Source organism: Paraburkholderia caffeinitolerans, assembly GCF_902859945.1.
Lineage (GTDB): Bacteria > Pseudomonadota > Gammaproteobacteria > Burkholderiales > Burkholderiaceae > Paraburkholderia > Paraburkholderia caffeinitolerans.
Genome location: NZ_CADIKL010000002.1, coordinates 1 through 57,209, shown reverse-complemented (window position 1 = coordinate 57,209; position 57,209 = coordinate 1). Strand labels below are relative to the sequence as shown.

The 57,209-nt window shown below is 62.3% G+C and carries 50 protein-coding genes and 3 pseudogenes (1 of these 53 running past the window's edge); 24 read left to right on the top strand and 29 right to left on the bottom strand.

What is annotated here, in order from left to right; translation table 11 throughout:
* Positions 1 to 558: the 5' portion of an NAD(P)H-dependent flavin oxidoreductase gene (locus tag HV773_RS01890; protein WP_129564311.1), read on the bottom strand. Its footprint begins 432 nt before the window's first position; 558 of the gene's 990 nt are visible here — the first part of the coding sequence; it begins with the start codon at positions 556 to 558; the stop codon falls past the left edge of the window.
* Between the two features lie 48 nt (positions 559 to 606).
* Positions 607 to 1,485, bottom strand: a complete 879-nt coding sequence (locus HV773_RS01885) for a crotonase/enoyl-CoA hydratase family protein (RefSeq protein ID WP_129564310.1) — start codon at positions 1,483 to 1,485, stop codon at positions 607 to 609.
* A gap of 619 nt (positions 1,486 to 2,104) precedes the next feature.
* On the opposite strand from HV773_RS01885, the gene HV773_RS01880 reads away from it, so the two are divergent.
* Genes HV773_RS01880 through HV773_RS01870 form a run of 3 tightly spaced genes read left to right on the top strand, consistent with a single transcriptional unit; the run spans position 2,105 to position 5,022 of the window.
* Positions 2,105 to 3,262 (top strand): CaiB/BaiF CoA transferase family protein, encoded by a 1,158-nt coding sequence (locus HV773_RS01880; protein ID WP_129564309.1) that lies wholly within the window; start codon positions 2,105 to 2,107, stop codon positions 3,260 to 3,262.
* A gap of 55 nt (positions 3,263 to 3,317) precedes the next feature.
* The gene (locus tag HV773_RS01875; RefSeq protein ID WP_129564308.1) at positions 3,318 to 4,067 is read left to right on the top strand and encodes an electron transfer flavoprotein subunit beta/FixA family protein; all 750 of its coding nucleotides are present in this window, start codon (positions 3,318 to 3,320) and stop codon (positions 4,065 to 4,067) included.
* 10 nt (positions 4,068 to 4,077) lie between these two features.
* Complete coding sequence (locus HV773_RS01870; RefSeq protein WP_129564307.1) at positions 4,078 to 5,022, top strand: electron transfer flavoprotein subunit alpha/FixB family protein; 945 nt, start codon at positions 4,078 to 4,080, stop codon at positions 5,020 to 5,022.
* Between the two features lie 71 nt (positions 5,023 to 5,093).
* Here the strand turns inward: HV773_RS01870 and HV773_RS01865 are convergent, their stop codons facing one another.
* The 7 genes from HV773_RS01865 to HV773_RS01835 all read right to left on the bottom strand — a co-directional run bounded on the left by HV773_RS01865 (position 5,094) and on the right by HV773_RS01835 (position 10,842).
* Positions 5,094 to 5,258, bottom strand: a complete 165-nt coding sequence (locus HV773_RS01865; protein WP_160113512.1) for a hypothetical protein — start codon at positions 5,256 to 5,258, stop codon at positions 5,094 to 5,096.
* Between the two features lie 196 nt (positions 5,259 to 5,454).
* The gene (locus HV773_RS01860; RefSeq protein WP_129564306.1) at positions 5,455 to 6,546 is read right to left on the bottom strand and encodes an MBL fold metallo-hydrolase; all 1,092 of its coding nucleotides are present in this window, start codon (positions 6,544 to 6,546) and stop codon (positions 5,455 to 5,457) included.
* A 175-nt stretch (positions 6,547 to 6,721) separates the two neighbouring features.
* Positions 6,722 to 7,546: an SDR family NAD(P)-dependent oxidoreductase gene (locus HV773_RS01855; RefSeq protein WP_129564305.1), complete on the bottom strand. Its 825-nt coding sequence runs from the start codon at positions 7,544 to 7,546 to the stop codon at positions 6,722 to 6,724.
* A gap of 35 nt (positions 7,547 to 7,581) precedes the next feature.
* Positions 7,582 to 7,998: a MaoC family dehydratase gene (locus tag HV773_RS01850; RefSeq protein WP_129564304.1), complete on the bottom strand. Its 417-nt coding sequence runs from the start codon at positions 7,996 to 7,998 to the stop codon at positions 7,582 to 7,584.
* A gap of 13 nt (positions 7,999 to 8,011) precedes the next feature.
* Positions 8,012 to 8,452: a MaoC family dehydratase N-terminal domain-containing protein gene (locus HV773_RS01845; protein WP_129564303.1), complete on the bottom strand. Its 441-nt coding sequence runs from the start codon at positions 8,450 to 8,452 to the stop codon at positions 8,012 to 8,014.
* A gap of 25 nt (positions 8,453 to 8,477) precedes the next feature.
* Positions 8,478 to 9,665, bottom strand: a complete 1,188-nt coding sequence (locus HV773_RS01840) for a lipid-transfer protein (RefSeq protein WP_129564302.1) — start codon at positions 9,663 to 9,665, stop codon at positions 8,478 to 8,480.
* 37 nt (positions 9,666 to 9,702) lie between these two features.
* The gene (locus HV773_RS01835; RefSeq protein WP_129564301.1) at positions 9,703 to 10,842 is read right to left on the bottom strand and encodes an acyl-CoA dehydrogenase family protein; all 1,140 of its coding nucleotides are present in this window, start codon (positions 10,840 to 10,842) and stop codon (positions 9,703 to 9,705) included.
* A gap of 373 nt (positions 10,843 to 11,215) precedes the next feature.
* On the opposite strand from HV773_RS01835, the gene HV773_RS01830 reads away from it, so the two are divergent.
* Positions 11,216 to 12,442: a porin gene (locus tag HV773_RS01830; RefSeq protein ID WP_129564300.1), complete on the top strand. Its 1,227-nt coding sequence runs from the start codon at positions 11,216 to 11,218 to the stop codon at positions 12,440 to 12,442.
* Positions 12,443 to 12,539: 97 nt separating this feature from the next.
* Complete coding sequence (locus HV773_RS01825; protein ID WP_129564299.1) at positions 12,540 to 12,905, top strand: BON domain-containing protein; 366 nt, start codon at positions 12,540 to 12,542, stop codon at positions 12,903 to 12,905.
* Positions 12,906 to 12,967: 62 nt separating this feature from the next.
* Here the strand turns inward: HV773_RS01825 and HV773_RS01820 are convergent, their stop codons facing one another.
* A complete protein-coding gene (locus HV773_RS01820; RefSeq protein ID WP_227875475.1) occupies positions 12,968 to 13,948 on the bottom strand; it encodes a LysR family transcriptional regulator in 981 nt (326 codons plus the stop codon).
* Between the two features lie 29 nt (positions 13,949 to 13,977).
* Between HV773_RS01820 and HV773_RS01815 the strand changes: the two genes are divergently transcribed.
* Positions 13,978 to 15,195: an MFS transporter gene (locus HV773_RS01815; RefSeq protein WP_129564298.1), complete on the top strand. Its 1,218-nt coding sequence runs from the start codon at positions 13,978 to 13,980 to the stop codon at positions 15,193 to 15,195.
* Between the two features lie 31 nt (positions 15,196 to 15,226).
* Entirely contained in the window at positions 15,227 to 16,111 is an 885-nt protein-coding gene (locus HV773_RS01810) for an alpha/beta fold hydrolase (protein ID WP_129564297.1), read from the top strand.
* Between the two features lies 1 nt (position 16,112).
* Here the strand turns inward: HV773_RS01810 and HV773_RS01805 are convergent, their stop codons facing one another.
* The 3 genes from HV773_RS01805 to HV773_RS01795 form a co-directional block, all read right to left on the bottom strand.
* Entirely contained in the window at positions 16,113 to 17,432 is a 1,320-nt protein-coding gene (locus HV773_RS01805; RefSeq protein WP_129564296.1) for an MFS transporter, read from the bottom strand.
* A gap of 408 nt (positions 17,433 to 17,840) precedes the next feature.
* Complete coding sequence (locus HV773_RS01800) at positions 17,841 to 19,181, bottom strand: type II toxin-antitoxin system HipA family toxin (RefSeq protein WP_129564295.1); 1,341 nt, start codon at positions 19,179 to 19,181, stop codon at positions 17,841 to 17,843.
* 2 nt (positions 19,182 to 19,183) lie between these two features.
* Complete coding sequence (locus HV773_RS01795) at positions 19,184 to 19,444, bottom strand: helix-turn-helix domain-containing protein (protein WP_129564294.1); 261 nt, start codon at positions 19,442 to 19,444, stop codon at positions 19,184 to 19,186.
* 601 nt (positions 19,445 to 20,045) lie between these two features.
* Here HV773_RS01795 and HV773_RS01790 point away from each other — a divergent pair.
* Complete coding sequence (locus HV773_RS01790) at positions 20,046 to 21,749, top strand: AAA family ATPase (RefSeq protein WP_227875474.1); 1,704 nt, start codon at positions 20,046 to 20,048, stop codon at positions 21,747 to 21,749.
* A 137-nt stretch (positions 21,750 to 21,886) separates the two neighbouring features.
* Here HV773_RS01790 and HV773_RS01785 read toward each other — a convergent pair whose 3' ends face one another.
* The 4 genes and pseudogenes from HV773_RS01785 to HV773_RS01770 form a co-directional block, all read right to left on the bottom strand.
* A complete protein-coding gene (locus HV773_RS01785; protein ID WP_129564293.1) occupies positions 21,887 to 24,640 on the bottom strand; it encodes a UPF0182 family membrane protein in 2,754 nt (917 codons plus the stop codon).
* Positions 24,641 to 25,000: 360 nt separating this feature from the next.
* Complete coding sequence (locus HV773_RS36750) at positions 25,001 to 25,243, bottom strand: LuxR C-terminal-related transcriptional regulator (RefSeq protein WP_227875473.1); 243 nt, start codon at positions 25,241 to 25,243, stop codon at positions 25,001 to 25,003.
* 492 nt (positions 25,244 to 25,735) lie between these two features.
* Positions 25,736 to 25,942, bottom strand: a pseudogene (locus tag HV773_RS01775) (hypothetical protein); the annotation flags it as partial.
* Between the two features lie 174 nt (positions 25,943 to 26,116).
* Positions 26,117 to 26,272, bottom strand: a complete 156-nt coding sequence (locus HV773_RS01770; RefSeq protein ID WP_174220102.1) for a hypothetical protein — start codon at positions 26,270 to 26,272, stop codon at positions 26,117 to 26,119.
* 334 nt (positions 26,273 to 26,606) lie between these two features.
* Here HV773_RS01770 and HV773_RS01765 point away from each other — a divergent pair, with 334 nt between their 5' ends.
* The 4 genes from HV773_RS01765 (at position 26,607) to HV773_RS01750 (ending at position 29,033) form a co-directional block, all read left to right on the top strand.
* Positions 26,607 to 26,933 (top strand): hypothetical protein, encoded by a 327-nt coding sequence (locus HV773_RS01765; protein ID WP_129564292.1) that lies wholly within the window; start codon positions 26,607 to 26,609, stop codon positions 26,931 to 26,933.
* Between the two features lie 161 nt (positions 26,934 to 27,094).
* Positions 27,095 to 27,673, top strand: a complete 579-nt coding sequence (locus HV773_RS01760; RefSeq protein WP_129564291.1) for an elongation factor P — start codon at positions 27,095 to 27,097, stop codon at positions 27,671 to 27,673.
* Positions 27,674 to 27,737: 64 nt separating this feature from the next.
* On the top strand, positions 27,738 to 28,184 hold the full coding sequence (locus tag HV773_RS01755; RefSeq protein WP_129564290.1) for a universal stress protein: 447 nt from the start codon (positions 27,738 to 27,740) through the stop codon (positions 28,182 to 28,184).
* A gap of 111 nt (positions 28,185 to 28,295) precedes the next feature.
* Positions 28,296 to 29,033, top strand: a complete 738-nt coding sequence (locus tag HV773_RS01750; RefSeq protein ID WP_129564289.1) for a BON domain-containing protein — start codon at positions 28,296 to 28,298, stop codon at positions 29,031 to 29,033.
* A 149-nt stretch (positions 29,034 to 29,182) separates the two neighbouring features.
* Here HV773_RS01750 and HV773_RS01745 read toward each other — a convergent pair.
* The 3 genes and pseudogenes from HV773_RS01745 to HV773_RS01735 form a co-directional block, all read right to left on the bottom strand.
* Positions 29,183 to 30,151: pseudogene (locus HV773_RS01745) on the bottom strand (LysR family transcriptional regulator); the annotation flags it as partial.
* A gap of 94 nt (positions 30,152 to 30,245) precedes the next feature.
* On the bottom strand, positions 30,246 to 30,974 hold the full coding sequence (locus HV773_RS01740) for an aspartate/glutamate racemase family protein (RefSeq protein WP_129564288.1): 729 nt from the start codon (positions 30,972 to 30,974) through the stop codon (positions 30,246 to 30,248).
* A 21-nt stretch (positions 30,975 to 30,995) separates the two neighbouring features.
* Positions 30,996 to 32,546, bottom strand: coding sequence for an NCS1 family nucleobase:cation symporter-1 (locus HV773_RS01735; RefSeq protein ID WP_129564287.1), 1,551 nt, complete (start codon positions 32,544 to 32,546; stop codon positions 30,996 to 30,998).
* A gap of 1,148 nt (positions 32,547 to 33,694) precedes the next feature.
* Between HV773_RS01735 and HV773_RS01730 the strand changes: the two genes are divergently transcribed.
* On the top strand, positions 33,695 to 35,116 hold the full coding sequence (locus HV773_RS01730; protein ID WP_129564503.1) for an NCS1 family nucleobase:cation symporter-1: 1,422 nt from the start codon (positions 33,695 to 33,697) through the stop codon (positions 35,114 to 35,116).
* A gap of 328 nt (positions 35,117 to 35,444) precedes the next feature.
* Here HV773_RS01730 and HV773_RS01725 read toward each other — a convergent pair whose 3' ends face one another.
* A complete protein-coding gene (locus tag HV773_RS01725) occupies positions 35,445 to 36,416 on the bottom strand; it encodes a LysR family transcriptional regulator (RefSeq protein WP_129564286.1) in 972 nt (323 codons plus the stop codon).
* A gap of 164 nt (positions 36,417 to 36,580) precedes the next feature.
* On the opposite strand from HV773_RS01725, the gene HV773_RS01720 reads away from it, so the two are divergent.
* The 4 genes from HV773_RS01720 (at position 36,581) to HV773_RS01705 (ending at position 41,506) form a co-directional block, all read left to right on the top strand.
* Positions 36,581 to 37,417, top strand: a complete 837-nt coding sequence (locus tag HV773_RS01720; protein ID WP_129564285.1) for an MFS transporter — start codon at positions 36,581 to 36,583, stop codon at positions 37,415 to 37,417.
* A gap of 49 nt (positions 37,418 to 37,466) precedes the next feature.
* A complete protein-coding gene (locus tag HV773_RS01715) occupies positions 37,467 to 37,997 on the top strand; it encodes a hypothetical protein (protein WP_129564284.1) in 531 nt (176 codons plus the stop codon).
* Between the two features lie 249 nt (positions 37,998 to 38,246).
* Positions 38,247 to 39,713, top strand: a complete 1,467-nt coding sequence (locus HV773_RS01710; RefSeq protein WP_129564283.1) for a UvrD-helicase domain-containing protein — start codon at positions 38,247 to 38,249, stop codon at positions 39,711 to 39,713.
* 593 nt (positions 39,714 to 40,306) lie between these two features.
* The gene (locus tag HV773_RS01705; protein WP_174220100.1) at positions 40,307 to 41,506 is read left to right on the top strand and encodes a tyrosine-type recombinase/integrase; all 1,200 of its coding nucleotides are present in this window, start codon (positions 40,307 to 40,309) and stop codon (positions 41,504 to 41,506) included.
* 97 nt (positions 41,507 to 41,603) lie between these two features.
* Here HV773_RS01705 and HV773_RS37220 read toward each other — a convergent pair whose 3' ends face one another.
* Entirely contained in the window at positions 41,604 to 41,738 is a 135-nt protein-coding gene (locus HV773_RS37220; protein ID WP_257791198.1) for a hypothetical protein, read from the bottom strand.
* A 239-nt stretch (positions 41,739 to 41,977) separates the two neighbouring features.
* Here HV773_RS37220 and HV773_RS01700 point away from each other — a divergent pair.
* A pseudogene (locus tag HV773_RS01700) lies at positions 41,978 to 43,051 on the top strand (collagen-like triple helix repeat-containing protein); the annotation flags it as partial.
* A 420-nt stretch (positions 43,052 to 43,471) separates the two neighbouring features.
* The gene (locus HV773_RS01695) at positions 43,472 to 45,187 is read left to right on the top strand and encodes a ShlB/FhaC/HecB family hemolysin secretion/activation protein (protein WP_129564281.1); all 1,716 of its coding nucleotides are present in this window, start codon (positions 43,472 to 43,474) and stop codon (positions 45,185 to 45,187) included.
* Positions 45,188 to 45,200: 13 nt separating this feature from the next.
* On the opposite strand, the gene HV773_RS01690 is transcribed toward HV773_RS01695, so the two are convergent.
* The 6 genes from HV773_RS01690 to pdxR all read right to left on the bottom strand — a co-directional run bounded on the left by HV773_RS01690 (position 45,201) and on the right by pdxR (position 50,198).
* A complete protein-coding gene (locus HV773_RS01690) occupies positions 45,201 to 45,341 on the bottom strand; it encodes a hypothetical protein (RefSeq protein WP_175194172.1) in 141 nt (46 codons plus the stop codon).
* Positions 45,342 to 45,444: 103 nt separating this feature from the next.
* Positions 45,445 to 46,227, bottom strand: coding sequence for an amino acid ABC transporter permease (locus HV773_RS01685; RefSeq protein ID WP_129564280.1), 783 nt, complete (start codon positions 46,225 to 46,227; stop codon positions 45,445 to 45,447).
* 83 nt (positions 46,228 to 46,310) lie between these two features.
* The gene (locus tag HV773_RS01680; RefSeq protein ID WP_129564279.1) at positions 46,311 to 47,072 is read right to left on the bottom strand and encodes a basic amino acid ABC transporter substrate-binding protein; all 762 of its coding nucleotides are present in this window, start codon (positions 47,070 to 47,072) and stop codon (positions 46,311 to 46,313) included.
* 60 nt (positions 47,073 to 47,132) lie between these two features.
* The gene (locus tag HV773_RS01675; protein WP_129564278.1) at positions 47,133 to 47,414 is read right to left on the bottom strand and encodes a hypothetical protein; all 282 of its coding nucleotides are present in this window, start codon (positions 47,412 to 47,414) and stop codon (positions 47,133 to 47,135) included.
* A 212-nt stretch (positions 47,415 to 47,626) separates the two neighbouring features.
* Positions 47,627 to 48,607, bottom strand: a complete 981-nt coding sequence (locus HV773_RS01670; RefSeq protein WP_129564277.1) for a hypothetical protein — start codon at positions 48,605 to 48,607, stop codon at positions 47,627 to 47,629.
* A 184-nt stretch (positions 48,608 to 48,791) separates the two neighbouring features.
* Positions 48,792 to 50,198, bottom strand: a complete 1,407-nt coding sequence (pdxR, locus tag HV773_RS01665) for a MocR-like pyridoxine biosynthesis transcription factor PdxR (RefSeq protein WP_129564276.1) — start codon at positions 50,196 to 50,198, stop codon at positions 48,792 to 48,794.
* A gap of 94 nt (positions 50,199 to 50,292) precedes the next feature.
* Here pdxR and HV773_RS01660 point away from each other — a divergent pair, with 94 nt between their 5' ends.
* From HV773_RS01660 to HV773_RS01650, 3 genes are all read left to right on the top strand, one after another.
* Positions 50,293 to 50,727, top strand: coding sequence for a cupin domain-containing protein (locus tag HV773_RS01660; RefSeq protein ID WP_129564275.1), 435 nt, complete (start codon positions 50,293 to 50,295; stop codon positions 50,725 to 50,727).
* Positions 50,728 to 50,745: 18 nt separating this feature from the next.
* Positions 50,746 to 51,201, top strand: coding sequence for a carboxymuconolactone decarboxylase family protein (locus tag HV773_RS01655; RefSeq protein ID WP_129564274.1), 456 nt, complete (start codon positions 50,746 to 50,748; stop codon positions 51,199 to 51,201).
* Between the two features lie 508 nt (positions 51,202 to 51,709).
* Positions 51,710 to 51,847, top strand: coding sequence for a hypothetical protein (locus HV773_RS01650; RefSeq protein ID WP_160113510.1), 138 nt, complete (start codon positions 51,710 to 51,712; stop codon positions 51,845 to 51,847).
* A gap of 158 nt (positions 51,848 to 52,005) precedes the next feature.
* Here the strand turns inward: HV773_RS01650 and HV773_RS01645 are convergent, their stop codons facing one another.
* Positions 52,006 to 54,351, bottom strand: coding sequence for a DUF3141 domain-containing protein (locus HV773_RS01645; RefSeq protein WP_129564273.1), 2,346 nt, complete (start codon positions 54,349 to 54,351; stop codon positions 52,006 to 52,008).
* A gap of 431 nt (positions 54,352 to 54,782) precedes the next feature.
* Between HV773_RS01645 and HV773_RS01640 the strand changes: the two genes are divergently transcribed.
* Both HV773_RS01640 and HV773_RS01635 read left to right on the top strand, forming a co-directional pair.
* The gene (locus HV773_RS01640) at positions 54,783 to 56,102 is read left to right on the top strand and encodes a DUF3300 domain-containing protein (RefSeq protein ID WP_129564272.1); all 1,320 of its coding nucleotides are present in this window, start codon (positions 54,783 to 54,785) and stop codon (positions 56,100 to 56,102) included.
* Between the two features lie 107 nt (positions 56,103 to 56,209).
* Positions 56,210 to 57,064: a DUF2950 domain-containing protein gene (locus HV773_RS01635; protein WP_227875471.1), complete on the top strand. Its 855-nt coding sequence runs from the start codon at positions 56,210 to 56,212 to the stop codon at positions 57,062 to 57,064.
* Positions 57,065 to 57,209 lie beyond the last annotated feature (145 nt).

Genomic DNA, 57,209 nt, shown 5'->3' with positions numbered 1-57,209 from the left:
CGCAATCGCGCCGGACAGCAGCAGCGGGCCGTCGAACCATTCGCGGATTTCCTGGAGCAGCGCGAACGGCGAATGCGTGCCGGCGTGTCCGCCCGCGCCCGCCGCCACGGCGATCAGGCCATCGGCGCCTTTTTGCACTGCCTTCTTCGCGTAGACGTTGTTGATCACGTCGTGCAATACGATGCCGCCCCAGCCGTGCACGGCGGCATTGACGTCCTCGCGCGCGCCAAGCGAGGTGATCACGATAGGCACCCGGTACTTCGCGAGCACCGCGAGATCGGCTTCGAGCCGCAGGTTGGACTTATGCACGATCTGGTTCACCGCGAAGGGCGCCGACGGGCGCTCGGGATGGCGCGCGTCGTATTCGGCGAGCTCCCGGGTGATGCGCTCGAGCCAGCTATCGAGGATCTCGGTCGAGCGTGCGTTGAGCGCAGGAAACGAGCCGACGATGCCCGCCTTGCACTGCGCGATGACGAGATCGGGATTCGAAATGATGAACATCGGCGAACCGACCACGGGAACGGTCAGGCGGTTTTGCAGCAGCGCCGGAAGAGCCATGTGAACTCCAGGGGGTGAGGTAGCGGAGGGGTGTCTTGTGCGCGCGCCTTATTCGAAAGCAGGCTCGCCTTGCCAGTCGAAGAATGCGGGCATTTGCTGCGATACCGAGTCTGGGAAACGGGCCGGGCGCTTTTCGAGGAACGCGGCAATGCCTTCCTTCGCGTCCGCCGACTGTCCGCGCGACTGGATCGCGCGGCTGTCCATCTGGTGCGCCTCCATCGGATGCGCAGCGCCGGCCATGCGCCAGATCATCTGGCGCGCGACCGCCACAGAGACCGGCGCGGAGTTGTCCGCGATCTCGCGTGCTAGTGCTCGGGCGGCGGGCAGCAGCTCATCGGGGGCGTGCAGCGAGCGCACGAGCCCGCGTTCGAGCGCCTCCTGCGCGCCGAACACGCGGCCCGAATAGCACCATTCGAGCGCGGTCGAAATGCCGACTACGCGCGGCAGGAACCACGACGATGCCGCCTCCGGCGTGATACCGCGACGCGAGAACACGAGGCCGAATTTGGCGTCGGTAGAGGCGAGGCGGATATCCATGGGCAACTGCATCGTCACGCCGACGCCCACCGCAGGGCCGTTCACCGCCGCGATGACGGGCTTGAGGCTGCGGAAGATGCGCACGGTCAGGCGCCCGCCGTTGTCGCGCTTGATGGCGTCTTTCGCGGTGCCGTAGCGCTTCTCGTAGTCGAACGTGGCGCCGCCTGTCGAGAGATCGGCGCCCGCGCAGAAGGCGCGTCCGCTGCCGGTGACGATCACCGCGCGCACGTTGTCGTCAGCGTCGGTGGCGTCGAACGCCGCGATCAGTTCGTCGGCCATCGGGGGATTGAAGGCGTTCAGTTTCTCAGGCCGATTGAGCGTGATGGTAGCGACGCCGTCTTCCACGGCGTACTGAATCGTTTCGAAATTGAGTGGAGTCTGGAGCGTCATGGACGATCACCTCGATTGAAAGGGGGGCTGAAAGTTACGGGCAGCTTAGCAAGTGAAATCGCGCGTTTGGACCGCTGTTTCTTTATCTTGAACGCACAACCGCCCCCCATTCGCAGGGGGTTGGATGCGCCCACGCGATCGCTATGCTCAAGTCCTGGCAGGTGTGCATCGGCGCGATTCGCCGCATGCCGCCTCATGAACGGAGCAGGGCGGGAGACAGCGATGATGGGTCACGAAAAAGCGCACAAAAAGGCGCACGGAAGGTCGTTGCGTGCGGTAATCGAAAAGTGGCTGACGCCGGAACCCGCAGCTCAGGTCGTGCTGACCCGCGTGCAGCTATGTCGTTCGACCCCGTGGCGTTGCGTGCGCGTCGAGACGGCGAGGCCGTCCGGCGGCTACGCCATCGTGTTTTTCAGGCATCGCGATGGTTCCTGGTGCGTATTTCCTCCGTCATTCACACGCCCGGCAATGGGCGGCAGCCACCCGCAGCCCACCCTTTGTGCCACCCAATGAGGGTGGTCACGCGCATACCTCCATCTGGCTTACTTGAGTGGGTGTAGCGGTTACTCATGACGGCGGTATTCGCCGGACAAAGTCCAATCAAAACGGAGACAAAGAAATGGGTGTGTTAAGCGGAATTCGCGTCCTCGAATTCGAGGCGATCGGCCCCGCCCCATTCGCAGTGATGATGCTGGCCGACATGGGCGCGGACGTCATGCGCATCGACCGGCCGGTCGAGCCGGACGACCTCGGTCCGAAACGCGAGGGCAAGATGGCCAATGTGGTGAGCCGCGGCCGGCGTTCCGTGACGCTCGATCTCAAGGACCCGCAGGCCTGCGAAGCCGCGCTCGACCTGATGTCGCGCGCAGACGTGGTGATCGAAGGCTTCCGGCCCGGCACGATGGAGCGTCTCGGCCTCGGGCCGGATCAGGCGCTCGCGCGCAATCCGCGGCTCGTCTACGGCCGCATGACAGGCTGGGGGCAGACAGGGCCGCTCGCCGCGCGCGCGGGTCACGATCTGAACTACATCGCGCTCTCGGGCGTGCTCTCGGGCATCGGGCGCGGCGCGGACAGCGCACCCGTGCCGCCGCTGAATCTGGTGGGCGACTACGGCGGCGGCGGCATGCTGCTGGCGCTCGGCGTAGTGGCCGCATTGCTGAACGTGCAGCGCGGCGGCGAAGGCCAGGTCGTGGACGCCGCAATGATCGAAGGCGCGGCGCAACTGGGTTCCGTGGTCTGGGGCCTGCTCAGCTCGGGGCACTGGCGCGAAGAGCGCTCCAGCAATCTGCTCGACGGCGGGACGCCCTGGTACGACAGCTATCGCACGGCCGACGGCGGCTATATGTCGGTTGGCGCCGTGGAGGCGCGCTTTTACGCGCAGTTGCTCGACAAGCTCGGGCTCGCCGGCGAAGGCCTGCCGAAGCAGCATGACCGCAGCGGCTGGCCGATCCTGCGCGCGCGCTTCGAAGCGGTGTTCCTGACCCGCACACGCGACGAATGGTGTGCCATTTTCGAAGGCAGCGATGCATGCGTCGCGCCGGTCCTTAGCTTCTCGGAAGCGCCGCATCATCCGCAGCACCGTGCGCGCGGAAGCTTCGTGGAGTCGGCCGGCGTGGTCCAGCCCGCACCCGCGCCACGCTTTTCCGCCACGCCGTCGAAGCTTTCCGCGCCCGCGCCAGCACGCGGCGAAGGCGGCCGCGACGCGCTGCGCGCCTGGGGTTTCGACGAAGCCGCAGTGGAGGAGCTGTGCGAGAAAGGCCTTGGCTGCAACGCTTGAGCGCCGTCGCTTCGATCAATATTCAGGACTGAGAAATTAATTTCTGGAGACAAACATGAAGGTGTTGGTAGCGGTCAAGCGTGTCGTCGATTTCAACGTCAAGGTCCGGGTCAAATCGGACGGCTCGGGCGTCGATATCTCCAACGTCAAGATGAGCATCAATCCGTTTGACGAGATCGCCGTTGAAGAAGCCGTGCGCCTGAAAGAGAAGGGCGCGGCAAACGAGGTGGTGGCCGTATCGTGCGGCGTGAGCGCTTGCCAGGAAGTGCTGAGAACCGCCATGGCGATCGGCGCCGACCGCGGCGTGCTGGTCGAAACGGATGCCGAGTTGCAGCCGCTCGCCGTGGCCAAGCTGCTCAAGGCGCTGATCGACAAAGAGCAGCCGCAGCTCGTGATTCTCGGCAAGCAGGCAATCGATGACGACTGCAACCAGACGGGCCAGATGCTCGCCGCGCTGATGGGCGCGGGCCAGGCCGCGTTCGCCAGCAAGGTCGAGCTCGCCGATGGGCACGCGGTGGTCACGCGGGAAATCGACGGCGGTCTCGAAACCGTCAAGCTCGCGCTGCCGGCCATCGTCACGACCGATTTGCGCCTGAACGAACCGCGCTACGCCACGCTCCCGAACATCATGAAGGCCAAGAAAAAGCCGCTGGATACGGTGACGCCGGAGCAACTGGGTGTGGACGTCGCGCCGCGCCTGAAGACGCTCAAGAGCGCGGAGCCCGCTGGGCGCAGCGCGGGCGTGAAGGTGCCCGACGTGGCCGCGCTGGTCGCGAAACTGAAGAACGAAGCCAAGGTAATTTGAGGGAGCTGCAATGACTGCGCAAGGCAAAGTGCTGGTCGTGGCCGAACACGATCACGTTTCAATCAAGAACGCAACGCTCAACGCCGTGACCGCCGCGTTGCAATGCGGCGCTGAAGTTCACCTGCTGGTTGCCGGCCACAATGCGGGTGGCGCGGCGCAAGCCGCTGCGGGCATCGCGGGCGTCGCGCGCGTGCTGCACGCGGATGCGCCGCAACTGGCCGAGGCGCTCGCCGAGAATCTCGCGGCGCAAGTGGTGGCGCTCGCGCCGGCTTACGGCCACATCCTGTTTGCTTCGACGAGCACGGGCAAGAACGTCGCGCCGCGCGTGGCCGCGCTGCTCGACGTCGCACAAGTTTCGGACATCACGCGTGTCGTGAGCGACGATACCTTCGAGCGGCCGATCTATGCAGGCAACGTGATCGTCACAGTGCAAAGCAGCGATGCCGTGAAGGTCGTGACGGTGCGTGCGACCGCATTCGAAGGCGCGGCCTCGCAAGGCGGTGCGGCAGCGGTGGAGCAGGTGGCCGCCGTGGCGGATACGGGCCTTTCGAGTTTTGTCGAGCGCGTGGTGGCGAAGAGCGACCGTCCTGAGCTTGCCGATGCGCGCATCATCGTGAGCGGTGGCCGCGCCATGGGCAGCAGCGAGCGCTTCAACGAAGTCCTCACTCCGCTCGCCGACAAGCTGGGTGCCGCGCTGGGCGCTTCGCGCGCGGCCGTGGATGCGGGCTTTGCGCCTAACGACTGGCAGGTCGGGCAGACCGGCAAGATCGTGGCGCCCGAGCTTTATGTGGCGTGCGGCATTTCGGGGGCGATTCAACACCTTGCGGGGATGAAGGATTCCAAGGTGATCGTCGCTATCAATAAAGATGCGGAAGCGCCAATCTTTAGCGTTGCTGATTATGGGCTTGAGGCCGATCTTTTCTCGGCAGTGCCCGAGTTGATTGCCGCGATCTAGCGAACGAAAGGAACTTCCCCGTCACGAGGCCGCGGCGAAAGCCGCGAGCCGGCGCGCGAAAGCGTTGACGTTCAGTGACGTGATGGGCGCTCACCAAAGCGCGGCACATCTGATTTCGGCTCGGGCTCCGGCGGATCAGACTGGCGCTGCGCGGTAGCCACCCGATCGAGGCGCCGGCTATCCATCGTCGTTCGCCGTTCCTTGGTCAGTGCTCGGCGTAGCTTGGACTTGAACATGGAGTTTCTCCTTGTGACTAATCTGGACGGTCTCAAGGTACAGCAGGAGCGCACCGGCGCGCAATACCCTTGGCGCATGCGACGCGCCATGCAGGGCAAGAATCTGGCTGCGCAAATGGACGTTGCCCGAGAAGAGACGTTTGGACCGCTCGCGCCTTTCGGCGGCGTGAAGCGGTCGGGTCCGGGCCGCGTAGGCTCAGGGATCCATCTCCGGCCCAAGTTGACAATGCCTCACATACCACATCGCACCATCGTCGCGCAGTTCCCTCGTCACCTCGCCGCGATGCATCAGGTAGTTCAGGCAAGCGAGACTCTCACCCGTCGCCAGCCCCATCTCGCTGATCTGCGCTTCGCCGATTGGCCGCGCGAACAGCGTGGAAAAGACATCCACGGCCCGTTTAGGTACCGTCAAGCTGCGCCGCAACCGCTCGAGACTGCGTTGCTGCCCGCTCGCCAACCGGTCGAGCCGCGCGTGCAGGCCGCGAAAGCAGTCGTTGTGCGCCGGCAGCACCAGCACATCGTCAGGCACTTGTGCCTTGAACTTTTCGATCGACGCAAGCCAGTCGGCCATCGGGTCGGCGTCCGGCTCGATGGGATACACCGAAACGTTCGATGAAATGCGCGGCAACACCTGGTCGCCCGAAATCAGGAGCTTGAGTTCGGGGCAATAAAAGCACGCATGCTCAGGCGAATGCCCCGAGCCCGTGATCACGCGCCAGATGTGCGTGCCGATCCTGATTTCTTCGCCGTCGCGCAGCCGCCGAAAACTCGCCGGCAACGCGTGAACATGCTGGCCGAAGCGGCCAAAGCGCGCCCGATAGAGATCGATCGCGTTATTGCTCCATCCTGCCTGCCGATAAAAGCGGATCGCGTCGTCGGGCGCTTCGAGGCCCGTATCGGCCATCGTCACCCTACAGTTGAAGTACTCGCCGCGCGTCATCCACAAGCGGCAGTCGTTCGTACGCGTGAGCCAGCCGGCCATGCCTGCGTGGTCGGGATGCATGTGCGTGACGAACACACGCGTCACGCGGCTTCGCTCGCCGCCGCGCTGAAGCCACTCGTTCCAGATCGCAGCAGCGGGGTCGGTGCGCAAGCCGGTGTCGATCACGGCCCACCCGTCTTCCTCCGCGATCGCCCAGACGTTGATGTGATCGAGCGCGTAAGGCATCGGCATGCGGATCCAGTGCACGCCGGGCGCGACTTCGAGTGTGCCGCCCGGTGCGGGCGGCGCTTCGAACGGATAGACGAGGGCGCCAGGCGCCGCGGGCGAAGCGGTATCGTCGTTCATCGCATGGGATCCTGATGATTGTGCGTGCATCGATTGCGGGAAAGCCCCGCAACGAGCAGGCAAAACACGAAAACGGCCCGTGCAAGGACGCTGGAGCATCCTTGCACGGGCCTGTTGACCACGCTCCGGGCCGCGAACCGCGTCGCGCCAGAAAGCGTAGAAGCATGCCTAAACTTTACTGCACGTTGCCTGCCACGGCAATCGTCTGGCCGGTGATGTAGTTCGACTCGGGCGTGCAGAACAGATACACGCCGCCCGCGGCTTCCTCAGTCGTGCCACCGCGACCGAGCGGATTGCGTTGCGCGTGCGTCTTCAGCATTTCGGGGTTCAGGCCCACGCGAATTTCACGCCCGTCGATAGTGACGGTCGCGCCAGCCTTCGCGTCGGCGGACGTCATACGCGTGAGAATCAGACCGAATGCCACCGCGTTGACGTTCACGTTGAAGCGGCCCCATTCGCGAGCCAGTGCGCGCGTCATGCCGATCAGGCCGGCCTTCGCGCCCGAGTAGTTGAGCTGGCCCGCGTTGCCGTTCAGCGCGGAAACGGACGAGATGTTGACGATCTTGCGGTAGACGCTGCGGCCCGCTTCCGTGTCCGCGGCATGGAGCGCCTTGATATGCGGATAGGCCGCGCGCAGGATGCGGAACGGCGCGGTCATATGGCAATCCATGATGGCGTACCACTGCTCGTCGCTCATCTTCTGGACCACGTCGTCCCACGTGTAGCCCGCGTTGTTGACGATGATGTCGATGCCCTTGAAGTTGCTCATCGCGGTGCCAATGAAGCGATCGGCGAAGTCGGGCGCGGTGACGTTGCCCACGCAGGCCACGGCTTCGGCCCCCATCTTCTTGAGTGCTTCCACGGTCTCGTGCGCGGGATCGGCGTCGAGATCGTTCACGACGATGCGCGCGCCTTCGCTCGCGAGCTTTTCCACGATTGCGCGGCCGATGCCACGGCCCGAACCGGTAACGAGCGCCACCTTGCCGTCGAGTTTGCCCATTTCACTGCCTCCTGCTGATGTTCGATGTGGGGTGTTCAGAGAGCGACTACCGCGTCGCCAACGACGCGCGGTTCGCCATACTGGTTAGCGGTCTGGATTTCGAGGCGCACGCGTTTCTCGCCATCGGCTTCGAACTTCTCGACCACGCGCCCGGTGCACGTGATCTGGTGGCCGAGATGCGTGATGCCGACAAAGCGCACGCCGAACTGGCGCAACTGGCGCTGATCGACCCACTGCGTGAGCAGGCGGCCGAGCCAGGCCATCGAGAGCATGCCGTGCGCGAACACGTCGGGCATGCGGGCCTTGCGTGCGTAGTCGATGTCGATGTGGACGGCGTTGTGGTCGCCCGAAGCGCCCGCGAAGAGTGCGAGCATCTTGCGGTCGACCGGCGGCAGTTCGAGCGGCGGCAGCGTATCGCCTACCTGGATTGCGTCGTAGTTGAGGTTGCTCATGCGTTTGCTTCCTTTAACCGTTACGCTGCACGATCACGCTGTGCAGATCCGCCACGTGTTCGCCGCGCACGTTCGTCACGCGCGTCTCGCGCACCACGAACTCGAGCGCGCCGCCTTTCTTGTCGTAGATGTCCGCGATGCGCGACTCGAACAGCAGCACCTCGCCCGCGTACGCGAGCCGGTGGTACGTGAACGACTGCTCGCCGTGCAGGATGCGCGAGACGTCGATGCCCACCTCGTCGCGCCACGACGAATCTGGCTGCTCGAATTCGAGCGAGAACAGGAACGTGGGCGGCAGCGGCAGGCCGGGGTGGCCGGCGTCGCGCGCGGCGGATTCGTCGAAGTAAACCGGGTTCGTCTCGCCGATGGCCTTCGCGAAGAAGCGCAGACGGCCCGGCTCGGCCACCGCGCGGAACGCGGGCAGTTTGCGTCCGATATGTTGTTTGTCGATCATGTCGATGGCTCCCTGCGGTACGCCGTCAAACCGACTTGTAGACCGTCACGACGCACGCGCCGCCAAGGCCCACGTTGTGCGCGAGCGCGACGCGGGCGCCTTCGACCTGGCGCTCGTCGGCATTGCCGCGCAACTGCTGCGTGAGCTCGTAGCACTGTGCGAGGCCCGTTGCGCCAAGCGGATGGCCCTTCGAAAGCAAACCGCCCGAGGGGTTCACGACCCATTCGCCGCCGTAGGTGTTGTCGCCGTCGTTGACGAGCTTTTCGGCTTCGCCTTCGGGGCACAGGCCAAGCGCTTCATAGGTGAGCAGTTCGTTCTGCGCGAAACAGTCGTGCAGTTCGATGACGTCGATGTCCTTTGGACCGATGCCGGCTTGTTCATACGCGATCTTCGCGGCGGCCTGGGCCATGTCGAAGCCCACTACGCGGATCATGTCCTTCGCGTCGTAGGTGCTCGGCTGGTCCGTGGTGAGCGCCTGGCCGGCGATCAGAACGTCGGTGCGCAGGCCTTTGCGCTTTGCGAAGGACTCCGACACGACGATGGCCGCGGCGCCGCCGCAGGTCGGGGGGCACGCCATCAGGCGCGTGAGCACGCCGTCCCAGAGCATGGGCGCGGCCATCACGTCCTCGGTCGTGACGACATTGCGGAACACGGCGAGCGGATTGCGCGCCGCGTGGCGGCTCGCTTTCGCGCGGATGGCAGCGAAGGTTTCGAGTTTGGTGCCGTACTTCTTCATGTGCGCCATACCCGCTCCCGCGAACTGGCGGATCGCGTTGCTGAGTCCCTCTTGCTTGCCGACCAGTTCGTCGACCACGACGTTTGCCCGTTCGAGCGCGCTGGCGCGGTCGGTCCAGACCGACTTCAGCGCGCCAGGCCCCATGTACTCGAAGCCCACGGCGAGGGCGCACTCCACCGCGCCGCTCGCGACGGCCTGGCGTGCGAGAAACAGCGCCGACGAACCGGTCGCGCAGTTGTTGTTCACGTTGATGACAGGGATGCCGGTCATGCCGACTTGATAGAGCGCCTTCTGGCCGCTGGTCGAATCGCCGTAGACGTAGCCCGCGTAGGCCTGCTGAACGTCGTCGTAGTTCAGGCCAGCGTCGGCCAACGCCTGGCGAATTGCCGTGGCGCCCATCGCGTCATAGGTTTCGCTGGTGCCCGGCTTCTTGAACGGAATCATGCCGACACCGGCAACGAATACATTACGGCTCATGTGTTGTCTCCTTGTTTAGAGGTACTGGAATTTTGGATCAGAGCTTGCGCGAGATGAGGTCGCGCATCACTTCGCTCGTGCCGCCATAGATGCGCGTAACGCGGGCGTCGACAAACGCGCGGGCCACGGGATATTCGAGCATGTAGCCGTAGCCGCCGTGCAACTGCACCATCTCGTCGAGCGCGCGGCCGAGCGATTCGGTCGCGAAAAGCTTGGCCACGGCCGCTTCTTCGAGCGTGAGGCGACGGCTCATGTGCTCGGCCAGATAGTGATCGACCATGAGGCGCACGGCGATGGCCTGGGCCTTGATGTCGGCCAGCTTGAATTTGGTGTTCTGGAAGTCCCACACGGTCTGGTTGAACGCGCGGCGGTCCTTCACGTAGTTGATCGTGTGATCAAGGCTCGCTTCGAGCCGTGCGGCCGCGCCGATCGCAATCGACAAACGCTCCTGCGGAAGCTCGCCCATCAGGTAGGCGAAGCCCATGCCTTCTTCGCCGAGACGGTTCGAGACCGGCACGCGCACGTCGTCGAAGAAAAGCTCGGCCGTGTCCTGCGCGTGCATGCCCACTTTCTCGAGCTTGCGGCCGCGCCGGAAGCCCGCGCGGTCCGCTTCCACGACAATCAGGCTCACGCCCTTCGCGCCGGCGGTGGGATCGGTCTTGCAGATCACGATGATCAGGTCGGCGCTCAGGCCGTTGCTGATGAAGGTCTTGCTGCCGTTGATGACGTATTCGTCGCCGTCGCGGATCGCGGTGGTGCGCACGGCCTTCAGGTCGCTGCCGGTGCCGGGCTCCGTCATGCCGATCGCGAGAATATATTCGCCGCTGCAGCACTTGGGCAGCCACTTCTGCTTCTGCTCTTCATTGCCAATGCGCGCGATGTACGGGGCGATGATGTCCGAGTGCACGCCAAAGCCGAGACCACTCAGGTTCAGTCTGCTGACTTCTTCGTTCAGGACCGCGGCGTGCCCGAAATCGCCTCCGCCGCCGCCATATTCGGTCGGCAACGTCGTGCAGAGCAGACCCTCACGGCCGGCCTTCAGCCACGTTTCGCGGTCGACCTTGCCGGCCTTGTCCCATTCGGCCTGTTTCGGCAGGCACTCCTTTTCCAGAAAGCGGCGCGCGGAGGTGCGCAGCATCTCATGATCGTCACGAAAAACGGTACGGGTAATGTGCATTGCGGATGTCCTGAAGATTGGGCCAGCGTTCGTTCGCGAGGGGCCGCAGCCGCTTGACTGCCCGGCTCGAACCCCGTGAGCCAAGAATAGAGATTCGCAATCGGGTCGGGCACCACCCACGCAAGGGGGGAGTGGGTGCCCGGAAGTTGCACGCATCCATTCGTATCAAGCACGCACGCCGTTTTGCACGCGTTCATCGGGGTATTCCCCTCCCACTCCTGGAGGGGAGGTGTATCGCCCCCCTGTCACCGGCACCATGAGGGCGCTGACAAATCCATTCGGAAAGGCCGACGCGTCGTGGGGAGGGGGCTGCACTGGCCAGGGTTGACATTCCGCGTCCACCGGATGCGGCAAACATAATAAGGAGACATGCATGCGGTTTGTAACTAAGAGCATTTACGGCGCTGTGCTGATATTGGCGGCGGGCAGCGCATCGGCACAGTCGAGCGTGACGCTTTACGGCGTCGTCGATGCGTTCGTGCAGTACTCGATGAACGGCCCCGGCACCAAGGGTGGCCCCGGCACGGCCTATGTGCCGGGCAGTCATACGTTCGCAGAACGAAGCGGTGGCCAGACAGGATCGATGTTCGGGATCAAGGGCACCGAGGATCTCGGCAACGGCCTGAAAGCCATCTTCGACGTCGAGAACGGTTTCAACGTGAACAACGGCACGTTCTTCGCCGATTCGACGACGTTGTTCTATCGCCAGTCGTGGGTAGGGCTGAAGCACGACGAGTGGGGGCAGCTCACGTTCGGCCGGCAATACCAGCCGAGCTTCATCGCGGTCTATCCCACCGATCCGTTTCGCGGCAACGAGGTGCTGTCGCCCCTCGCGGCGCTCGACCTAGCGGGCGCGCGCGACCGCGCGACGCTCGCCACGCAGTATGTTTCGGGGCGCACCAGCAACTCGATCGTCTACCAGTCGCCCGATTGGCGCGGCTTGCGCTTCTACGGCATGTACGCGTTCGCCTCCACGGTGACGCAACCCATTCCGATGACCTCGGGCAACATGCTCGACGTGGCGGCGACGTATTCCGGGTACGGGCTCTTCGTCGGTCTCGCCTATCAGTTCCAGCACGGCGGCCAGGAAACCGCCTCGCTTGGGGCCTATCCGGCCGGCACGCCGCTGGCCGGCCAGCCGCTGCCCGCGAGCACGTTCAGCCTCGTCTCGACCGCGCATTACACAGCGGCCCTCGCATACCGGATCGGCATCGTGAACCTGCAGTTCAACTACAGCTATAACAGCCCGAGCGACCCGCCGGCCGGCTCGCGCGTCACCGCGCCGGGCGTGGGCACGATCGCGCCGCTCGCTGCGCTGGTCCACCCGTACAGCATCCTCTCGGCAGGCGCAACCATTCAGGCCACGCCGGTCGACACGATCGAGTTCGCCGGTGTCTACCGCAACGTGCGTGGCGTGGACGACAACACGCCGGGCTTCGAGATCGGCGCGGAGCACTACCTGTCCAAGCGCACGAGCCTGTATCTGCGCGCGGGGTACATGAAGAACAACGGCATCGCGAACGTGAGCTGGCCCGGCATGACGGCTGCGGACGGCTCGAAGCAGGTGGTGGCCGTGATGGGCATGACACACCGGTTCTAATGCGGCGACGACCTCGCGCGGCACGGCTTCATGCCGTGCCGCGCGCTGTTTGTGCCCTGATGCATTTGCCGAACCACGACGACAACAGAGGACAACAATGAAGACACATCACGCGAAATATCTGGTTGCAGGGTTCTTGATCGCACTGACGTCGGTCGGCGCCAGCGCACAAGGCGACGCTTCCGCGCCCCCGACGACGGGCACCGCTTCGGGCGCGGGGGCCGTCAGCGACGCCAAGGCCGCGAAGGCCGCTGACCGTGCGCTGCAAAAAGCCGTAATGCGCGCGCTGAGCAAGACCAAAGGCCTGCGTGTATCCACGATTTCGGTGCGCGCGCGCAACGGCGTCGTGACGCTTGAAGGCCAGGTGCCCGAGCAATCGCAGGCCGAACTGGCGACCAGGGTGGCAGAGGGCGTGCAGGGTGTGACGCAGGTGAAGAATGCGCTGACGCTCTCGTCGATATAAGGGCAAACCGTTCGACTGCGTTGGCGCCTTTTACACCTTTTGCACGTTTTACGCCCGGGTCGCTACAACTTCTCGTTGCTCAACGCGGCTGCCAGGAAATCGATCAGCAGCCGCGTTCGCTGCGGCATCTTTTTCGTCCGCGCCCATATTGCGTTCAATGGCATCGATTCGATGGCGTAGTCGGTAAGCAATAGCTCCACGAGCCCCGCATCCAGCCAGTCCCGAATCTGCCAGTACGCAGCGACACCTATTCCCAGACCGTTCGCGACGCCGGCATTCACACCGGACACCTGATCGCTTTCGAAGCGGCCCTTTACGTTGACGTCGATTTTTCTGCCGTCACGCGAGGTAAAGCTCCAGCGCGCCGCGTGCGCGTTGCCGCTGCGGATCACGCATTCGTGTCTCGCGAGATCGGCCGGGTGAGCGGGGCGTCCGTGTTCCGCAAGATAGCGCGGCGCCGCGAACGCCACGCGGCGGATCGTGCCGATACGGCGGGCGACCAGACCCGAATCCGGTATTTCGCCAATGCGAATCATGACGTCCGCACCACTTTCGACCGGATCGACAAACTCTTCGGAGAGCGCCAACGAAAGCTCCAACGAAGGATGGCGCTGCAGATATTCAGCAACAAGCGGTGCAATGTATTTTGGGCCGAATAGGGTCGACGTATGGACCCGCAATCGGCCCGTCAGTCGATGCGCTTCTTCCGCCAACTCCGTACGCGCAAGTTCGAGCCCGGACAAAGCCACCTTGACGCGTTCGTAGAAGCGCATGCCGGCCTCGCTCGGCACACAGCTGCGCGTGGTCCGCACGATCAGCGTCGTGCCGTGCGTCTGCTCGAGCAGTTGCAGCGAACGGCTTACCGCTTGCAACGAGCGGCCGAGCCGGCGAGCGGCACGTGTCAGGCTGCCTTCGTCGACAACGGCTACGAAGACTTCGAGCTCACGTAAGGCATCCATACGCGGATTCTCCCGGAATGATTGAGAATGTATCCAGATTCTGGAGGATTGTAGTTTGATTTCGTGAGGGTAGTATCGGGCCATCCCCCTTCGAGGCGTAACCGGACACCACCATGCAATCGCCCGATATTCGATGTTCCTGTCTGCCTGCCGCCACGCAGTCCTCTGTGCCGGTCGTATGGTTTGCCGCCATGGTCGCGGTCGCCGTATTGCCGCTCTATGCGTCGCAAACATTGCTTGTTTCGCTAGAGGCGTCGTTGCATCTCGGTTCGCTGGCAACCCTCATCACCGGCCTGACGATGCTCGGCTACGCAGTGGGTCTCGTGACCCTCGTACCGTTGACCGACCGCTTGCCTAACCGGCCGCTGATCGGCGCCACGCTGCTGGCACAGGTCATCTGTCTGCTCGCAGCAGCGCTTGCCCCGGTTGCATCGACCTTTCTCGTGGCCGCTTTCGCACTGGGCGTTACGGCGAGCGTGGTCCAGATGCTGGTGCCCGCCGCGGCCTCGCTCGCACCTGCGGCATCGCGAGGCGCAGTGGTCGGCAACGTCATGGGCGGCCTGATGCTCGGCATCATGCTGTCACGGCCGATTGCGGCATTCGTGGGCGGCATGCTCGGTTGGCGTGCGTTCTACGCCGGAGATGCGGTCGTGCTTGCAGGGGTTGCGCTGGTCGTTATGAGGCGTCTGCCCGACGTGCGGCCCACCGGCACACTGTCGTATCGGGCCTTGCTCGCTTCGATGGCGCAGCTCGTCGCACGCGAGCCTGTGCTGCGTCGCCGGGCGCTCTATCAGGGCCTCCTGATGGCGGGCTTCAATCTGTTCTGGAGCAGCGTCGCGATCGTGCTGACGCGCGCGCCACTGCACCTGGACAGCAACGCTGTCGCGGCTTTTGCGCTGGCTGGCAGCGGAGGCGTGATAGCCGCGCCCATCGCCGGACGAGCCGCGGATCTCGGGCGGGCAAGGGCGGCAGCGTTCGTTGCCCACGGTCTCGCGCTCGCCGCCATAGCGATTGCCGCGGCCGGGATGCATCAGGGCATCCCGCACGTCGTGACAATCGGCATGCTGGCCGTGGCTGCACTGCTGATCGACGGCGGCGTGGTAGGGGATCAGAGCATTGGCCGCCGCGCCATCAACCTGCTCGCGCAGGAGTCTCGAGGCCGTGTCAACGGCCTTTACACCGGTCTTTTTTTTGTGGGCAGTGCGGTTGGCGCCACACTCGCCGGGCCCGTGCTCGCCCGTTTCGACTGGCCAGGCGTGTGCGCGGCGACGTTCGCCTTCTTCGCGGCCGCCACGGTGCTCCATCTCTTCGACACCAGCCACAGGTCCTGATCGATCACCCGACAAAATACGGAGAACGAACATGTCCGCCTTACATACCGAAATGCGCCACCGCAGTGTCGTAGTCGACGGACTCGACATCTTCTATCGCGAGGCCGGTCCACAAGACGCGCCAGTCATTCTTCTGCTGCACGGCTTCCCATCGTCGTCGCGCATGTACACAACCCTGATGCCGCGACTCGCCGACACGTACCGCCTCATTGCGCCGGATTATCCGGGCTTCGGCCATAGCAGCGCGCCGCCCCCCGACCAATTTGCCTATACGTTCGATCATCTCGCGGACGTGATGACACACTTTGTCGAAGCGCTTGAACTTGGCGACTACGCGCTTTTTGTGCAGGACTACGGCGGCCCGGTGGGATTCCGGCTGGCGCAGCGCTGGCCTGAGCGCGTGCGCGCATTGATCGTGCAGAATGCGGTCGCACACGAGGAAGGACTGGGCCCGCTCTGGAACACGCGCAAGGCATTCTGGCGGGATCGCGCAACGTACGAACCCGCGCTACGGGCCAACCTGCTTTCGTTCGAAGCGACGCGGCTGCGTCACGTGGGCCATAGCCCGAACCCGGAGCGCTACGACCCCGACAGCTGGACCGACGAGTTTTCGTTTCTCACCCGGCCCGGTCAGATCGACATCCAGACTGAACTCTTCTACGACTATCGAACCAATGTAGAGCGCTATCCCCAATGGCAGCGCTTTCTACGCGAACATCGGCCACCGACGCTCGTGCTGTGGGGGCAATATGATCCCTCTTTTGCAGTGGAGGGCGCGCATGCATATGGGCAAGACGTACCCGACGCGGAGATTCATCTGCTCGAAGGCGGTCATTTTGTGCTCGACGAAGCCAATGACGAAGCCGCCGCGCTCACGAGACGTTTTCTCGCCGCGCGGTGGGCGCCCGCGATCTGATTCAAGCCGTAACAGCCGCTGCGGAGCCCTTCAATGTGTGTTGCGCGCGCGCCGGGTGGAGCCACCTGAGCGCGCAGAGCGAAACGCCGATCATCAAGGCCGCGCCCACGGCGAAACCAATCTCATACGCGTGGCTGGTCCCGCTGCCATACACCTGCACGATACGTCCCATGACGGCGGGGCTGATGGCTGCACCCAGGCTCGCAACGGCGGTGTTGATCGCCACCATCGAAGCCCGTTGAGCCGTGGGCACCATTTCCGCGAGCAAAGCCGGCGTAACCGACAGGCAGACTGCGGGCAGAGCGCTGGCCACGGCATACAGCACCACCTTCGCCGCAGCGGAAAGATCGACCATCGCGAGAGCGATCAGGAGCAGCGCGGCGGCAATCATCGCCACACAGATCAGTTGAACACGCGCCTGACGTGAACTCGCTCCGCCATTGAGCATGCGTTGCGAAAGCCAGCTCAAGCCGATATTGCCGATGGAAATGGCAAGGATCACCAGTGCGAAGCAGCGGCCAGCGGCGACGCCGCCGTAGCCGAGTCCTTTTTCGAACCACGTGGGAAGCCACGTGATGGTCTGTCCCAGCAGCCAGTAGGCGGCGAAGCAGAGTAGAAAAACACACAGTATGGAACGATCGGTGAGCAGCCTGAAATAGGGCTGTCGTTGTGCATCAGGCACGTCGACCGCCTCGGCTTCGGAGGCGGCTACGGCGCTTGCCGCGCGCGGCGCGCCGTCGAGCGTGCCTTCGCGTCCGAAGCAGAGCCACAGCACACACCAGACCACGCCGATGGCGGCAAGCAAGAAGAAGTTCGTACGCCAGCCCCAGTGTTTCGTAATGAGCGGGATGGCCAGGCCGGCCAGGATCATGCCCATAGCCGCGCCCTGGTTGATGATTGCCACGGGCACATTGCGGTGGCGGTCCGGAAACCACTTGAAGATCGCATGGACCGAGGTCGGAAACGACGGTCCTTCGGCGGCGCCCAGCACCACGCGGCAAGCGAGTAACGCAACGGCGCTGCCTGCGAATGCCTGGGGCAATTGCAGCACGGCCCAGCTAACGCCCATGGCGAGAAGAATCCAGCGCGTGGGAAAGCGGTTGGCGAGAAAGCCGACCACGATCGTCGATACGGAAAACAACCAGAAGAAACTGCCGGCCACAAAACCGAATTCCGCCGGAGACAAATGCAATTCGGCGGTCAATGGCACGGCGACCATGCCGATCACGATCTTGTCGAGGAAGTTGATCATGGCGAGGCCGGTCAGCAGCGCGGTCATGATCCATGCGGACTTCGGATTGTAGCGAGTGTGAATGGTCATCGAGAGCCTCGGAGGCATCGAGTGTTATAGCGCAAAAGCGCCGGGATTGCCGCTCGACCAGCCGGATGCGATCACGGTACGGCGGTGGAAAACCGGCGGGTACTACCCACAGGGGGTGGGCAGGGAAATCCTGAGTCATGGTGCGCTCCCGGGGGCGGCGTTGCTGCACCACGCTGGTGGTGAGCGCCGCGGCCTCGGCGGCGGCCTGCTGCCGCGCGTCGCGTTCGTCCGTCAGTCCGTCAGTCCGGTGAGGAGGCGCTCACGCAGCGCCTCGAGCACGGCGAGCCGCCCGGCCACGCGCGCCGGTTCCGCTTCGAGGCGCTGCCGCTCGGTCTGGAACGTCCTGCGCTGGTTCCCGAGTGCAGCGGACCGAAGCGCTACCCGGCGCAGAACCCGGACCTGCAGGGGTCAGCTCTTTCTCGCAGGAGCGAGAAGCTCGGAACGTCCAATCACGTCTCTCGTGCTCTCCGGCTTGTCTGAATCCGAGAATCCGGCCGACTCAAGAATGGGTGTGAGGCCCTTGAGCTCTGCTTGTGGCTTGGCACTTCGCACTGTCGCCATGCCCTCGTTCCACGCGTGCAGCATCTGCTTCGCTATCCAGTGCCATCGGGGTTCGTTCTTCGCGGCCTCGACAACCTCTTTCCCGGTTGACACGGCCGAATCGCAGAGCGCCTCCACCATCTCGCGATAGCGCCGTGGCGGGATGCCCAGCCGCGTGTTGAAGAATCGCTCCAGCGTTTTGCCCGGCGCCCAGGTCTTGCGCCCGTCGACGCTAAGCCCGGGTGGATTGCCGGCAAAGCGAGGGTAAGCCTGGGTGGTCACGATGTCGTACACGGGGGTGTACACGACGTCGTCGATGTTCGAGTAAAGAAGAGCAACGTTTTTCGAGTGGCAGTCCGCGTTGCGAACAACGTAGTTGGTCAGTATCAGCCAGCCAAGATGTTCGGCCTGCTGTCTCCAGTTCGCGCTGCTGATGTAGGGCTTTGTTGCGTTCAGCACCTGCTCTGTCGAGGGCCGATATTTCTCATGCGGAGGGAGACCGAGGAGACTGCATGCGTCCTCGACGCCGTATGCAGGCATGCCATTTTCATCGACATCGAAGCGGTCGACGACCAGCACACGCCCGTCGTCAGACAGGGTTGTTCTTGCCACTCGAGCGACGTCGAGCCTTGCGAGCACCCGCATTGTGTAATGCTCATTGAACCCAAGGTAGGGGGTCTGCTCGTCGGAACCCTTGATGATGTGCCGGCTGGTGCGCAGCGTCTGCTTGCCGACTGGCGTTTGCGCTGAGGAAACCTCCGGCGCCAGGAACTTCGGCACCGCGCCCGAGATGGCGGCGCGCGCGTAGTACCTCACCAGCTCCGCGAAGTGCTGGGTCGAGACATCCTGATGAAGCAGGGTATTCAGGTCAAGCGGGTCGAGCTCACCACCGGGCTGGCCGCCCTCAGGCGCCACTGTCACGCGGCCAATGCCGGCGCCGCCTATGACGGCGAGCAGCGACAGGTCCGTTCCGTCGAGGAGTGGGCCGAATTCCTCACGAATGACCTCAAGAAGGAATCCTTCGGGCAGGTTCTGGCGAAAGAATGGGTGCAAATCGCGGGGCCACACCCACGGCTCTTCGCGAACAGGCATGGTCAGGCTGACGAAGTCCTCGGGTGACGCGTCCGTGCTGTAGCGAAGCGCATAATTGTCTTGAAGGCGGTACAACCGCGCGACAGGCTTGCCCTTGACGTAGACGTGAAGGCGCATGCTCAGGCTCCAGACTGTTTCTGCTCTGTGAGCACGTCGTCGAGCGTGCGGGCATGACCGCGCTTGACGACCCGCAGGTCGTAGCCGGCCGCTTCGAGGAGCCGGACGAGCACCGCCACACTCATGTCGCCACGCGCGAGCGTCTCCATGCGCGCGAGCGTGGTGCGAGCGACGCCTGCACGTTCAGCAAGGTCTTTTTGCGAGAGGCCCGCGTCGCTGCGCACCTGCTTGAGCATCTCTCCAACGTCTGCCAGATTCGTCACTTGTAGCCCTGGGGCATCACTATTGGCTGAAAACGAGAAAATTGTAGCCCAGAGGCCACAAGACGGCAAGGCGGGATTGTGTCCGTTGGGCTACAAAAAGTGGGGAACTGGCATGTTTTGTAGCTCGTAGGCTACAACCGAAGAAAATGGCTCATACCGCTCTTGTGACGGCCCATGCGGCCAACGGTCGGACGTATTGACCAATGTGCTGACCGCAATGGTTCCGCTTTGCACCCCAGTACTCGCAGCTCACGGAGTAGCTATGCGTAAAGCCGATCTTTAACGATTTGTCGGAAGCAACCTTCGCTGTGGCGGTAAAGGGTGTACCGCAGTTGTCCGGGTCGATTCGATATCCGGGCATGAACAGTGCGGCCTCGATACGCCTGAGCGCATAGCGCCCACGTTAAACCGGCGAAGCGTCAGATAGTTGATGGTGCAACGTTTTGTTATTCATCCGGATGCGAGGCGAAGCCATTCCTGGTTCAAGTCTTCGCACGGCGAATGCTGACGCGGTGAATTGGAAATACGCATACAGCGCTCAAGCTTTTCCGAGGCATACCGTTATATACACGCATAGAATCTTTGGCATGAGTGCAACGACGTGTTCCCGACGCTGTGCCAGTTGAAAGAAAACATGGCGCGGCATGCGGGCGATGCATGCAGTTTGAATCGAAAAACAATGGCCATAGTCCACCCTCCGATTGCAGCAATACAGGCGATGTCTGCAGGCGAGCATGTCGAACTCGAATTGCTCAGACATCTCGCAGATCGCCTTGCGCAGAGCTACGAGCTGTTTCACAGCGTCAACTGGACACACTCAGAACCGCAGCGGGACAGCCACGGCGAGCTCGACATCGTGGTGCTCAACAGCGCCGGAGACGTCGCGGTGCTGGAGGTGAAAGCGGGCGAGATCGACGCCACCCGCGATGGCTTGTTCAAGCAATACGGTCTGCTGCGAAAGAACATCGGTCAGCAGACCGGTTGGCAGTTCAGTTCGATCCTGAAGCGGCTGAAGTCGGAAAAACTCGACGTGCGCCTGCTGCATTGCCTCGTGTTGCCGCACTATCGAATCAGCGACGAGGGGACCATCGACTACCCACGCGAGCGTATTGCCGATGCGGACGAATGCCTTGACCTCGCGGGATTCGTTCAGCGCCGCCTTGGCGCCGGCAGACCCGATGCTGAGAGGGAGCGGGTGCGTTCGTTTCTGCTCGACCGTCTACGCGTCCAACCCGATGTCTCCGCGCTGGCCGGCACGCTCCAGCGACGCGTGAGCGCGATCTCGGGCGGCCTCGCGCGGTGGGTTCCGCGCATCGCCGTCGCAAGCGGGGTCATCCACGTGCGGGCGACCGCGGGATCGGGCAAGACCCAGTTGGCGCTCGCGCTGCTGCGCCAGGCGTGTGTCGCGAACCAGAAGGCCTCCTACGTCTGCTTCAACCGGCCACTTGCTGATCAGATGCGCACATTCGCGCCGGCAGGTATCGAGGTCAGCAGCTTCCATCAGCTGTGCTGGGAGGGATCGAGCCGTCCGCGCATCGACCCCGACTTCGAAGCCCTTGCGAATCGCTACCTCGATGAGCAGGCAAGCACGGCGCCAGAACTCGACGTGCTGGTGATCGACGAACTCCAGGACATGCAGGCGGCGTGGGTGGAGGCGCTGATTGCCCGCGTGCGCGAGAACGGGCGCATCTACCTGCTGGAAGATCCCGAGCAATGCGTCTACCCGGATCGCACGCAGATCGAAGTGAGCGACGCCGTGGTGGTGAGCGCCCGGGAAAACTACCGGAGCCCGCGCAAGATCGTCGAGACGATCAACCTGCTGCGGCTGACCGACGAGCCAGTCGAGCCGTGCGCGCCGCTTGCCGGCGAACCGCCGCAGTTTTCGGTGTATGGCGGCACCGCAGATCAGACCGTCGCGAATGCGACCGCGCGGGCCATTTGCCGGTGCATCGATCTGGGCTACTCGCTCCAGGATATCGTCGTACTCTGCTGGCGTGGGCGAGCGCATTCGGAACTGCTCGCACAGGACATGCTGGCTCAATGGACGCTCAAGAAGTTCACGGGCGAATACGACGCGCTGGGCGAACCCCTTTGTTCCGAAGGCGAATTGGCTATCGAGACCGTTCGCCGGTTCAAGGGCCAATCGGCACCCGCGATCGTGCTCACGGAGGTGGACTTCGATCAAGCGGATCCTTTGTGGCCGAATTTGCTGTTTGTCGGTTTGACGCGAGCGAGAATGCATGTGGAAGTGGTGACTTCCAGGAGGGCCGAGGAGGTGCTCGAGCGGCGTCTGGTTGCTGCTTGAGATTGAGAATCCGCGGCAGGGATCTCTATGATTTGAGACATGAATTGTCCAGACATCGTGATGAACAACCATTCGCCGCTTGAAGGCCTTGCTGCTTTCGCCATTACGTTTAGACGCCCCTTAAAATCTCCCCCTCTTCACTTCTGATCATCGGAACGGTGGGCGCCGAGTGCCTCGAGCAACGGCCGAAGGGCATCCAGCTCCGCGCCGAAGCCGCTCCAGTCTCCCGCCTTCATTCGCTCGATGGCCCGGTCATAGTGGGCAAGTGCCTCGCGTGCACGCGCGTCCACTGTGCCTCGCGGGGCCGGCGCTGCTTGCGCAGTCTCCTTGAAAAGCGCCGCCAGGGCTTCACCCAGGCTGTCCTCCATCACCACACGGTCACCATAGGCAGCAATCACCCGCTTCAACTCCGGCAACTGACCGGACTCCGCGCGCAAATAAAGCGGAGAAACGTAGAGAATCGAGTTCTCGATGGGCACGACCACAAGATGACCGCGAATGACGCGTGAGCCCATCTGGTTCCATAGCGAGATCTGCTGCGAGATCTCCGTATTCTGCTGAATACGCGCTTCGACCTGAAACGGCCCAAAGACCAGCCTGTCCTTGGGGAACGTATAGACGATGAGCTTGCCATACCCTGCGGAATCGCAACGCGCCACCAGCCAGGCAATCATGTTTTCCCGCTGGCTCGGCACCATCGGCAACATGAGAATGAACTCGGCGCGGGCTTCGCCGGGAAGTCGCATGATCGTGTAGTACGGCGGCATCGTGCTGGCTGCGCTCCCGCCATCCATTCCGGCCAACTCCCGGGGAAACTGCCACAGATCCTCGCGGTTGTAGAAGACCTCCGGCGCCTCCATGTGATAGGCGCGGTAGACCTGCGCCTGGATCAGGAACAGATCTTCTGGGTAGCGGATATGACGCCGGAGCTCCGGTGGCATCATGTCCAAAGGCTTGAACAAACCCGGGAAGGCGCGCTCATAGGTGCGCAGTAGCGGATCGGCGGGATCGCTGACGTAGAAGTCGACCGTGCCGTTGTACGCGTCGACCACGACCTTGACCGCGTTTCGAATGTAATTGGCGCCTTCGCCGAAACCCGGCCGGGAATAAGGAAACCACTGGCTGACCGTGTAGGTGTCCTGTATCCAGTACAGGCGTCCATTGCTCGCTACGACATAGGGGTCATGGTCGAGACTCAGGAATGGCGCGATCGTCCGCACGCGGTCCCGAATGTTGCGGTGAAGCAGGATCCGGCTCTGGTCTGTGATATAGCCGCTCAGCAGGATGTTGGGATCGTCGAATTGCCAGGCAAAGAGACTGCGTCGCGCCACACTGCCGATAGTGACGCCGTCGCGGCCGCTATACGTCGTGTACGCATTGTCCGCCCCTTTGGGATAGTCGAATTCAGCCACCTTGCCGTTCACGAGGACGTAGTCCTGCTGGCCTTCACTGAAATAGAGGCGTGGTTCGCGAATGGCCGGGCCGCCGTTGGAGACGGGTGGAATATCACGCAGATAGAGCAGGGGTAAGCCTTCGGTGGACTTCTCTGTGACTGGCGACATCACGACACCGATGCCGTGAGTAAAGATAAGGTGCAGGTTCACCCAGGTTTGGGCGTTGGGCGCAAGCATCGCCGGTTCCAGTTCACGCGCAGACAGCATCACCTGCCTGTATCCGTTGTCAAGCTGATAGCGGTCGATGTCCACCGAGAGAAATTTGTAGTACGTCCTGATCTCCTGCAACTGTGCGTAGCTATCCATCAGCGGTTGCACATCCCATAGCCGGATGTTGTCGATGGTCGCCCGATTGGCCTGCAGCGAGTCGAGAGTCAGTCCCTGCCCGGCCTCGAACGGTTTAATCTCAATCTTTGCGAGGCCGTACGCCTCGCGCGTTAGCGCGATGGTGTGCTCGATATAGGGTGTTTCCAGTCCCAGCTCGCTCGGTTTGACATAGAAGCGCTGAAACAGCAGCGGATAGATCACAGCGAACACAAACGAGCTGCCGAATACGAGCAACGCGAGAACTGCAGGCAGCAGATAGCTACGTTGGCGCATGTTGATCCAAAGGGCCACGGATGAGGCCGCCGCAAGACCGACGAGCATCCACAGGACCGGCAACTCGACGTGGACATCGGTATAGCTGGCGCCGACCACAACGCCATTGTCGCCATAGAGCAGCAGAAAGCGGTCGAGCCACCACGACCAGGCCTTCAGCGCGAAGAGCAAACCGAGCAGTGCCGAACCATGAGTGATGGCGGCGGCCGAGAGCGTCCGTGGTGGCCGCTCCGGCGCGATGTCACCGCGCAACCCGTAGACAACACCTGCCACGATCGCGCTGCAGAAGACTAGCCACAGCAGCCAGTTCTTGAGCGCGACATACGCGGGGAGCGAGAAGAGATAAAAGCCGATGTCCCTCTCGAAGATCGGATCGCGCTCGCCAACAGGCACCTGATAAATGAAGCGAAGCGCGATGTCCCAGCTCGGGATTTCGCTCGCGGCGATAAGCAGCCCCAGGATGATCGCTGCGCAGGCAATGCTGGAGCGCCAGGGAACGTACGGCGCGACCAGTTCGGCCAGATCGCCGGTGACCGGCGTCGCACCCGACGGATCGCCTGCTTCCGCTCGCAGGATATCGACGCCCCTCGCGTAACGATGCGCCAAACTCCCCGACAGCCATATCGCGCACGCCGAGACTGCGAACACCGCGGCAAACAGCAACGCTCTCGCGCAAAGAATGGTCCAGAAAACGCCATCGTAGCCGATGGAAGAGAACCACAACCAGTCGACCAGGATACCGGTGATGCGTCCGACGACAATCAAACCGGCGATGACGGAAATCGCCGTGATTGCATAACGTCTCAGGCGCACGCCGGACTTCACTCCCGAGCACATAGTCCCTCCTGTGCTGGCCGTCACCCACGCCCTGCTGCGAGCGGATCAATCGCACACTGCCAATCTGCCGGGAGCGCGGCTGAACGGCCTGTCCACACCGTCCGGGTAGTCCGCGCATTGCCACCCATGACCTGTGCGACCCGAATTCGGGTGGAGCGGGTTCAGACCCGTTGAATGATTGTAGTTCAGTGTGGCCATTGACATTGGCCGCTCATAAACGACCGTAGCTGCCATTGATTTCATGCACGCTTGAAGGGCGGTTCAGGGTCGAGGTCGCGATAGCCGTGGACGATGCCGATGCAGCTGGCGTGCGCGTCGTGTCTGTCTACACCATGATGAATCCGTGCCGCATGCCGAGCCTCACCGCTTCGATGCGATTGATCGCGCCGAGTTTGCCGAAGATGGAGGAAAAGGGCACTTCACCATGTTGTCCGGGATGTCGAGTTGCTGCGCGATCTCCTCGTTGCCGCGTCCGTCGGCGAGCATCGCCAGCACTTCGATCTCCCGTAACGCGGCGTTCTTTTCCAGCAGCACTACGCGGCGCCCGATGTCGTAGACGATTGCGCTACGTGAATGGAGGAATGGCGTTTCGGCCCACGCCACGAATTCCGCCAGCGCCCCACACTAATTCGAGCGACTCGAACGAGGCGTTCGGCTTTTCTTTGTACGCCTCCCCCGCCCGTTAGTCTTCCAGCACATGAAGTTGGCCACTGCAGCCGCAATGAACGTGACGACAGTGGAGGCCGACGACGCGAGGAGTGTCTTTTCCCCGGCATCTTGCGAGGGCGTTGCCGGTTGGGATTGGGAAGCGGAATAGGGTGGGGCTGCCGGGGCGCTTCCCGGGAAGGTTCGTGACGCCGACGCGCCTTTCACGTGCGCGAAGGTCGCTTGCGGCAGCGGATTCGCCCACTTGTACCGCACAAAAAGGGCGGCCGTCACGCAAAAAAAGCCTACAAAGAGACCAAGAAACAACCGGCAAAACAGTTCGAGCCTGAGGGAATTTTCCACGTTTGCCTCCGACGTCGTCAACGGTTCTCGCAGTTCTGTCGCAGTAAGGGTCGACGAAGACCGATGCACGCAGACGTGCAGGATTCCTTATGTAATCAATGAATAGAACTGCTCGGCGGGTGTCTGGTCCAATCGATTACCTTTCATCTGCCCTTTGACGATCATGTGCATCATCTCAATGCCACCGAGCAGGATGCGCGCGCAATGAAAATCCTTGAAGCCCAGGTAGGCGACATACCAACGCGCGCAAAGCAGAATCACATCGATCGGGTAATGCCGCCGTTTGAACGCTCGCTTGAAGGTCGAATTCAGTTCAGGACTCATCGCTTGCATCGTCAATTCTCACTCGACCAACATAACAGAGCTCCTTCCCGCGACAGAACCAGGAATCTCGCCCCCTTTCTGGAAAGCCTGCGAGCTGAGGGTGAAGCCCATCGGGCACTCCTCGGCGTCTTTCCGCGCCGTCGGCTAGTGCTTGCGATGCATCCAGCCCATATGGTGCGTGTCGAGCCACTTGTTCAGGCTCTCGCCCGGGTGATCTTGCCTGTAGCGACGGGACAAGGCTCCTGCAACGACAACGAGCACCACAAGGCCAACCCAAAAGCTGATCATTGACTGAGTCATGGCAGCCTCCTTCTGGAATGCGACCATCTTTGAATTCTAGTCGTTGCCGGACGGACTGGCCCAACTGGAGCAGGCTGGTTACAAACCTTCGGCGTAGCGAAACCGCGCTGCTCGTCGGCTGCGACGCTGATTTCGTCGGGCGCCGTAAGGACCGGTGCGGGCGACCGATTGTGACCTAGACTGGAGAGGCGTCTTTCGCGTGCCCGGGTGTTGCCTTGACGCGGTGCAACGTCGCCGGCCGCCAACTGGAGCAGGCGAATGGCGATGGCACGGCCAACACACCGGCATCTGCTGCCTGAATTCATCTGGAACTGAAGTTCAAGAAGGGGGCATCATGTTGCAAGCCAGTGAAATCCAAAAGCGCTTTACTCATCTTCAGCAAACCGTCAGCGAGGCTTCACGGACCATGCATGCCGACGCGACAATTCCACAGCATTTGATGAAATGGATAGATGAGCTAGAACGGGAATGCAAATCGGCAAAGAAGATCTTGTCGTCCAGGGACGAGGATCGCATCCGGGAGTGCGTCGATGATCTCAAACGGATCGGTGATCGGGCGGAGCGCGCTTGCCAACAGCAGAGCGGCCTCGCCGCCGGAATCATGGATAGCGTGAGTTCGATGCATACCGAACTCTCCAACCTGAAGCGGCAACTGCACTGATCTGGCTGAGCGCCTCGGTCCAACCCGCCGGGGCTAATTGCACTTCGGCGCGTCAAGGCGCACCGCAACGCTTCTGCTTGACGCGCGGCCGCCTGCTTCCGTGTGACTGCAGTGCCAGGCTGAAGATGTCGTCACCTTGCTGGCAAGGCGGAGACAGGCAAATGGTAGAAGCATCCGGATTGAAGCCGGGCATGGTCTTCGTGCTTGAAGGCGAACTTCATAGTGTCGCCAGCGCCGGGTACCATGCCGGCGGTGGGCAGCAGGGTAGCGCGGTGTTTGCCAGGGTCAAGAACCTGAAGACCGGGCATATCAGGGAGTTGCGGCTACACCCGGGCGACAGGCTCGAAGAGGTCGCGCTCGATCACAAGGAGATGGAATATCTGTATGCGGATGGTGTTGCCTTCTACTTCATGGATCCCGACACCTTCGAGCAGATCAGTTTGCCTTCGGCAACCATTGGCGCATACGAAAAGTTCCTTCGGTCCAACATGCGAATCCCGGTCGCGCTTTATGAAGGCGAGCCGGTTACCATCGCGTTTCCGCATGCGGTTGAGTTAAGCGTGGTGTCCGCGCCGCCGGGCGTGCACGAGCATGCAACCTCCACTTTCAAGACGGCCACGCTCGAGAACGGCATGGAAGTTCTCGTTCCCCAGTTCATCAAGGAAGGGGATACGGTGCGAATCGAGGTCGCGTCAGGAAAATACGTGGAGCGGGTAAGGCGAGAAACGCGAAAGCCGTGACTTCGGCGTTTATTTGTACTCCGGAATGGTTGCAAGAGATCCGGATGCGCATTTGGAGGCAATCATGCATGACATTCTCGCGGGTTACGATGGCTCAGTTTCCGCACAGGCAGCAATCCGCTTCGCAAAAAATCTCGCTGAAAAGGAAGGGGCGCGGCTGCACATTCTGACGGTTGCTCGGCTGCCCGACTGGGGTAAGCTGGCCTATGAGCGGCCTGAGTTGCTTGAGACTGAGAAACGCCACTGTCAGGACCTCATCACCGGGCTCAAAGAAGAGTTCGGGCCATCCGGAGGCACTGTCCAATATGAGGTGATTGTCGGGCATCCGGCGAAGGAGCTGGTGCTGTATGCCGAGCGACATAATATCGACCACGTAGTAGTAGGACATCGAGGACATACGCCCTTTGATCGTTGGCTGCTGGGTTCCATCGCGAGGCAAGTGATCGCCTACGCGCCGTGCTCAGTCACAATCGTGCGCGACCGGCCAGATGCCGCAAAGCAGCATCAATGATTGGACGGACGCAATATCTTTAATGAACTGGGCAGCGCCCACCTCGCCCGACTAGTTTTGGGCTGCGGCGCGGTAGGGTGCTGCTTCGTCCCCCTTTGCGCGAGGCAGATCATGCAACACACCGAAGCGATCCTCAGGCAGGTGATGGCAGCGTTCGAGCGCGAATCGCACCTGAAGCTCCACAATTCCCCCATTCATATCCGCCTCGAGAGCGGCGCCTTGACTGTTGCCGGCAAGGTGCCGGACGTTGCGTCGAAGAAACGGCTGATTCAGTTGACCCGGGCTTACAGCGCCGGCGAACCGCTCATCGACCAGTTGCGCGTTAGCGCTGAGCCGCCGATCGGGGACGGCGAGTTGCGCACGCGGATCTGCGAGCGCATTTTGCAGACCATCGAATACCGCAACTGCGTGATCTGTATGCGCGTGAAAGGCCAGCTCGAAATGCTGCGTGGCACCATGGACCAGGCCGGCGAGGAGGGCAGCGGCGTTGTGGAGGTGACGGTTGAAGATGGCGTCGTGACCTTGACGGGCCAGGTGATCAGCCTGTCACATCGACGACTCGCGAGTGCGATCGCGTGGTGGGTCGGCGGGTGCCAGGACGTGGTGAATCTGCTGGAGTTGGTGCCCGCTGAAGCGGATGGCGACGAAGAGATCTGCGAGGCACTCACTCTCGTGCTCGAAACCGATCCGCGCGTGCACGCTGGGCAAATCACCATCAATGTGGAGGACAAGCGGATTACGCTCGCGGGATGCGTGGCAACTGAAGCTGAGAGGCGGCAGGCAGAGATGGATGCGTGGTGCCTGGACACCATTTCTGGTGTGGTCAACCGGATCGAGGTGCGAGCCTGACCGTGTTGGGGGGCGGACCATCAGCCATGTGAACGCCCCTCTTTCGAAAAGCTGCTCATGGAAGTAGTCCTCTTCATATCAAATCCGCTCTCACCGACTTCCTTATCGCGACAAAACCCCGGTGTGGCCATGGCCATCACCGCCGGTTATGAAGCCTCGCCATCGAGCCAGCACTGCGTCGCTTCGGCGATTAATCCGCGTAGCCAGCGCACGCCATCGATACACGCGCCCGATTCGTTCCAAGTCATCCGGTACACGATGTCGGGTGGCTCGGTGGGCAGCGTCACCATGGCGAGCGGCAACAGTTTCGCATAGTGCTGCGCGAGCCGGTAGGTGGTGGTGAGGATCAGGTCGGAGCGCACGAGCGTATGCGCGGCGAGCTCGAAGTGCGGCAGCGTGACCACGATATTTCGTCGAAGGCCGACGTGTTCGAGCTGCTGGTCGATCGCGCCGGACGCTTCGAGCCACGACGGCGTGGGGCAGAGCTGCGGCACCTGCCCGAAATCGGCGGTTGCGATCGAGCCGCGCCGGGCGATGGGATGCCTCGCGCGCATCAGGCACACGACGCGGTCGTCGAACAAATTGTCCTGGCGAAAGCGCGAGCGGCGAGTGGTGCGATTGTCGATCACGATGTCGAGATCACCGTCGGCGAGCGCGCGCTCGTCGTCGAAGCCGTCGCCGAGGGGATGAAACACGAGTTGCGCGTTCGGCGCGCGTTCGCGGAACAGTGCGACGAGCTTCGGCACGAACAGCACGTTCAGATAGTCGGGGCAGCCGATCCGGTAGATGCGCACTGAGGTGCGCGCGTCGAACGTCGGTTGCTGGATGCGAATGAAGTCGATCACGCGCAGCGCGTTGCGCAGTGGCTCGATGAGCCGCGCGCCGGATTCTGTCGGCACCATGCCGTTCCGGCAGCGCACGAGCAGCGGATCGCCGAGCAGCGTGCGCAGGCGCTTGAGCGCGGTGCTCGTCGCCGGTTGAGACATGTTCACGCGCATGGCCGCGCGCGATACGGTTCGCTCGGTTAGTAGTACGAGGAGTATGCGCATCAGCCGCGCGTCGAGCACGTCGAACACGTCGAGCGCGGCCTTCGCGTCGAGCGCAGCGGATGCGCCCAGGAGGGAAGGGCGCCGGTTCAATGCGTACCGCGCGTCGACGCGCCTCGCGGTGACACGGTAGCCGAGTGCGACGCGGCTGCCGCCTGGTGGCACGTCATTTCGCGAACGCTACGGGCCAGCCGACGATGCGCTTGGCGCGCGGCGGTGCGTACGTGCGGACCTTGGACGTCTTCAGCTTCATGCGCACGAGCGCTTCGGCAAGCGTGACCGCGGCCGAGACACCATCGACGACAGGCACCCCCGTGGATTCCTCGATCTGCCGGTCGAGGCCGGCCATCCCGCCGCAGCCAAGGCAGATCACTTCAGCGTGATCGTCCTTCACCGCGCGCTGTGCCTGGCCGACGATCGACTCGATCGCGCGAGCCGGGTTCTCTTCGAGTTCGAGTACCGCAAGGCCGCTCGCGCGCACCGAGGCGCAGCGCGTGTCGAGTCCCGCGAGCTTCAAACGATCCTCGATCAGCGGCACCGTGCGATCAAGCGTCGTGACGACCGAGTAGCGATGCCCGAGCAGCATTGCTACGCTCGCGGCCGCTTCGGTGATGTCGACGACCGGCACCGTTAGCAGTTCCTGCAGGCCCTCGCGGCCGTGTTCGCCGTAGCCGGCCTGGATCACCGCGTCATACGGTTGGTCGTAGCTCAACACGCGATCCATCACGGCGAGCGCCGCGAGGTAGCTCTCGAAGTTGCCTTCAATCGACTCGGCGCCAAAGTGTGGCGTGAGGCCGACGATCTCCGTGCCGGGAGACGCCGCTGCCTGCGCCTGCGCGGCGATCGCCTCAGTGATCGACTCGGTCGTGTTGACGTTGACTACCAGTATCCTCATCGGTGACTCCATGGACATCGTTCAATGTTCGGCGCAGGCGACCGCGATGTGTTCGCCCGAGCGCTCCTCGTATTGCCGTTTGCGATCGGCCAACAGCCAGTAGACGCCGCCCGCGATGCCCGCGCCGAGCAGCCACGAGAATGGCGTCATCGCGCTGAAGGCAGGCACGACGGCGAGCGTGATCGAGATCAGCGCGGACGGCACGAGCGCTGCGAGCGCCTTGCGGTTCACCCCGCGCGTGTAGAAGTATGTGCCGCCCGTTGCTTCGGTATAGAGATCGGGCACGTTCACGCGGGTCTTGCGCACGAGCCAGTAGTCCACCGTGATGATCCCGTAGAGCGGGCCGAGCAGCGCGCCGAGACCGGACAGGAAGTAGACGATCACGATGGGGCTGTTGTAGAGGTTCCACGGCAGGATCAGTACCGCGACCGCGGCGCTGATCAGGCCCGCGCGGCGGAACGTCAGGCGCTGGGGCGCGAGACTCGTCAGCACGAACGCCGGCGCGACGAAGTTTGCCATGATGTTCACGGCGACGGTCACGATCAGGAATGCCAGGCAGCCGAGCACGAGGAACAGCTTGTTCGGCACTGTCGCGATAATTTCCGTCGGGCTGTGGATGATGTGGCCGTTCAGCTTGAATTGCGCGCCCGCGAGCACGAAGCTGATGGTCGCGAACACGAGGATGTTCACAGGCAGGCCCCAGAAGTTGCCGACGCGCACCGTCTTCGCACTCGGCGACGAGCGCGCGAAATCGCAGAAGTTGAGCACCAGCGTGCCGTAGATCGCGAGCCACAGCGCGCCGCCCGCGAAGATCCGCGTCCACATCTTCACGCCGGTCAGCGGCGTGCCGATCGACATCGCGAGATGGCCGCCCGTGCGGCTGTACATCCAGGCGGCAAGCGAGAGCGTCGTGACGAGAATCATCGGGCCGGCCAGCGCCTCGTACTTGCGGACCATCTCCATCCCGTACGCCAGGATGCCGATCTGCACGAACCAGATCGCGGCGAAGCTGATCCAGCCGAGCGACGACAGGCCAAGGATCGCGTTCTGGTCGAACGCGGCGAGGCCCGGCCAGATCGCCGTGAGCAGCACGCGTAGCACGATTGACGCAAGATAGGTCTGGATGCCGAACCAGGCGATGGCGATCACCGCGCGGATCATCGCGGGCAACAGCGCGCCATAGATGCCGAAACTCATCCGGCTGATTACCGGGAACGGCACCCCGGTCTTCTGGCCCATATAGCCCGTGAGGTTCATGAAGGCGTACACGAGCGCCGCGCCGATCGCGAGCGACGCGAGCATCTGCCAGCCCGACAGGCCAAGCGCGAATAGCCCGATCGCGAACGAGTAGTTCGCGATGTTATGCACGTCGTTGGTCCATAACGCAAAAATGCTGTAGCGGCCCCATGTCCGGCCCTCAGCCTTGGTGGGCGCGAGATCGGGGTTGTGCAGCCGCGGGCTGAGGGCGGGATCGCGCGTGAGCGTATCGGTTCGATGTAACGCGTCGTCTGCGCCGAGCGCGATGCCCGGGCCGTAAATGGATTCCAGTTGCACGCCGGTGTCTCCTTCCATGTGCAGGGGGCACGGACCGGCCGCATGCATGCAGCTCTGATCCATATGCCGTTGACGTTATGTCCAGAATTTGTTCGCGAGTATGGAGGAGTCGCCTGGCAATAGGAAATTAAATATTGGACTGGATGCTATTAAAAAAATGAATGCTGAATGAGGTATCGGCGGCGACTAGCTTGTGAAGCGCGCAGCGAATTTCAGGGACGCACCCCGCACGCATCGTTCGGTCGCATTCGCCCTCAAAGGGGTACTTGAGAGGGCGGCAATCCAGAAAACGGGAGCAGCGAATGAAATGAACGGCCCCCGCCCATCGGTATGGCAAACAGCGGGTAGAGCTCTTGCAATCCGACAGCATCGCAATTTGAAAACTGGAAGACCATACGGATCTTCTCAGGCGACTACGGGAGGCCACCATGCAACATACGGTCGTGGGTGAGCCAAAGCGATTAGCTGATGGACAAAAGCAGACGTCGAATTGGAATCCTAATCAAAATTCGTAACCAGAAGATTCAGCCACAGCCCAGTTCCTCGGAAAGTTGCAGCTGCGCCGGTAGCAAACATCCCATCGGATACTCGCATGGCTTCCATGCGCTGACGAATGTTCGCAATAGTGGTACCGGTCACAGTATGGTGCACATTGCTCACGACACGTCGCGAAGTGACTGGTCTGCCGCCATCATAGGCCGTCCCTGGAGTCCGGAATTCGCCTTTTGGCGCGCACAGTTCATCGTCGCAGACTACGGGTAAGTCGTTACGTCGTCGTCCTTGACGGGATATAGGCGACTTCTAATATTCATCTTCAGATCACTGGTCAGACCAGCCAAAACGGCAATCAACTTTGATTGGATTGAAGTGATTGCTCGTATAGCGAGAACTGCACGACGGGGGCAACCAGAACGCGGCGCTGGGAGCCTCGGCGCTGCCGTCGAGGCAGGGTTCGAGCCGAACGACTACCTGCCAAGTGGTGAGACGACCAAGATCGTCCACGCAAGACACTAAACTTCGATACACCGGCTGAACGATTCCATCAAGCCGTTGCATCGACCGGTTGAATCTGCCGGCGGTCGCGGCCATTAATCTGAAGAGAGGAACCTATGTCTACTGCGCCCAGTATCGGCGGTGAAGGGCCCGCCCCCGGTTCCGACGAGAATATGGCCGGTGCCCACGAACGCCTGTATAACCATGACCTGGCACCCGTTCCGCTCGCGAAGCGCACCTGGACCGGATACAGCATCTTCGCGATGTGGATGTCGGACGTGCACAGCGTGGGCGGCTACACCTTCGCGGCGAGTTTATTTTTACTCGGCATCTCCGGTTGGCAGGTGCTGATGGCTCTTACACTTGGCATCCTGATCGTCTACGTCCTGATGAACTGGGTCGGCAAACCGAGCCTGGTGCATGGCATTCCGTTTCCGGTCATGGCCCGGGTCAGCATGGGCGTGATGGGCGCGAATCTCGCGGCCTTGATCCGCGGCGTGGTCGGTATTGTCTGGTACGGTGTGCAAACCTATTTCGCCTCAAAAGCAGTCGCCACTTTGTTGCTGCTATTTGTGCCGTCGGCCGTCGCGTTGCGCGGCGTAAGTTTCATTCGTCTTGACGGGCTGGGCTGGGTCAGCTTCCTGTTTATGTGGTCCTTCCAACTGATCATCTTCCAGCGCGGCATGGAAACGATCCGCAAATTCATCGACTTCTGTGGACCGGCGGTCTACGTGGTGATGTTCGTCCTGATGGGTTGGATATTGTCCCAAGCCGGTCTTGGTAGCCTCAATCTCACATTGGGCGGTAACGTCCTGTCCGGTGGCCAGCAGCTCCTCTCGATGGCTAACGCAACGCTGCTGGTGGTGGCCTACTTCGCAGCGCTGCTGCTCAACTTTGGCGATTTCGCCCGCTTCGGGAAGAATGAGCACCAGATGAAGGTCGGCAACTTCCTCGGCCTGCCGGTCAACTTCATCGTGTTCGCGATCATCACCGTGATCGTGACTTCGGGCAGCGCGAAGGTCTTCGGCACAATGATCATGGACCCGGTCGAGATCGTCTCCCGAATCCAGAACAAGTTCGCCGTGGCTATCGGCAGCATCACGTTCATCATTGCGACCATGGGGATCAACATCGTCGCCAACTTCGTGTCGCCCGCCTACGACATTGCGAACCTGTTCCCGAAACACGTTGACTTCAAGAAGGGTGGCCTCATCGCCTCTGTTCTCGCCGTGCTGGTGTGCCCCTGGATCTTTGTCGACAGCCCGAAAGCGATCACCATCTTCGTAAGCGTCTTCGGCGCAGTTCTGGCACCGATGTATGGCGTGATGATGGCCGACTATTACCTGATCAAGAAGCAAGCGCTGAGGACCGCCGAGCTTTACACGATGTCCCCCGAGGGGCGCTTCTACTACGATGGTGGCTGGAACAGGGTTGGCCTGACCGCGTTGCTGGTGTCTGGTCTCATCTCGGTTGGCTGGGAGATCAGCACGCAACTCCTGAAAATATTGCCTGCGAATAACTTTGGCTGGGTCATCGGTGCGGTCGCGGGTGCATCGATCTACACCGTGATGATGCGACTTGCAAAGCGCGAGTAGACAGTGCCAGAAATCGGAACCCAGATGGGGTAGTGTGGTCGTCGGACGGTGCCTGCCAGACCAGTCGTGCTTCGGGAGGGCGTTGTCAGGTTGGCGTTCTGTTTCGTAGGGGGAGGCCCACGGGTGAATAGCCACGCCCTTCCTTTTAAAAGCACATTCTGACAATTGCTGCCCAGGCGCGAAGGACTCAGTTACGGAAACCAACGAAGCGTTCGAAGCGCTCGTGCAGGGCAGGGTGGTGGGACGTCAGGTGCTCGTGCCCAGAGTCCGGCGCGCTCATCGTGCGCGGTCGGCGCCGCGCACGATGACCTATCATGCGGACGTCATATCAACTTTTCTTGCGCGAGCCGGCGCGCGCCACATCGCCTCGCGCCCGGACCTTGCCGCCGTCCGTCTGGTGGCTCTTCACATGGTCGATAAACGCGCGCAACTTCGGCAAGATCTGCCGGCGACTGGGGTAGCAGAGAAACACCCCCGGTAGCATCGGCGCGTACGGGTCCAGCACCTGTAGCAGTTTTCCCGCTCTCAACCCTTCTGCGGCCATCGGCTCGGGTAGCTGTGCGAGGCCGATGCCTTCTATCGCCGCGCCTAGCATGGTCGGAAAATCGCTGGCGATGAAGGGGCCGGCCACGGCGATTTCGATCGCGTGGCCGTCGTCATTGAATGACCAAGGCGCGAGCGCGCCGCTGGATTTGCGCCAGCGCAGGCAGGCGTGCTGGCGCAGCTCGTCGGTACTCATGGGCTGGCCATGCAACGCCAGATAGGCAGGACTACCGACGACGACGAGACGGAACGGCGGCGTCATCGGCACCGCGACCATGTCGGCTGCAACAAGCTGGCCCAGCCGAATGCCGGCGTCAAACCCCTCGGCGGCAAGATCGACGATCTCCTTGCTCGTGGAGATCTCCACTTCGACCTCGGGCCACGCCTTGCAGAACGATGCGATCAGCGGCTCCAGCAGGAGCGGCACGACTGCACGCGGCACCGAGAGACGCAACAATCCGGCGGGCCGCTCGCCGAGTCCGCGCGCCACCTCACTGGCGGCGACGAGTTCCTCGAACGCAGGCTTCGCACGCGACAGGAATCGCTCGCCGGCTTCGGTCAGGCCGACGCTACGCGTGGTGCGCACGAACAGCGCAGCGCCTATGCGCGCTTCGAGCAAGCGCACTGCCTGGCTGATGGCCGACGGCGTTACCCCGAGGTCCGCTGCTGCCCGGCGAAAACTGCGGTGCTGGGCAACGCTCAGGAACACCTCCACGCCATCGAGTGCACCTTGCCTGACTGTGAAGTTCTGCTTCATAGCCTGTCAACATTGTGATGAATAGTCGCTCGCGCGCAACGATGGTACACCTAACGTGCGTGTCAGGCGTGGGCAACCAGGCGCTGTCTGACGCACTTGCCGGCGCACGCGAACCCCACGGCGCGACCGACCGCGAAGCCCCGCATTCATCTGGAGAACCGCTGATGACCACCCCCGCCGTTTCCGCGGGCATCGTCCCACCGTCCCCCGCCTGGCGCAGCCCGCTATGGCTCTTCCCGCTGACGCTCCTGTGGATCGCGCTGATCTACTGGCTGCCGATCATCCCGAACAGCGGTTTTCAAACCACGGCTCACCAGTTGACGGCTCATGCGCTGATCGCACTTGGCTTGTGGCGTGGACTCGAACGCGCGGACCTGACGCCGGGCCAACGCCGCGCGACCTGGCTTGCGGTCACGATCCCGTACACGCTGTGGTTCGCGCTCGCCTGGAGCGCGGCGACGCATGGCGCCTTTCGTTTGAGCGCCACACCGCCGCCGGTGCCCTTGCTGCCGCTGGCGATCTTCCTTCCGGTGATCATCGGCGCGCCGCTATTGCTGCTGTCGAAGCGGGTTGGTCAAGTGCTCGACGCAATGCCCGCGGCCTGGCTCATTGCGATCCAGTTTTACCGGGTATTCGGCAGTTGGGCGCTGGCTGCATGGCTGCATGGCGAGTTGCCCGCCGTATTCGCGTTGCCAGCGGGAACCGGTGACGTGCTCACTGGCCTGTTCGCCGTGCTGGCCGCTGTCGCCGTGGCGAGCGGCACGGCTCGAGGCTGGAGGACCGCGCTCGCCTGGAACATTTTCGGCCTCGCCGATTTCGCCGTTGCGGTAAGCCTGGGGCTGATCACGGCGCCCGGCCGATTCCAGTTGATCGTGCCGCATATGGCAAGCATTAACGCCGGTGCTTATCCGTATGTGCTGACTCCTGCTTTCGTGGTGCCAGGCTCGATCCTGCTGCATGCGCTGTCGCTGCGCCAGTTGCTCCGGCGGCGGCCCAGCTGAGCGCCGCCCACCTTCTCAACGCTCTTTATGAATCCTGGCAGGACTTAACATGTCACCGAAACTACTCTTCCAGATGCACCTTATTCTGGGCTATGTCGCCTGGCTGCTTTGCTTCGGCGCATACGTCTGGCCCAAACTCAAGTCGATGGAGCCCTTCGACGCGCAACGCGCGATCGCCACGCTGCACAGCTTCCGCTTCTTCGGGCTGGCCTTCATCCTGCCGGGCGTCGTCAGCCCTGACCTTCCGGCCAGCTTCACCGCGTTCGCCACGTTCGCCGCCTACGGCGATCTGACAACCGGCCTGCTGGCGATGCTGGCGTTGCTCACGGCGCGCATACGCACGCTCTTCTGGTCATTCGTCGTAGCGTTCAATCTCGTGGGTGCGCTAGACCTCATGCTTGCCTACTACCATGCCGTCCAAGCCGATCTTCCTGCGCATGCGGGCGAGCTCGGTGCCATGTACGCAATTCCGGTCATCTACGTGCCCGTGCTCGCCATCACGCACGCAGCCGCCTTCTATCTGCTGCTGCGCCCTCACTTCAAGGCGGCTCCGGGCTATCGTTCTCTCGGCAAGTCATAACAACACCCACGCCGCTTATCGCTCAAAAACGGCTTTGCAACGCGCCTGAATCTGCGCAGGATAATGCGAGCTCGGGTTCGACAGCTGGACTAGGCACGGAACTGCGCGGCGCCATCGAGTAACGACCCGGCGCCATCGTGCGAAACTCCGGACAAACCTCGCGGCGTGGCACCAGTGGACCGTATTGGCCATGCGAAAATCAGCGAGTCTACATCGCAAGGAGCGAGCGCACATGAGGTCTGGTATCGCGTGAAGAGGACCTTTATTCCAACGGCAGAGCAGCATGCGGTGATCGAGGCGGCACGTCGCTCCGGGGATCTGAAAATCAAGGCATTCGCCGGCGCGGGCAAGACCTCCACACTCCAGCTCGTAGCCGAGCATTTCGGCCAACGGCGTGGCACGTATCTCGCGTTCAACCGCGAAATCGCGTCGAGCGCGGCGCGGCGCTTTCCGCCTCACGTCGGCGCACGGACGATGCATTCGCTGGCGTGGGCCTCCGTCAGCCCATCGCTTCGAAACCGGGTGAAGCTACAGGGCGAGCCACCGCACGAACTGTCCGCACGCTTCGGGCTGGGCCCGCTGGAAGTGCGGACAGTGACTGGCAAGTCCGCCGGGATCGCCCCGTTCGAGATCGGGAAAATGATCGCCGACGGGCTGGACCGGTTCTGCCGGTCCGCGGATATCCAGCCGGCAGCACAGCATATCGTCGTCGATGACAAGATCGACGCAGCGGTGGCCGCGCAACTGCGCACCTGGCTGCTGCCTTACGTCGGGCGGCTGTGGGAAGAGGGCGCGGCTGCGCACGCGGGGAGTCCCATTTCGCCTGACGTGCTCCTGAAACTCTGGGCGCTCTCGGAGCCACGCATCGAAGCCGACTACATCCTCTTCGACGAGGCGCAGGACAGCGACGGCGTCATGCTGTCGGTCCTTGGCCGGCAGCGCCACGCGCAGATCATCTATGTGGGCGATCCTTACCAGCAGATTTACGAGTGGCGGGGCGCGGTCAATGCGATGGCGCAGATCGACGCGCCCGAACGTGCGCTCACGGAGTCGTTCCGTTTTGGCGCCACGTTTGCGGCGCTGGCGAGCCGCCTGCTCGCGCTGCTCGGCGAGCGCACCCCCATCCGGGGACAGGAAGCCATTGGCTCGATTATGGTGGAAGATCCCGCGCTGGCACCGCCGGTCGACGCGATCCTGTGCCGGAAGAATGTCACAGCGATCTGGCGGTTCGCTGCAGGACTCGAGGCGGGACATCGACCTGCGATCCGGATGACTCCGGCCGAGATTCTCGCCTATGCTGATGGCGCAGACCGGCTGCTCGCCGGCCAGCGGGCGTTTCGCCCGGCGGCGTTTTCGCTGTTTGAAACATGGAGCGACGCACAGGCGTTTGCGCGCAGTCCTTTTGGTCAGGACCTGCTGCCGGTTGTGCGGATGGTCGACGAGCTGGGCACCGGCTATCTGCGGGCACTGGCGCAGCGCTCGGCGGCGGAAGGCGCCGCCGACTATGTGATCTCGACCGTCCACCGAGCAAAGGGCCTCGAATGGAAGCGGGTCAAGGTGGCCAACGATTTCCGCCTGCGCGGTGCCGACGGCAGCCCGATGCCGGAAGACGATGAACTCCGCCTCCTCTACGTGGCTGTGAGCCGGGCGCAGCATGTCCTCGACATCTCGGAGCTGCGCGACGAGCTGCTGCGACTTTTCAGTCTTCGGCGTTAGAACGCGCTGGCCCATCACGATGAAAATTGTCGCGCGTGCTCGCCTTCGGGCTGAGCGGACTGGCATTCCACCAAAGAAAACGCCCACGTTGTTCACGCAGGCGTTTCCGTGGCCCCGCTACCGCGCCCCACTGAACGGAGTCTTCCGTCAGTTACTGCTTCAGGGCCGGCTTCCGCGCGGCTCATATCAAGTATAGGACGCTCAGCGGAAGATCCAAGCTGGCTGAAAAGATTGAGCCGGACTCGCGCACAAAAGCTTTATCTCTCACTGGCCCAGCATGGAAGCGGATCAAGGTGGGCACTGATTTCCGCCTTCGCAGGGCCGATCGCAGCCCGAAATCGGACGAGGATGAGCTTTGCCAGGTCTAGATGCTGCAGGGAGCGATCATCGGTTTCGCGGCGCTCGCGTATTCGTTGCGCGGCGGAGGAGCGTGAAGTGTAGATCAGGAGAAAGCGCATTTCAGTTAATAATCCAACGTAATACGTTAAATTTATACTTATTTCGCTTCATACACGACATTAGTGCTATAATGTCGTGTATTGTATTGCCATCGAAATTGCAGCCTGCGTGCACCCAGCCGGAGCCTTCCAGCCGTGAAAAACACCGTTCTCGCCACCATTCAGCCTGTCGAATCGCTCGTCGTGCCGTCCTCGCTCGATGGCCGCGACGGCAGCAACCGTGGCGTTGCCGAAAACAGCCAGCTTGCGGCGGACAATGACCTGGACGCCTTGCGCGCGTGGCTCTCGAACTACGCGGACACCAAGACCACGTTCGACAACTACCGCAAGGAAGCCGAGCGCCTGCTGCTCTGGGCCGTCGTGCAGCTGGGCAAACCGTTTTCGTCGCTCACGCACGAGGATTTGCTGCTGTACAAGACATTCCTCACCGACCCGCAGCCGGCCAGCCGCTGGGTTTCAGCGAGTGGCGGCAAATATGCGCGCAGCGACGAACGCTGGCGCCCGTTCAACGGCCCGCTTTCGCCAGCCAGCCAGCGCCAGGCGCTCATCATCCTCAACGCGATGTTCACGTGGCTGGTGAACGCCGGCTACTTGCGTGGCAATCCCATGGCGCTCTTGCGGCAGCGCGCGAAGCGCTCGGCGCCGCGCGTGACGCGCTATCTGTCCACCTCGCTGTGGGACGAGGTCAAGGTCTGGGTCGAGCAATTGCCGCTGGAGTCCGAAGCCGAACGCAAATATCACGCACGTTGCCGCTGGCTCACTACGCTGTTCTATCTCCAGGGCATGCGCATTTCGGAGGTCGCGGGCGGCCGGATGGGCGACTTCTTCCGGCGTCTCGGCGCCGACGGCCAGGACCAGTGGTGGCTGGAAACCGTGGGTAAAGGCGACAAGGCGCGCATCGTCCCTGCTTCACCCGAATTGATTGCCGAGCTGCGCCGGTACCGAATCGCGAACGGACTGCCCGCCCTGCCCACGCGCGCCGAGGAACTGCCACTCATCCTCCCGTTCAAGGGCACGGCACGCTGCCTGTCGCGATCCGCCGTTCACGACGCCATCAAGGGCATTTTCGGAGGCGCTGCCGTGTGGCTGCGCGACAAGGGTCCGGAATTCGCCGATCGCGCCGACGAACTCGATCGCGCATCGGCGCACTGGCTGAGGCACACCGCCGGTTCGCACCAGGCGGACGGCGGCGTGGACCTTCGCACGATTCGCGACAATCTCGGTCATGTGTCGCTCAACACCACCAGCCTTTATCTGCATGCCGAAGACGATGAGCGCCATCGCGAGACGGTGGATCGACACCGCATGAACTGGAACGGGAACGACAAGAAGTGAGAACGGCGCAATAGCCGGCGCTTTGAGTTTTCGGCCGTGCAGTCGTAAAAGGCCGCTTAATTCAGAAATGCGATTCCGCGCATTATTGGAACGGCTGTCAAATATCGCCCAATAAATTCCCCGGTCTTTTTAAAAGACCGGGAATTCTTACCAAATCCTTTCTCATCCAGCGCCCGATATCGAGCAAACATATTGCTCTTTTGGGGCTGCCGTACGCAACGTCATCATCCATGCGCCGCTATCCTCCCCGGTAAATTTATCGAAAATATGCAATTCAGATATTCCGCTCAACAACTTTAAATATTGTCAAATCGACGATTATTTATTGAGAGTTACTCTCCGGTGCACTATAAAAATGCAACATGAGCGCTCGATAAAAATACGTTAATCGAATCGCGGCAATTGCATGCATGCCGCGCTAAACAATAGCGCACAGATCGGGGCAATACCTATCGGAGAGGAGGACACACCATGGACCAGCAGCGCATTGCGCAAACCGTTCGCTTGACGGCCATTGCCGCAACCGCCGCCACACTGCTTTCGCTAACCGCATGCGGCGGTTCGGGCTCGCTCAGCAGCGGAACCGGCAGCGGCGGCGCCTTGCAGACAACGGGCGGATCGGGCAGCGACGGCGGCTCGAGCGGAGGCGCCAACGGCAGCGGGTCGGGCGGCACAGCCGGAACTTCTGCGGGCACCTCGTCGGGCAGCGGCGGTACGACCACTGGCGACAACGGTAGCAATGGCAATAGCGCCAGCAACAATGGTGGAAACAACAGTGGCAACGGCGGCGGCGAAGCCGTCGCGGCCAATGCCGTGGGCCAGGTCGTGCAGCCGGCCGGCAATGTCGTCGGCGACGCCGGCGCGACTGTTTCGGGCGTCGGCAGCACCATCGCTGCGCAAACGCTGCCCGGCGCGAACCCGCAAACCACCCAGGCCGCAGGCGGTGTCGTTCAGAACGTGGGCGGCGCGGTCTCCACACTCGGCAACGGCGTATCTCAGGGGCTTGGCCAGATCGGCGCGAGCAGCAACCCGGTGGGCACCACGCTCGCGAGCACCGGTGGTGTCGTGAGCGACACAGGCAAGGCCGTAACCAGCACAGGCCAGCTTGTCACGAGCCTCGGCGGCGGCCCGCTTGCTCCCCTCACTCCCCTCGCCGCCGTTACCACACCCGTGGGCGGCACGGTCAGTACGGTTGGCACCACCGTCACCGGCGCGGGCAACTCGCTTACCAGCGCACTCACGCAGGGTCCGGTACAGCAATCCACTGCACAACTGAGTTCGACCATCACGCCTATTACTTCGACACTTGCTGCCACCACGCAGACCGTGGGGAATACGACAGGCGTTGGCGCACCGGCTGCGGGCCTGCTGCAAACACTCGGCGGCGGACTCCAGAAAAGCGGCGCACTGGTCGCACAAACCGGCGGCGCGAATCCGGTTACGGCGAGCACAGGCAACCTCGTTGGCGACACGGGCAAGACCGTCGCCAGCACGGGGAACCTGCTGACCAGCAGCAGCACGAACGGCGCAGGTTCACCGCTCGCACCGGTCACGGGCATCTTGAGCGGCGCGACCGGCGGAACCGGCGGAACCACTGGCGGCGGCGCGGCCGTCGGCGTTGGAGCAGGCGTTGGTGTCGGCGCCGGCGTTAAGGCCGCGAGCACATCCGGCACCTCGAACACAGGTGGCGCAACGCCAGGCGTCTCACTCACTGCGCTGACGGGTGACAGCTCCGGCAGCAACTCGGCCGGCCCACTCAATAGCCTCTCGGCACTGACTGGCAGCCTGCTCGGCACGAAAAAATAATCATCCTCGCCTGCTTCATATCGTTTGCATGCCGTAACAACAGTACAGGCAATCAGGGAGCCGCATAAAGACCGCCATCAAGGCGGCACAAAGAGACGACGCACGCCGGAGTACCGAGGCAACCGGCGTGCGCCGCCCGACAAGTCGAGGGGTGGTTCAATGAAATGCGCGCAATGGGCCGTGCTCGCCACGGCAGGGATAATCGCGAGCGCAGGCTTTACGGGGGGTGCGTTCGCGCAGCAGAATCGTCCGGTATCGGCGGGGAGTTTGCAGGGCGGCAATCCGCTTGATGCCCTACCGCAAATCAACGCGCCAAAGAAGGCGCCCAGCGTGACCGTGCAGGTACAGCAGCAGACGCCCGCGCTGGAGCAATTGCTCGCTACGCACATCACGCCAACCACCTTCAAAGTCGAGGGCGTGAAATCGATTCCGTTCGACGAGGTCGCCAGCCATTTCGCGCCGCTCGCGAATCACGACATCACGATCGGCCAGCTCATCGAAACGGCCAATGGCGTAACGAAGCTCTACCAGGACCGGGGCTATGCGCTCTCGTTCGCATTCGTGCCCGCACAGGACTTCGCGGGCGGCGTGGTGCGCATCACGGTCGTGGAAGGCTACGTGAAAGACGTGAAGATCACGGGCAAGCCCAGCGCGCTCGAAGGCAAGATGCGCGCAATCGCGGCGCACATCACCGCGGACCGGCCGCTGCACACCGCCACATTCCAGCGCTACATCAACGTGCTCGGCATGCTGCCGGGCCTCAAGGTGAAAGCGAACGTGCCGCCGCCCACGACCACCGACGGCGCCACCACGCTCGAACTCGACGCCACGCACAAGCCATGGGACGTGAGCACCGGCATCGACTTCAATCACCCCGGCGTGCAGGGTCTCATCACGCTCACCGAGAACGGCCTCACGCCGTTTGGCGAGCAGCTGAGTTTCTCCGCACTGTTACCCAAAGGACGCGACAACGTCACGTATCTCGCCGCGCATGCGGCCGTGCCGATCGCGAGCGATGGCCTCACGGCGAAGCTCGACGCCTCGCACTATCGCGGCAACCCGGTCGACAACCCGGCGCTGCCGAATTACGTGGAGCGCACGGTCATCAGCGACAAGCTCACGGGCTCGCTCTCGTACCCGCTGCTGCTGAGCAATACGCGCAGCCTCATCGGCACCGCGAGCGCCTACGCGGCACACGACGAGGACCGCTACCACAACACCATCAACGGGCTGCAATACGGCCTGAGTTCGCAGGTACGCGTGCTGCAACTGCAAGCCGATTACACCGACGTAAAGCCGGGCCAGGTGCGCAAGGCGAGCATTGCGGTGGCGAAGGCCTTCGACATTCTCGGCGCGTCGAAGTCGGCGCAAACGAATATCCCCGGTCTCGCGCTGCAAAACCCAGTATCGCTGAATTTCGTGCGCACTAATGCCTCGTATTCGCAGAGCAACGACTGGCCGATGGGCTTCGGCACGTCCATCGCAACAACGGGGCAATACAGCCCGAACACGCTGCCGACTTCGGAGCAGATCTCGTTCGGTGCGCAGCGCTTCGCGGCGGGCTATCAGCCCGGCGAAGCCTCGGGCGATTCGGGCTGGGCTTTCGCGCTCGAGCTCAATCATCCGTTCAGGCTGGGCAAGGTGTGGCTGCAGTCGATCACGCCGTACGTTTCGTTCGACATGGCGCGCGTGTATCTGCATGCGGGCACGCCCTCGCCTTCGCGGCTTTCATCGGCTTCGGTGGGGTTCCGGATCACGGATGGCAAGCACTACAGCCTGGATCTCTCAGTGGCGAAGGCGCTGGCCGATGCGCCTGTTGAAAGCCCGTCGCGCAGCCCACGGGTGAATGCTACGTTCTCGTATCAGCTCAATTGAGCGGAACAAATGATTAGCATACCAAATCACTTGGCGCCGACGTGCTGCCAACGACCGGAATGTCATGGGGATGCGCGGTCTTGAGCACGACCATGAGCGTCACAAGCAGTATGACCGCAATGGTCAGCAGGATTGTCATCGCGAACCGCTTCATCGTTCCATCCTCTTCGAATCGAACTCGTGGCCCACGAGTCTTGTCAATTCGAGATCGTATCAAGGACGGTTCAGGAAGAGGGTCAAAGATGGTCAAGTGTGCTTCAGCGTGCGACGTGATCGGTTCGCGCCAGGTGATCTTCGAGCTTGCGCAGGCCCATGGTGAGCACCAATGTCATCAGCCAATATGCTGCGGCGATCGTCAGGTAGGGTTCCCAATAACGGCCGTAGGCGCCGGCCACGGTGCGCGCAGCATAGGCCATCTCACCCAGACCGATCGCCGAGATCAACGACGTATCCTTGAGCAACGAAATCACGTTGTTGCCCAGCGGCGGCAGCATGCGCCGGAACGCCTGGGGGATCACGACGTAACGCATCATCTGCCCATGGGTCATGCCAAGCGACTGGGCGGCCTGCCTCTGGCCGATTGAAATCGACTGGATGCCTGCGCGAAACACTTCCGAAATATAGGCGCCGGAGTTCAGAGTGAGCGCGGCCACGCCCGAGATCAGCGCCCCGTGGTTCTGCTTCAGGGTGCGAGCCAGATCGCCGCTGATTAAAAGCCCGTGCACAGGATGGATGAACACCGGCATTACCGCGAAATGCATCAGCAAGATTTGCACAAACAACGGCGTACCGCGGAAAAAGCTCACATAGGCTGTTGAAGGCCAGCGCAGCAGATACTTGCACACCGCTTTCCAGGGCTGATGTCTCGCGCCGGCCAGCCGCGCCAGCGCCAACAGCAGACCCAGCGCGCAACCCATTACCACACAGGCCACGGTCGTGCCCACCGTAACTAGCGCGCCTTCCCAGAAGAGTTGCCTGTACTCCACCAGAATGTCCGGGCGGAACCACCCGAACCACATGACCGGATTGCTGTCGTCCATGTTCGTTTTTTTAATAATACGGAAGGCCGGAACGCGGCCAGGCACTATTGCGCGTCCGCAACGCGAGCGCGTGCATCACACCATCACTGCGGCTTGTAATCCTGGCTGAACCATTTCTTGTAGATTGCGTTGTAGCTGCCGTTTGCGCGGATTGCAGCCAAACCCGCGTTGATCTTGTCCAGCAAGGCCTTGTCGCCCTTGCGCACCACAATTCCGTAGTATTCCTTGGGGAAATTCTGGTCTTCCACTGTCTTGAGGCCAGGGTTCTGCGAAACCCGGTAGGCAATGACACCGTTGTCGCCAATCGCCGCGTCCACGCCACCCGAGGCCAGCTCCGAAATAATGAGCGGCGTGCTCTCGAAGCGGCGGATATTCGGGTTGGTCTTGCCCACTTCGCGGCTCATGACATCGTCGGCGGTGGAACCGCTCACCACGGAAACTTTCTTGTTGTCCAGATCCTTCAGCGACTTCACGGGACTATTCTTGGGAACGGCAATCAGCTGGCGCGCATCAAAATACGGCGCCGAGAAATCAAAACTCTGTTTGCGCTTATCGTTGATCGTGACGCCGGAAATGACCAGGTCCACGTCGCCATTGTTGAGCGACGCGAAGATGCTGGTGAACGGCGTATTCACAATACGCAGTTTCAAATGCTGCTGCTTGGCGATCGCATCGATAATGTCGATGTCGAAGCCAACAATCTGCTTGTCCTTGTTTTCAAAAGCGAACGGAGTATAGGTAGCGCTCGACGCCACAACCAGTTCGCGGTCTTCTGCGTGGGCGGTGGCAGACCAGATGGCGCAAGCGGCCACCGAGGCAGCCAGCGCAAGAATGATTTTTTTCATAGTGGCGTCGCCCCGGTAGGCAGGAAAAGCCGGAGAAGCATATATGGAACAGCCGTTCGTTTACGCCTGCTGGGAGGTCGTCAGCTTCAAATTCGGCCGTAATTCATGCGTGACGGACTCATGCTGTCCCTTGCGGTGATCCGACACCTGTTCGATCCCCGTCTTCAAGACCTCTTCGCAGAACGAGATGCGCAAACGATAATATTCGGCCTGCAATTGCGCATCCAGAACTCTCTGCTCGGCCTGAAACAGCGCCATGCGCAATTCTCCCAGCGCGCGTTCGGCCTGCTTCTCCGGCGTTGCGGCATGATGGGCAATCAAGTTTGAAAGCCAGTGCAACATGGATAAGCCCTCCTGTCTTCGATTCGACAATCGCACATGTAGCGGCGCGGATCAGCCCGAGGTGATACTGCAGAAAAGGCTAACAGAGTCGAATGAAAGCAGTGAGTGCACTAACGAACATGTTGTATAAACGATGAAATTGCTTTTAGGCTCATCATCGGCCCCGTAATTCGGGCCGCAACAGACCAGCTAGCCGCTTGCAGCCCGCAGGGTTACCACCGATAACCGATACCGCCCAGGATGATGTCGGTGTCGCGGTTATAGCTCGTCACCACGCGATTCCATTCCAGCCGCGCATCCCAGTGCGGGTTGAAGCGATACGAACCGGCAATCGTGACGATCCCCGAGAATGTGCCTGCGCCCGGCCCCGGCGAAGGGCTGTTTTCGTTTTCATTGATCGCGTAGTACGCGCCGACGCCCACGCCCAGCGTCACGGCGTCGTTGAGGAACGCTCGCGTGAGCCAAAGCTGGCTGGCAATGCCATCGCGACGGGCGACCGCGCTGCTGCCTTCGTGGATGTAGCCGACCGTCCAGTCCACATATTTCGCGAGGCCACGCCGATATTCGATGGCGCCGCCAAATGCGCCTGGAGAGCTGGTCGAGTTGACGATGGTTTTGCCGAGGTACACGGCGACTTCGTTATGGGTCGTTTTCTTCGCCGAGCCAGCCGCCCAGTCTCGCGGTCCCGGCGTATCGGGCGCGTCGAGCTGGTAACCGACACCGAGCATCACGCCGGTGGAATCCGGGCCGCGCTGCACGTGCACGCGGTTCAACTGAAATTGCGTGACCCAACGGTTGGATGCGTACCAAGACCCGCGCAGGCTGTACACCACGCCCCAGCCGTGCACGTCCGAATAGCTGCCGCCCTGGTCGGCGGTGGTCGTATCGAAGTAGCGATACGGGCCAATACCCGCCTGCACCACGAACTGCGGGCTGCCCACCGGCATCCGCGCCCAGAGCTGGACGAGTTGGCCATCGCGGTGATGATTCGGAATGTGCCCTTCGTTGAGCCATGTGAAGCTCGCCGCGAGGTACTTGCCGAGACCTTCCTGATAATTGAAAGCCCACGTATAGGTGTTGATGTCGCTGGCACGCGAACCGCCGCCAAACAGCGAGAATTCCTGCGCCTGCGATTGGGTTGGCAGGGCCAGCCAGGCGAGCGCGAGCGCTATCGACGCAACGGGACCTGCCATGCCCCTTGCCTGCCGTGCGCCTCGTTGCATTCGCGGTCGGGTCCCATCGATCGACTCGAAGGGCTTCATCAACGTGGACTTCATGAATTCCTTGCAAAAAAAATGTATCGCCCTGCGGCCAGCTTACAAAAATATGCGCGCAGGGTAGCACGGCACACCGGTCAACGTCGTCTATGCGTGCCGCTCACGCGTGCCGTCGTATCACGTCCCGCAGCCGATCGCAGTTTCGGGCGAGATTGCGCTCCGGCGACGTCGCAATGCCCAGCAGCAGTCCCGATCGCGCGCCCGCCGGCGACATATACCAGGGCGACAACGGCGCGGGACCTAATCCGAACGCCAGCGACTCTCTGAAGATGGAGACGTCCGGCGCGCCGTCGGCCAGGCGCACGAGCACCGCCAGGCCGGCGACCCGGGTCTCGAAGCCGCACTCGTCGAGGCATGCGAGCAAGCTGTCGCGCTGCGCGCAATAAAGCCGCTTCAGCCGGCGCAGATGGCGCAGGTAGTGGCCCTCGCGCATGTACTGCGCCGTCGCGAGCTGCACCGAAGGCCACGGCGCGGGCGCGAGGCAGGCCGCCACCTCCGCGAACCGCGCCGCGAGCGGCAGGGGCGCGACGACGAATCCCAGCCGCAAGGCGGGGCTGAGCGTCTTGCTGAAAGAGCCGATATGAATGACGCGCTGGCCGCGATCGAGCGAGGCCAGCGCGGGGGCCGCGCGCGCGTTCAGTTGCAACTCACTTAGGTAGTCATCCTCAATGATCCAGGTGCCCTGCTTCGCCGCCCAATCGAGCAGTTGCAGCCGTCTTGCCAGAGATAGCGTCGGTCCGAGTGGCGCCTGCTGCCCTGGTGTCACGACGGCGAGCGCCGCGTCGGATGCATGCCTCATGCCGTAATCGACGTCGATACCGTCTATGTCCACCGGTACCGGCACAAGTTCGAGGCCCGCGAGTTCCAGGCCGTGCCGCGTGAACGGAAAACCAGGATCTTCGAACCAGGCCTTGCGGCCATCGAGGCCGAGCACGCGCAGCGCCAACCCGAGACCGCCGCTGAACCCGCTCGTGACGATGATCTGCGCGGGCGAACAGGTCATGCCGCGCGCAATGGCCAGATACGCGGCGATTTCCCGCCGCAATTCCGGCTCGCCGCGTGGATCGGGATAGCCGACCGAGGCGCTCGATTCCGCGCGCAGCGCGAACGAACGCACCTTGGTGAAGAGCCGCGCGGGAAGCGTCGCCTGGGCGGGCACGCCCATCTGGAAGATGGCCGGGCCGGACGTGAGTTCCCGATACATCTCCATGAACGAGCCCGGATCGCTGTGCTCCTCTTTCGCTGGCGCGGCGGGCGGCCGGTCGGCCACGCGCGTGCCGGCCGCCCGGGAAGCGACGATCAATTGAGCGTCGGAGAGCCGCTCGTAGGCAAGGCGCACCGTGCCCCGCGCCACGCCCAGTTGCGCGGCAAGATCGAGCCACGAGGGCAGACGGGCGCCGGGCGCGAGCACTCCGCCCTCGATGGCGGCACTGATTGCCGCGCGGATCTGCTCAGCCAAAGGCGTTTTCGCGGACCGGTCGAGTTCGATTTTGAGCGGCTGGGACATCCGCTCATGGTACATAAAGAATGTTCATTTCTGGTGCTTTCTTATGGCCCAGTGCCCCGCCACAATAGCGCTGGTCACAAGGAGAGAACCTGTCATGAAGATTCGAATCGCACTCGGCACGGCCTGCGCGGCGCTTGCCCTCAGCGTCGCTGCGCCAGCCATCGCGCATAACGACGGTGCAACCGTCGCGCCCAATTTCGAGCACGCCCTTCCCAACCTGCCCGGCAAGTCGTTGACGGCCGTGGTGGTCGACTATGCCCCTGGCGGCGCCTCGCCACCGCACGAACATGCCAAGTCTGCATTTATATATGCTTATGTCGTTTCGGGCGCGATCGAGTCGCAAGTGGACGACGGCCCCAAGCGCATCTATCACGCTGGCGAAAGCTTCTTCGAAGCGCCGGGCGCGATTCACCGCGTCAGCCGCAATGCGAGCACGACCGAGCCGGCGAAGCTGCTTGCGGTGTTCGTCGTCGATACCGGAGACAAGGTTCTGACCACGCCGGTCAAGCAAGCCCGTCAAGGGAATTAGGAAATCAGGAGAATACTCATGAGCAAACGTCTCGACTACAACCAGATCGCGCCCGCGGGCGCCAAGGCGCTTGGCGGCGTCTATGGCTACATCATGCAAAGCGGGCTTTCGCCCGTGCTCGTCGATCTGGTGTACCTGCGCGTCTCGCAGATCAACAACTGCGCCTATTGCCTCGACATGCACACACGCGACCTGCTGAAAAAAGGCGTGAAAGTGGAAAAGCTGGCGCTGGTGCAAGCATGGAGGGAGGCCGGACATCTGTTCGATCCGCGCGAGCGTGCGGCGCTGGCGTGGGCCGAGTCGGTCACGCTGGTCGCTCAGACCGGCGTTCCCGATGCGGCGTACGACGAAGTTCACGCTGTGTTCGACGAGCGCGAGCTTGTGGACCTCACGATCGCCATCGGCCTGATGAACACCTACAACCGCATGGCGATCAGCTTCCGCAGCACGCCTCAAGCCGTACTGGAGCAATGAACCTGTGCAGCGCTTGTGAAAGTCAGGCGCAGACATCCCGGCCGCTCTGGCAGTGGGCTTCAACGCCCATCAACCGGGCGGCTGGTTGTTGCTGGATGTATAAATATTCCCGGCAATCTTTGACAAGAATTCATATTTTATGGCTCGATTCGGTTTGAGTTTTTATGGCGTGACGAATCAAATCCATTAAAATACATTACGCGCAGTGATTTGGATCAAAATATCGATGGCGCAATTCTCTATATTCCAATAAAGCACTTGGGAATCCGCTCTTGATCGACACGCGCATCATAAAAATTTACCGTTAAAAATTAAAGAGTTACACGCACCCCCAATAGCCTCACCCGGTGCACCTATCACCTGTATTCATCGCTTTAAATGGGTGCAAGGCGAAATTGATCGACGATCTGTAGCTGCCATTTCAACGGCTATGCATAGCCCGTTCCCGCATAGATGCTCTATGTGTTCATTTCTCATTCGGCAGTCGTAATTCAGATACGAGCGATCCATGAAAAAGACCTATATTTTTGCAGCTACCGTTGCCGCGGCAGCCGGCAGTGCCCACGCCCAAATCAACGGGACTGGCGCGCCCTCCACGAGCCGCAGCCAGGTCGTGGTAAGCACAGGAATCCGCCACCGCTTCTAAGCGCCCGGATACCTTTCAAGGCACTTACCGACTGCTACAATCCCGCCGGACGTGGCGGCGGCTTTCACGGCGGCTTCCGGCGCTAAGCGCGGCGCACCTTAGTGGCGCGGCGAGCCGCGCCACCCGCACGAATCAATGGCACGAATCAATGGCGCGAGTCACGAAGCGCCCTTGAGCCCCGGAGCCGACCGTGGTGCGAGCCGGCGCGCCATCGGCAGAGCCGAACGAATCTTCTCCAGCATTTCGATCTGCGCGGCGCTGGGCTCCGCTTCCTGAACGCGCCGGTCGGCCAGCAGCATTTCCGCCAGATCGAGAAGTTTCTGCCGGTCTTTGCGGTCTTCCAGCAGGCCCGGCAACGTGGCGAATGCCTGATCCGGCGCGTAGCGCACGATGATTTCCTGCTCGCCGCGCACGCGCCGCCACTGATCGTCGGGAAGCGCGGGCAGATACGCGGCATAGTCCTTCGCGAGCTCGTGCCGCAGCGTCAACCGCGCCAGCGGCAGCGGTTCGCCATGGCGCGCAAGCAGGCAAGCGATGCGCGCCAGCGCTTCCGTATAGCCACCCTCACTCATCGATGCCAGCGCATTCTTCACGAAGGGCAGATCGCGCGGGTCCCCCGCTGCCTCGGCCGGTTTGGTTTGCGCCTGCTCGTCTTGCCCGGCTGAGAACAGGTTTCCGTAGAACGAAAAGAACGCGCTCTCCGTCATGGCGTCGCGCATCGCGCGATAGAGTTCGAGCGACGCACTGATCATTTCCGAGCCATAGTGCTCGGCCGCCTTCAAGCGGGTTTCCTCATGAGCCCCGGCCTGCCGTTTCGCCTTGACCGCCTCGGCGGCCGGCCCAAGCCATGCGAGCCAAGGATTCAGGTCCGAAATTGCCCAGCGTTGCGCGCGTAGTGGATGAAGCTGGCGCTGCAGGTTCGCAGTCGTTTCGTTCGACAGCGCCTGTACCCACGGTTGCCAGAAGAGCTCGTACGCGCGCTGATTCAGTTCCGATACGCGCTTGACGGCCTCGAACGGCTGTTCGTCGGCGCGCTCGAAGCGGTTCAGGCGCGCCACCACGTCTTCGAGCCGATACTCCCTGAACGACACGTCGTATTCCGCGTGGCCGTCCGCGCCACGCTGCTCGGCAATCTCCATGCCGTAGAGGCCGGGCGCAAAGGCTTCAATCGCTTCGAGCACGGAAGCGATCTGCTGGTGTTCCTTCCTCGCCACCTTGCCCGACACGAAGATGCCGAGATGGCCGATGGACTGATGCACGAGCCCGACGATCACCTGACCGCGCGCCTTGATCTCCTCCGTGCTGGCGTAAATGTCGGCGACCCAGTTGAAGGCTTGCTGGGGCGGCGTGATGTTATCGCCGAGCGAGGCGAACAGGATGATCGGCGACTTGATTTCCCGCAGGTCGAAGGCCTTCCCGCCGAGCCCCCGCACCTCGCCCGACCAGAGTTTGTTGCCGACGAACAGGTTGCTCGTGATCCACTCGATCTCCTCGCGGTTCATCAGGTAGTAACCGCCCCACCAGCGCTCGAAATCGAGGAAGCGCGGCGGCTCGGTATCGATGTTGTCGAACAGGTGATAGTACTTGTCCCACAGGCTGTTGGCGGGATTGAGGTTTTCGAAGTTCTGCACGAGATGGGCGCCGTCGAACTTGCCGTTACCCAGATCCGCGGTGAGCGACGCGAGCCATGTGCCGCCCAGCATGCCGCCCGAGTAGCGCATCGGATTGTCGCCCTCGCCTTCGCTCCACGCGCCGCTCCAGTAAGACATCGGCGCGCCGTTGATGACGAGCGGGCCGGTGTGGTCCGGGTCGGAGCTCGCCAGCATCATGGCGGCCCAGCCGCCCTGGCAGTTGCCGACGATCGCCGGCTTCGCGCTGTCTGGATGCAGCTCGCCGACCTTTCTGATGAATTGCTGCTCGGCCTCGCAGACATCGAGCAGCGTCTGGCCGGGCTCCGGGTCGCGGAAGAAAATGACGAAATACACGGGGTGGCCGGCCTTGAGCGCAACACCGGCCTGCGAGTCGTCCTTGAATCCGCCGATGCCGGGACCGTGACCCGCACGCGGGTCGATGATCACATAAGGACGCTTGCTAACGTCGACCACCACACCGTCCGGCGGCAGCAGCCGGATCAGCGCGTAGTTGACCGGGCGCGGCAGCTTGCGGCCGTCGACCACGAGTTCGTGATCAAAATGAAGGACCGGTTGAAGGCCACGGCTCGTCTGATCGACGAAAGCATTGCCGCGCTGACGCAAGGTGTCCCAGAAGAGCACCGAACGCTCGACCACGTCCACGGCGTAGCGGTAGCCGGCCCACGGGTCCAGCGCAGCAGCCAATGCGGGAAGATCGGCTGCGGGTTGAGCGCCATCGCCGAGCCGCCCCGCCGCATCGGCCAGCCGCTGGCTGAATTGGGCTTGCGCGACTTCCGATCGTTTTGCAAGAAGCCGTGCGACCTTGCCACCCATTTCCTGGCGGCGCGCGTATTGGTTGACCAGGTCTTTCATTGCATCACCTTCAAATCGGGACGTTATCTTTCCATACACTGGCAGATCTGTGTGACCGGTTCGTTATATGCCTGTAACTCCTGAATCGTTTCACGCTGCCATATAGGACCAAAGTCTTATTGAATTCTCTCCGCTGCTGCACGTGACAATCAATCGGTGTACGAAAGGTATTCAGCGGGTTCACTTCAGAGGACTCGCTACGCCTCGTAACACTGTAGCCGATTCGGCTTTGCACTATTCGCACTTCGAAGACTTGCTTTGCAAGTACCCGGCAATTACGATAGAAAAGCCGAAAAAAACATGTCCGACAAGTGCGCCCCGAATTCAATGAACCGCTAATAAAAGGGTGACAGCCAGCTTGTTGTAACACGGTGACAAGACCGTAAAGAACGCATCGTTGTCCGCGTCAACATCCGCCGTACGGAGGGGACATGACCAACTGGAACAAACGATGGGTCAAGGCCGCGTTTTGGTGGCTGATCCTGCTGGTGGCGGCACCTGCCTTTGCGGATTCTGGTGGTTCTGCTGGACCCGCGCCATACAAGCCAGAGGAACTTGAGGCACTGGTTGCGCCAATCGCGCTCTATCCGGACTCGGTGCTCGCTCAAGTATTGATGGCGTCCACGTATCCGCTCGAAATCGTCCATGCGGCGCGCTGGGTGAAAGAGAACCCCAACACGAAGGGCGACGCCGCCGTTAAGGCGGTCCAGAACCAGACCTGGGACACCAGTGTGAAGTCGCTGGTGGCCTTCCCGCAGATCCTGGAACCGATGTACGACAAGCTGGACTGGACCCAGAAACTCGGTGACGCATTTCTCGCCCAGCAACAAGATGTATTCGCCGCCGTGCAGCGGTTGCGTGCGCGCGCGCAGGAAGCGGGCAACCTGAAGTCGAACGAGCAACAACAGGTGAGCGTCGAGCCCGCAGCCAATGGCCAGACGTCCATCGTGCGGATCGAGCCCGCTAATCCCGAGGTGATCTACGTTCCGGCCTACGATCCGGCCGTGGTTTATGGCGGGTGGAGCTACCCGGCCTATCCGCCCTACTATTGGCCGCCCTACCCGGCCTACTATCCCGGCTACTACCCTGGTGCGGCGCTCGCGACGGGATTCGCCTGGGGCATCGGCCTGGCCGCCGCCGGCGCGATCTTCAGCGACTGCAACTCGTGCTGGGGCGGAGGCGACGTCAACATCAACTCGGATAGGGCCAGGAACATCGACCGGAACTTCGACAACTCGAAGCTCAAAAACGGTGAACGCAACGGCCGCTGGCAGCACGATGCAGGGCATCGCCAAGGCGTGGCCTACCGCGATAGCGCCACGCGCGACAAGTTCGCCGGTTCGCGGGGCGCCGCCGACAAGCGCTCCCAGTATCGCGGGCGCGGCACTAATGGAGGCAACCGCGTGGCCACGGCCGACCGGCCGGGAGGCGGCAACCGGGCCACTGCCGCGGACAGGAGCAGCGCGGGCAATCGCTCGTCGATGGCGGACCGCTCCGCCGGGGCCAACCGCGCAGGGGCATCGGATAGAAGCGCCAACAGCAACTTCAATCGTGCCAGCAATAATCGAGGCGGAGGATACGGTGGCGGATACGGAGGCGGACGCGACGGCGCGTTTTCAGGTGTCGGCTCGAGTGGCCGTGCCTCGCAACGCAACTTCGATCGGGGCAGCCGGAGCATGCAGGGCTCGGGCTTCAGCCGGGGAGGCGGTGGCGGCAGCATGCGTAGTGGTGGACGCGGTGGCAGGCGCTAGGGAGAACTGAAATGAACGCTCGTCCCGGAAGTGTGCACAGGATCCTGGCACTGGTATCACTCGTATTCGCTAACCTCTTGGCCGCGGCCGCACTACTGGCCACAACAATGCCTGCTGCGCATGCGCAGCAGAATTTCAGCGAGCCCGAAGCCGCAATGGACGCGTTTGGCGACGCCGTCATCAAGGATCGCGAGGATCGCCTGCGCACACTCTTTGGCGCGGATTTCCGGACGCTGATTCCGCCCTTCGGCGCACCGGTGCGCGATACATTTGTGACGCAATGGGCGAAATCCCACAAGATCGAGCCCAAGGACAGCACCCACGCGCACATCGTCGTGGGCGATGAAGGCTGGACGTTCCCCGTCCCGCTCGTCAAGACCGACAAGGGATGGCACTTCGATACGCGCGCCGGAGCCGAGGAGATACGTCTGCGGCGCATCGGCCGCGACGAACTCGCCGTGATTCAGACCATGCTCGCGATCTACGATGCACAGCGCGAGTATGCGCAGACCAATCACGATGATGTGGGTGTGCTGGCCTACGCCGCGAAGATGGTGAGTTCGCCGGGCAAGCACGACGGCCTGTACTGGCCCACCGGACCGGATGACCAGCCGAGCCCGCTAGGCGAGGCCTTCGTCGATGCGAGTTCGCGCAACGCGCAGAATGCCGGATATTACGGGTACCACTTCAAGCTGCTCGAATCACAGGGTCCGCACGCACCGGGCGGCGCCTACGACTACGTTGTGAAGGGCAAACTGTTCGGTGGCTTCGCGGTTATCGCCTGGCCGGTGAAGTACGGCGACACCGGGATCAAGACGTTCATGGTGAGCCACGCGGGACAGGTCTACGAGCGCGATCTCGGTATGGAGAGCGCAATGAAAGCGCAAGCCACGAAGTCGTTCGATCCGGGGCCGGGCTGGAACAAGGTGTCCGATAGCGATAGCGAGAACGACGGCGATTAGGAGACGTCTCGATTCGAGTCAGAGTGCCTAAAACGAACCTGTCCGCATTTTTGTGGGCGAGGCGGTTAAAGGAATCGTTACCCGCGCGCCTGCGTGAATCGGTCGCCAAACAGGATAGCAAACTGGTTCATCGCCGACTTCCAGT

Coding starts and splice junctions, on each gene's coding strand:
- HV773_RS01640 (WP_129564272.1), top strand. CDS start 54,783: ATGACCAACTGGAACAAACGATGGGTCAAGGCCGCGTTTTGGTGGCTG.
- HV773_RS01685 (WP_129564280.1), bottom strand. CDS start 46,227: ATGGACGACAGCAATCCGGTCATGTGGTTCGGGTGGTTCCGCCCGGAC.
- HV773_RS01725 (WP_129564286.1), bottom strand. CDS start 36,416: ATGAAGCAGAACTTCACAGTCAGGCAAGGTGCACTCGATGGCGTGGAG.
- HV773_RS01845 (WP_129564303.1), bottom strand. CDS start 8,452: ATGATCGACAAACAACATATCGGACGCAAACTGCCCGCGTTCCGCGCG.
- HV773_RS01770 (WP_174220102.1), bottom strand. CDS start 26,272: ATGACTCAGTCAATGATCAGCTTTTGGGTTGGCCTTGTGGTGCTCGTT.
- HV773_RS01850 (WP_129564304.1), bottom strand. CDS start 7,998: ATGAGCAACCTCAACTACGACGCAATCCAGGTAGGCGATACGCTGCCG.
- HV773_RS01855 (WP_129564305.1), bottom strand. CDS start 7,546: ATGGGCAAACTCGACGGCAAGGTGGCGCTCGTTACCGGTTCGGGCCGT.
- HV773_RS01720 (WP_129564285.1), top strand. CDS start 36,581: ATGACCACCCCCGCCGTTTCCGCGGGCATCGTCCCACCGTCCCCCGCC.
- HV773_RS01675 (WP_129564278.1), bottom strand. CDS start 47,414: ATGTTGCACTGGCTTTCAAACTTGATTGCCCATCATGCCGCAACGCCG.
- HV773_RS01875 (WP_129564308.1), top strand. CDS start 3,318: ATGAAGGTGTTGGTAGCGGTCAAGCGTGTCGTCGATTTCAACGTCAAG.
- HV773_RS01830 (WP_129564300.1), top strand. CDS start 11,216: ATGCGGTTTGTAACTAAGAGCATTTACGGCGCTGTGCTGATATTGGCG.
- HV773_RS01650 (WP_160113510.1), top strand. CDS start 51,710: ATGAAAAAGACCTATATTTTTGCAGCTACCGTTGCCGCGGCAGCCGGC.
- HV773_RS01820 (WP_227875475.1), bottom strand. CDS start 13,948: ATGGCCCGATACTACCCTCACGAAATCAAACTACAATCCTCCAGAATC.
- HV773_RS01865 (WP_160113512.1), bottom strand. CDS start 5,258: ATGTTCAAGTCCAAGCTACGCCGAGCACTGACCAAGGAACGGCGAACG.
- HV773_RS01825 (WP_129564299.1), top strand. CDS start 12,540: ATGAAGACACATCACGCGAAATATCTGGTTGCAGGGTTCTTGATCGCA.
- HV773_RS01755 (WP_129564290.1), top strand. CDS start 27,738: ATGCATGACATTCTCGCGGGTTACGATGGCTCAGTTTCCGCACAGGCA.
- HV773_RS01870 (WP_129564307.1), top strand. CDS start 4,078: ATGACTGCGCAAGGCAAAGTGCTGGTCGTGGCCGAACACGATCACGTT.
- HV773_RS01880 (WP_129564309.1), top strand. CDS start 2,105: ATGGGTGTGTTAAGCGGAATTCGCGTCCTCGAATTCGAGGCGATCGGC.
- HV773_RS01765 (WP_129564292.1), top strand. CDS start 26,607: ATGTTGCAAGCCAGTGAAATCCAAAAGCGCTTTACTCATCTTCAGCAA.
- HV773_RS01695 (WP_129564281.1), top strand. CDS start 43,472: ATGAAATGCGCGCAATGGGCCGTGCTCGCCACGGCAGGGATAATCGCG.
- HV773_RS37220 (WP_257791198.1), bottom strand. CDS start 41,738: ATGGATGATGACGTTGCGTACGGCAGCCCCAAAAGAGCAATATGTTTG.
- HV773_RS01680 (WP_129564279.1), bottom strand. CDS start 47,072: ATGAAAAAAATCATTCTTGCGCTGGCTGCCTCGGTGGCCGCTTGCGCC.
- HV773_RS01785 (WP_129564293.1), bottom strand. CDS start 24,640: ATGTGCTCGGGAGTGAAGTCCGGCGTGCGCCTGAGACGTTATGCAATC.
- HV773_RS01800 (WP_129564295.1), bottom strand. CDS start 19,181: ATGCGCCTTCACGTCTACGTCAAGGGCAAGCCTGTCGCGCGGTTGTAC.
- HV773_RS01750 (WP_129564289.1), top strand. CDS start 28,296: ATGCAACACACCGAAGCGATCCTCAGGCAGGTGATGGCAGCGTTCGAG.
- HV773_RS01885 (WP_129564310.1), bottom strand. CDS start 1,485: ATGACGCTCCAGACTCCACTCAATTTCGAAACGATTCAGTACGCCGTG.
- HV773_RS01810 (WP_129564297.1), top strand. CDS start 15,227: ATGTCCGCCTTACATACCGAAATGCGCCACCGCAGTGTCGTAGTCGAC.
- HV773_RS01645 (WP_129564273.1), bottom strand. CDS start 54,351: ATGAAAGACCTGGTCAACCAATACGCGCGCCGCCAGGAAATGGGTGGC.
- HV773_RS01730 (WP_129564503.1), top strand. CDS start 33,695: ATGGCCGGTGCCCACGAACGCCTGTATAACCATGACCTGGCACCCGTT.
- pdxR (WP_129564276.1), bottom strand. CDS start 50,198: ATGTCCCAGCCGCTCAAAATCGAACTCGACCGGTCCGCGAAAACGCCT.
- HV773_RS01670 (WP_129564277.1), bottom strand. CDS start 48,607: ATGGCAGGTCCCGTTGCGTCGATAGCGCTCGCGCTCGCCTGGCTGGCC.
- HV773_RS01655 (WP_129564274.1), top strand. CDS start 50,746: ATGAGCAAACGTCTCGACTACAACCAGATCGCGCCCGCGGGCGCCAAG.
- HV773_RS01740 (WP_129564288.1), bottom strand. CDS start 30,974: ATGAGGATACTGGTAGTCAACGTCAACACGACCGAGTCGATCACTGAG.
- HV773_RS01635 (WP_227875471.1), top strand. CDS start 56,210: ATGCCTGCTGCGCATGCGCAGCAGAATTTCAGCGAGCCCGAAGCCGCA.
- HV773_RS01660 (WP_129564275.1), top strand. CDS start 50,293: ATGAAGATTCGAATCGCACTCGGCACGGCCTGCGCGGCGCTTGCCCTC.
- HV773_RS01840 (WP_129564302.1), bottom strand. CDS start 9,665: ATGAGCCGTAATGTATTCGTTGCCGGTGTCGGCATGATTCCGTTCAAG.
- HV773_RS01860 (WP_129564306.1), bottom strand. CDS start 6,546: ATGAACGACGATACCGCTTCGCCCGCGGCGCCTGGCGCCCTCGTCTAT.
- HV773_RS01760 (WP_129564291.1), top strand. CDS start 27,095: ATGGTAGAAGCATCCGGATTGAAGCCGGGCATGGTCTTCGTGCTTGAA.
- HV773_RS01805 (WP_129564296.1), bottom strand. CDS start 17,432: ATGACCATTCACACTCGCTACAATCCGAAGTCCGCATGGATCATGACC.
- HV773_RS01815 (WP_129564298.1), top strand. CDS start 13,978: ATGCAATCGCCCGATATTCGATGTTCCTGTCTGCCTGCCGCCACGCAG.
- HV773_RS01735 (WP_129564287.1), bottom strand. CDS start 32,546: ATGGAAGGAGACACCGGCGTGCAACTGGAATCCATTTACGGCCCGGGC.
- HV773_RS01690 (WP_175194172.1), bottom strand. CDS start 45,341: ATGAAGCGGTTCGCGATGACAATCCTGCTGACCATTGCGGTCATACTG.
- HV773_RS01835 (WP_129564301.1), bottom strand. CDS start 10,842: ATGCACATTACCCGTACCGTTTTTCGTGACGATCATGAGATGCTGCGC.
- HV773_RS01715 (WP_129564284.1), top strand. CDS start 37,467: ATGTCACCGAAACTACTCTTCCAGATGCACCTTATTCTGGGCTATGTC.